Origin of the sequence: Huijunlia imazamoxiresistens (genome assembly GCF_037132455.1) — a bacterium.
Taxonomy (GTDB): Bacteria; Bacteroidota; Bacteroidia; order Chitinophagales; family Chitinophagaceae; genus Flavisolibacter; species Flavisolibacter imazamoxiresistens.
The window spans coordinates 1-56783 of sequence record NZ_JBBBEI010000023.1; the positions used below are offsets into that span (position 1 = coordinate 1).

Annotated in this window: 58 protein-coding genes and 1 pseudogene (1 of these 59 running past the window's edge); 32 read left to right on the forward strand and 27 right to left on the reverse strand. The window is 50.6% G+C overall.

Annotation, left to right across the window (positions count from 1 at the left end; all coding sequences use genetic code 11):
- Positions 1–233: 233 nt before the first annotated feature.
- Both V9K67_RS21275 and V9K67_RS21280 read right to left on the reverse strand, forming a co-directional pair.
- Complete coding sequence (locus tag V9K67_RS21275) at positions 234–4001, reverse strand: hypothetical protein (RefSeq protein WP_336726013.1); 3768 nt, start codon at positions 3999–4001, stop codon at positions 234–236.
- A gap of 287 nt (positions 4002–4288) precedes the next feature.
- Positions 4289–4831: a DUF6584 family protein gene (locus tag V9K67_RS21280; protein WP_336726015.1), complete on the reverse strand. Its 543-nt coding sequence runs from the start codon at positions 4829–4831 to the stop codon at positions 4289–4291.
- Between the two features lie 278 nt (positions 4832–5109).
- Here V9K67_RS21280 and V9K67_RS21285 point away from each other — a divergent pair, with 278 nt between their 5' ends.
- The 3 genes from V9K67_RS21285 (at position 5110) to V9K67_RS21295 (ending at position 7561) form a co-directional block, all read left to right on the forward strand.
- The gene (locus tag V9K67_RS21285) at positions 5110–5334 is read left to right on the forward strand and encodes a hypothetical protein (RefSeq protein ID WP_336726017.1); all 225 of its coding nucleotides are present in this window, start codon (positions 5110–5112) and stop codon (positions 5332–5334) included.
- Positions 5335–6168: 834 nt separating this feature from the next.
- Positions 6169–6948 (forward strand): hypothetical protein, encoded by a 780-nt coding sequence (locus V9K67_RS21290; RefSeq protein WP_336726019.1) that lies wholly within the window; start codon positions 6169–6171, stop codon positions 6946–6948.
- A gap of 178 nt (positions 6949–7126) precedes the next feature.
- Positions 7127–7561 (forward strand): hypothetical protein, encoded by a 435-nt coding sequence (locus V9K67_RS21295; RefSeq protein ID WP_336726021.1) that lies wholly within the window; start codon positions 7127–7129, stop codon positions 7559–7561.
- Between the two features lie 1185 nt (positions 7562–8746).
- Here the strand turns inward: V9K67_RS21295 and V9K67_RS21300 are convergent.
- From V9K67_RS21300 to V9K67_RS21310, 3 genes are all read right to left on the reverse strand, one after another.
- A complete protein-coding gene (locus V9K67_RS21300) occupies positions 8747–9658 on the reverse strand; it encodes a MopE-related protein (protein ID WP_336726023.1) in 912 nt (303 codons plus the stop codon).
- 21 nt (positions 9659–9679) lie between these two features.
- Positions 9680–10534 (reverse strand): Kelch repeat-containing protein, encoded by an 855-nt coding sequence (locus V9K67_RS21305; protein WP_336726024.1) that lies wholly within the window; start codon positions 10532–10534, stop codon positions 9680–9682.
- A 425-nt stretch (positions 10535–10959) separates the two neighbouring features.
- Positions 10960–11172: a hypothetical protein gene (locus V9K67_RS21310; RefSeq protein WP_336726025.1), complete on the reverse strand. Its 213-nt coding sequence runs from the start codon at positions 11170–11172 to the stop codon at positions 10960–10962.
- A gap of 279 nt (positions 11173–11451) precedes the next feature.
- On the opposite strand from V9K67_RS21310, the gene V9K67_RS21315 reads away from it, so the two are divergent.
- Positions 11452–11844 carry a hypothetical protein gene (locus tag V9K67_RS21315; RefSeq protein ID WP_336726027.1) on the forward strand — a complete coding sequence of 131 codons (393 nt, stop codon included), beginning with the start codon at positions 11452–11454 and terminating at the stop codon, positions 11842–11844.
- Positions 11845–12947: 1103 nt separating this feature from the next.
- Positions 12948–13271, forward strand: a complete 324-nt coding sequence (locus tag V9K67_RS21320) for a JAB domain-containing protein (RefSeq protein ID WP_336726028.1) — start codon at positions 12948–12950, stop codon at positions 13269–13271.
- 129 nt (positions 13272–13400) lie between these two features.
- Here the strand turns inward: V9K67_RS21320 and V9K67_RS21325 are convergent, their stop codons facing one another.
- Entirely contained in the window at positions 13401–14132 is a 732-nt protein-coding gene (locus V9K67_RS21325; protein WP_336726029.1) for a hypothetical protein, read from the reverse strand.
- A gap of 220 nt (positions 14133–14352) precedes the next feature.
- Here V9K67_RS21325 and V9K67_RS21330 point away from each other — a divergent pair, with 220 nt between their 5' ends.
- From V9K67_RS21330 to V9K67_RS21350, 5 genes and pseudogenes are all read left to right on the forward strand, one after another.
- The gene (locus V9K67_RS21330; protein WP_336726031.1) at positions 14353–15615 is read left to right on the forward strand and encodes a site-specific integrase; all 1263 of its coding nucleotides are present in this window, start codon (positions 14353–14355) and stop codon (positions 15613–15615) included.
- A 46-nt stretch (positions 15616–15661) separates the two neighbouring features.
- Positions 15662–16591 (forward strand): tyrosine-type recombinase/integrase, encoded by a 930-nt coding sequence (locus V9K67_RS21335; protein ID WP_336726033.1) that lies wholly within the window; start codon positions 15662–15664, stop codon positions 16589–16591.
- A complete protein-coding gene (locus V9K67_RS21340) occupies positions 16578–17591 on the forward strand; it encodes a site-specific integrase (RefSeq protein WP_336726035.1) in 1014 nt (337 codons plus the stop codon). Before V9K67_RS21335 ends, V9K67_RS21340 begins: the two co-directional genes overlap by 14 nt.
- A gap of 137 nt (positions 17592–17728) precedes the next feature.
- Positions 17729–17878, forward strand: a pseudogene (locus V9K67_RS21345) (JAB domain-containing protein); the annotation flags it as partial.
- A 327-nt stretch (positions 17879–18205) separates the two neighbouring features.
- Positions 18206–19102 carry a hypothetical protein gene (locus V9K67_RS21350; RefSeq protein WP_336726037.1) on the forward strand — a complete coding sequence of 299 codons (897 nt, stop codon included), beginning with the start codon at positions 18206–18208 and terminating at the stop codon, positions 19100–19102.
- Between the two features lie 357 nt (positions 19103–19459).
- Here V9K67_RS21350 and V9K67_RS21355 read toward each other — a convergent pair whose 3' ends face one another.
- The 7 genes from V9K67_RS21355 to V9K67_RS21385 form a co-directional block, all read right to left on the reverse strand.
- Positions 19460–20545, reverse strand: a complete 1086-nt coding sequence (locus tag V9K67_RS21355) for an NHL repeat-containing protein (protein ID WP_336726039.1) — start codon at positions 20543–20545, stop codon at positions 19460–19462.
- 84 nt (positions 20546–20629) lie between these two features.
- Positions 20630–20893: a hypothetical protein gene (locus tag V9K67_RS21360; protein ID WP_336726041.1), complete on the reverse strand. Its 264-nt coding sequence runs from the start codon at positions 20891–20893 to the stop codon at positions 20630–20632.
- Positions 20894–21183: 290 nt separating this feature from the next.
- The gene (locus V9K67_RS21365; protein WP_336726043.1) at positions 21184–21741 is read right to left on the reverse strand and encodes a hypothetical protein; all 558 of its coding nucleotides are present in this window, start codon (positions 21739–21741) and stop codon (positions 21184–21186) included.
- Positions 21742–21900: 159 nt separating this feature from the next.
- Positions 21901–22506 carry a hypothetical protein gene (locus V9K67_RS21370; protein WP_336726045.1) on the reverse strand — a complete coding sequence of 202 codons (606 nt, stop codon included), beginning with the start codon at positions 22504–22506 and terminating at the stop codon, positions 21901–21903.
- Complete coding sequence (locus tag V9K67_RS21375; protein WP_336726046.1) at positions 22503–22973, reverse strand: hypothetical protein; 471 nt, start codon at positions 22971–22973, stop codon at positions 22503–22505. Before V9K67_RS21375 ends, V9K67_RS21370 begins: the two co-directional genes overlap by 4 nt.
- 2 nt (positions 22974–22975) lie before the next feature.
- Positions 22976–23671 carry a porin family protein gene (locus V9K67_RS21380; RefSeq protein ID WP_336726047.1) on the reverse strand — a complete coding sequence of 232 codons (696 nt, stop codon included), beginning with the start codon at positions 23669–23671 and terminating at the stop codon, positions 22976–22978.
- A 4-nt stretch (positions 23672–23675) separates the two neighbouring features.
- Entirely contained in the window at positions 23676–23951 is a 276-nt protein-coding gene (locus V9K67_RS21385; RefSeq protein ID WP_336726049.1) for a hypothetical protein, read from the reverse strand.
- A 169-nt stretch (positions 23952–24120) separates the two neighbouring features.
- Here V9K67_RS21385 and V9K67_RS21390 point away from each other — a divergent pair, with 169 nt between their 5' ends.
- Positions 24121–24471 (forward strand): hypothetical protein, encoded by a 351-nt coding sequence (locus V9K67_RS21390; protein ID WP_336726050.1) that lies wholly within the window; start codon positions 24121–24123, stop codon positions 24469–24471.
- An 89-nt stretch (positions 24472–24560) separates the two neighbouring features.
- Here V9K67_RS21390 and V9K67_RS21395 read toward each other — a convergent pair whose 3' ends face one another.
- The 14 genes from V9K67_RS21395 to V9K67_RS21460 all read right to left on the reverse strand — a co-directional run bounded on the left by V9K67_RS21395 (position 24561) and on the right by V9K67_RS21460 (position 36653).
- Entirely contained in the window at positions 24561–25340 is a 780-nt protein-coding gene (locus tag V9K67_RS21395; RefSeq protein ID WP_336726051.1) for a lytic transglycosylase domain-containing protein, read from the reverse strand.
- A 6-nt stretch (positions 25341–25346) separates the two neighbouring features.
- Positions 25347–26519, reverse strand: coding sequence for a conjugative transposon protein TraM (gene traM / locus V9K67_RS21400; RefSeq protein WP_336726052.1), 1173 nt, complete (start codon positions 26517–26519; stop codon positions 25347–25349).
- Between the two features lies 1 nt (position 26520).
- Positions 26521–27462, reverse strand: a complete 942-nt coding sequence (locus V9K67_RS21405; RefSeq protein WP_336726053.1) for a DUF4138 domain-containing protein — start codon at positions 27460–27462, stop codon at positions 26521–26523.
- Positions 27428–28060: a hypothetical protein gene (locus tag V9K67_RS21410; RefSeq protein WP_336726054.1), complete on the reverse strand. Its 633-nt coding sequence runs from the start codon at positions 28058–28060 to the stop codon at positions 27428–27430. The genes V9K67_RS21405 and V9K67_RS21410 overlap by 35 nt, the downstream gene beginning before the upstream one ends.
- A gap of 8 nt (positions 28061–28068) precedes the next feature.
- Positions 28069–28773: a hypothetical protein gene (locus tag V9K67_RS21415; protein WP_336726056.1), complete on the reverse strand. Its 705-nt coding sequence runs from the start codon at positions 28771–28773 to the stop codon at positions 28069–28071.
- Between the two features lie 31 nt (positions 28774–28804).
- Positions 28805–29830 (reverse strand): hypothetical protein, encoded by a 1026-nt coding sequence (locus V9K67_RS21420; protein WP_336726057.1) that lies wholly within the window; start codon positions 29828–29830, stop codon positions 28805–28807.
- A 12-nt stretch (positions 29831–29842) separates the two neighbouring features.
- A complete protein-coding gene (locus V9K67_RS21425) occupies positions 29843–30436 on the reverse strand; it encodes a hypothetical protein (RefSeq protein WP_336726059.1) in 594 nt (197 codons plus the stop codon).
- Positions 30437–30479: 43 nt separating this feature from the next.
- Positions 30480–33173 (reverse strand): TraG/VirB4 family ATPase, encoded by a 2694-nt coding sequence (locus tag V9K67_RS21430; protein WP_336726061.1) that lies wholly within the window; start codon positions 33171–33173, stop codon positions 30480–30482.
- An 84-nt stretch (positions 33174–33257) separates the two neighbouring features.
- Positions 33258–33590 (reverse strand): hypothetical protein, encoded by a 333-nt coding sequence (locus V9K67_RS21435; protein ID WP_336726062.1) that lies wholly within the window; start codon positions 33588–33590, stop codon positions 33258–33260.
- The gene (locus V9K67_RS21440; RefSeq protein ID WP_336726063.1) at positions 33587–33808 is read right to left on the reverse strand and encodes a hypothetical protein; all 222 of its coding nucleotides are present in this window, start codon (positions 33806–33808) and stop codon (positions 33587–33589) included. Before V9K67_RS21440 ends, V9K67_RS21435 begins: the two co-directional genes overlap by 4 nt.
- A gap of 49 nt (positions 33809–33857) precedes the next feature.
- Complete coding sequence (locus tag V9K67_RS21445) at positions 33858–34142, reverse strand: TrbC/VirB2 family protein (protein ID WP_336726065.1); 285 nt, start codon at positions 34140–34142, stop codon at positions 33858–33860.
- 83 nt (positions 34143–34225) lie between these two features.
- The gene (locus V9K67_RS21450) at positions 34226–35068 is read right to left on the reverse strand and encodes a hypothetical protein (RefSeq protein WP_336726067.1); all 843 of its coding nucleotides are present in this window, start codon (positions 35066–35068) and stop codon (positions 34226–34228) included.
- 125 nt (positions 35069–35193) lie between these two features.
- Complete coding sequence (locus V9K67_RS21455) at positions 35194–35841, reverse strand: hypothetical protein (protein WP_336726069.1); 648 nt, start codon at positions 35839–35841, stop codon at positions 35194–35196.
- Positions 35842–35843: 2 nt separating this feature from the next.
- On the reverse strand, positions 35844–36653 hold the full coding sequence (locus V9K67_RS21460; RefSeq protein WP_336726071.1) for a P-loop NTPase family protein: 810 nt from the start codon (positions 36651–36653) through the stop codon (positions 35844–35846).
- Between the two features lie 706 nt (positions 36654–37359).
- Between V9K67_RS21460 and V9K67_RS21465 the strand changes: the two genes are divergently transcribed.
- The 21 genes from V9K67_RS21465 to V9K67_RS21565 all read left to right on the forward strand — a co-directional run.
- The gene (locus tag V9K67_RS21465) at positions 37360–37746 is read left to right on the forward strand and encodes a hypothetical protein (protein ID WP_336726073.1); all 387 of its coding nucleotides are present in this window, start codon (positions 37360–37362) and stop codon (positions 37744–37746) included.
- Positions 37743–39083 carry a relaxase/mobilization nuclease domain-containing protein gene (locus V9K67_RS21470; RefSeq protein WP_336726075.1) on the forward strand — a complete coding sequence of 447 codons (1341 nt, stop codon included), beginning with the start codon at positions 37743–37745 and terminating at the stop codon, positions 39081–39083. Before V9K67_RS21465 ends, V9K67_RS21470 begins: the two co-directional genes overlap by 4 nt.
- A gap of 73 nt (positions 39084–39156) precedes the next feature.
- Positions 39157–40755 (forward strand): hypothetical protein, encoded by a 1599-nt coding sequence (locus V9K67_RS21475; protein WP_336726077.1) that lies wholly within the window; start codon positions 39157–39159, stop codon positions 40753–40755.
- A 93-nt stretch (positions 40756–40848) separates the two neighbouring features.
- The gene (locus V9K67_RS21480; RefSeq protein WP_336726079.1) at positions 40849–43071 is read left to right on the forward strand and encodes a TraM recognition domain-containing protein; all 2223 of its coding nucleotides are present in this window, start codon (positions 40849–40851) and stop codon (positions 43069–43071) included.
- 10 nt (positions 43072–43081) lie between these two features.
- Positions 43082–44602, forward strand: coding sequence for a hypothetical protein (locus V9K67_RS21485; RefSeq protein WP_336726081.1), 1521 nt, complete (start codon positions 43082–43084; stop codon positions 44600–44602).
- A 57-nt stretch (positions 44603–44659) separates the two neighbouring features.
- Complete coding sequence (locus tag V9K67_RS21490; RefSeq protein ID WP_336726083.1) at positions 44660–46012, forward strand: hypothetical protein; 1353 nt, start codon at positions 44660–44662, stop codon at positions 46010–46012.
- A 538-nt stretch (positions 46013–46550) separates the two neighbouring features.
- The gene (locus V9K67_RS21495) at positions 46551–47090 is read left to right on the forward strand and encodes a DUF932 domain-containing protein (protein WP_336726086.1); all 540 of its coding nucleotides are present in this window, start codon (positions 46551–46553) and stop codon (positions 47088–47090) included.
- Between the two features lie 511 nt (positions 47091–47601).
- On the forward strand, positions 47602–49332 hold the full coding sequence (gene ltrA / locus V9K67_RS21500) for a group II intron reverse transcriptase/maturase (protein ID WP_336726089.1): 1731 nt from the start codon (positions 47602–47604) through the stop codon (positions 49330–49332).
- Between the two features lie 96 nt (positions 49333–49428).
- Positions 49429–49929 carry a DUF932 domain-containing protein gene (locus V9K67_RS21505; protein ID WP_336726166.1) on the forward strand — a complete coding sequence of 167 codons (501 nt, stop codon included), beginning with the start codon at positions 49429–49431 and terminating at the stop codon, positions 49927–49929.
- A 68-nt stretch (positions 49930–49997) separates the two neighbouring features.
- The gene (locus V9K67_RS21510) at positions 49998–50204 is read left to right on the forward strand and encodes a hypothetical protein (RefSeq protein WP_336726092.1); all 207 of its coding nucleotides are present in this window, start codon (positions 49998–50000) and stop codon (positions 50202–50204) included.
- Between the two features lie 18 nt (positions 50205–50222).
- A complete protein-coding gene (locus tag V9K67_RS21515; RefSeq protein ID WP_336726094.1) occupies positions 50223–50783 on the forward strand; it encodes a hypothetical protein in 561 nt (186 codons plus the stop codon).
- Positions 50784–50882: 99 nt separating this feature from the next.
- The gene (locus V9K67_RS21520) at positions 50883–51242 is read left to right on the forward strand and encodes a hypothetical protein (protein ID WP_336726096.1); all 360 of its coding nucleotides are present in this window, start codon (positions 50883–50885) and stop codon (positions 51240–51242) included.
- A gap of 11 nt (positions 51243–51253) precedes the next feature.
- The gene (locus V9K67_RS21525) at positions 51254–51754 is read left to right on the forward strand and encodes a hypothetical protein (protein WP_336726098.1); all 501 of its coding nucleotides are present in this window, start codon (positions 51254–51256) and stop codon (positions 51752–51754) included.
- Positions 51755–52320: 566 nt separating this feature from the next.
- Positions 52321–52638, forward strand: a complete 318-nt coding sequence (locus V9K67_RS21530) for a hypothetical protein (protein WP_336726100.1) — start codon at positions 52321–52323, stop codon at positions 52636–52638.
- A gap of 43 nt (positions 52639–52681) precedes the next feature.
- Positions 52682–53107 (forward strand): hypothetical protein, encoded by a 426-nt coding sequence (locus V9K67_RS21535; protein WP_336726102.1) that lies wholly within the window; start codon positions 52682–52684, stop codon positions 53105–53107.
- A 29-nt stretch (positions 53108–53136) separates the two neighbouring features.
- A complete protein-coding gene (locus V9K67_RS21540) occupies positions 53137–53508 on the forward strand; it encodes a hypothetical protein (protein ID WP_336726104.1) in 372 nt (123 codons plus the stop codon).
- Positions 53509–53669: 161 nt separating this feature from the next.
- Complete coding sequence (locus V9K67_RS21545) at positions 53670–54116, forward strand: helix-turn-helix domain-containing protein (RefSeq protein WP_336726106.1); 447 nt, start codon at positions 53670–53672, stop codon at positions 54114–54116.
- Positions 54117–54309: 193 nt separating this feature from the next.
- Positions 54310–54909: a hypothetical protein gene (locus V9K67_RS21550; RefSeq protein WP_336726108.1), complete on the forward strand. Its 600-nt coding sequence runs from the start codon at positions 54310–54312 to the stop codon at positions 54907–54909.
- A 155-nt stretch (positions 54910–55064) separates the two neighbouring features.
- Positions 55065–55631, forward strand: a complete 567-nt coding sequence (locus tag V9K67_RS21555; protein ID WP_336726110.1) for a hypothetical protein — start codon at positions 55065–55067, stop codon at positions 55629–55631.
- Positions 55632–55894: 263 nt separating this feature from the next.
- Entirely contained in the window at positions 55895–56455 is a 561-nt protein-coding gene (locus V9K67_RS21560) for a DUF1643 domain-containing protein (RefSeq protein ID WP_336726111.1), read from the forward strand.
- Positions 56456–56610: 155 nt separating this feature from the next.
- Positions 56611–56783, forward strand: the 5' portion of a protein-coding gene (locus V9K67_RS21565; RefSeq protein ID WP_336726113.1) for a hypothetical protein. The gene runs 7 nt beyond the window's last position; 173 of the gene's 180 nt are visible here — the first part of the coding sequence; its start codon is at positions 56611–56613; the stop codon falls past the right edge of the window.

A 56783-nucleotide genomic window follows, 5' to 3' on the forward strand; every position in this document is an offset into this window, starting at 1 on the left:
TCTAATGCCTTTTTTGTTGTCTGCCAACTATTTTTTAACCTCTACTGTATTTCAAAAAATTACCGGACTATTGTAATAATAGTATAATTTAATGCGGTTGTTTTACTTCTCCCCTTAAGCTTTCTTTTAGGAAATCCGCCACTATTATTGATATAGCAACTGTCCGCATGCAGAGGGAGCCAAGTCAACCTGAAATAAATTGTTTTCGCTTGTTACTCCTAAATTGACTCTGTTCAGATAAGTTCATCCAAGTGAGCGCTGTCATCCTCCCTTTTGGCATCTTCAGTATAACCCTTGGCAAGGTCAAATAAAATGGAAGCCGTGACCGGCCATTTTGAAAGTATCTGTTTTCCCATGCGCTCAAAATAGGATGCCAACTCTCTTTCTTGTGCCCCTCCTTCGTGTGGGTCTTTTATATAAAGTCCCCTGTTATTGAAAATCTGGGTGCCAAATTCCCTTTGTACAACTTTACTATCCAATGAATCAATAAGTTCACAGATTTCATCAGGAGGCCAGCGGCTATTATTTCTTGGAAAGAAGGCCAGTAATTTTCCTAGTCGGCTGTCCACACCGTATACGCGCTTCAGTTCCGCCGCGGCCTTTCTTGCTTGAGCCACCCACTCAAACAACTCTCCCTTTTTGATGGTAATATCAGGTTGAGCACCGGGCACATCCCGCCAGCTGTCCAGTAGCCTTTTGGCCTGAATCGCTAATATTGCCTTTTGCCGTCTTTCTTCTTCCGTTAATGCCGAATCTGTTTCCCGGTCGTCGGGCTTATAAAGAAGAGATACCACTTCAACAAAAAAGGTCGGGTTGGTTTTTAGCTCTTCAAATAAAGTAACCGGTCTATATTCGGAGCTGTAGCAAGATAAAAAGTCTAAATAGAACCATTCCAGTTGGGCCAGTGTTTGCTTATCTAGGTCCCGCCTTTCCTGCAGAATTTGGATTATTTCTCCTATCCTATCCAACTGGACATCCTCCTCCGTAGGTACCGTCGCAGCCTCCCGTAAGAGTTCTGCCAGAGCAGATGAAGGGACATTCTCTACAAAATCTGCCACTTGTTCGATTGCAGCCCGTTGCCTTTTATATACCCTGAGCTTTTCAATCAAGTAGCCTGCATCTGCTTGGTCCAGGGAAAAAAAGTTCGGGGGCATTCTCGACCAATATATTTTACCCACCTCTGGCCCAGCCTCTTCCACCAGTTGCCAGCAGGGCCGGTCCGATACGAGGGCCAAAAAGAAACGGGCCTGCTGCGCTGAATCCAACTGCAGTTGGTTCATACGTGTTGCCATGCCGATGCTCCATTCCTTTCCCGCCTGTAAGGACTTATAGAAACAATAGCTGCCAAAAAACTGAGTAAAAGCTTCTCCTTCGACTGATTCGGAAAAAAGCCGGAGCAACTCTGTATCCTCTGCCGCTGAATCGAACAGGCCTGCAGCGGTATATCCCAGTAAGTTAGGCTTTACCGGCTTGTGGATTAAAAACATTAGTCCTTCCCATCCTTCTTCTTCGTAAATCATCCTTAAGGCGTTCAGCCGTTTACTCTTCAGGGCTTTTTCCCGCTCCTTAAAGTCCATATAATCAGCAAGGTCGCTATCATATATCTGGTCCCCTTCAAAGAGATACGCAAAGCTTCTTTTGCTATCCACCGGCGCGTACAACTTCAGCACTTCCTCCAGCTTTTCCAGTTCCGTTGATGGTAAGGCCCAGTGTTGCTCTACGAACCTGCGGTGCTTTCCAATTAGCTGCCTGAGGGCGTTCCAAATACCAATGCCTTCGGTTTCTATGTTATTCCTGTTGCCCACCAGCAACTGTACCAACTTTTGTCTGGCTGCCGCGGGGACCTTTGGAAGCAGGTCCACCAGAACACCCAGTCTTTCTTCGCTTCCCTGCGCAAGTGCCAATAGTTGGTCAAAAATGAAGGAGCGGTAATCCTCGATTTCTTTTGCAGAAACCTGCCTTTCAATATCTTGGGAATTGAACCGCCATCTGCATTTATTAATCGAACTGGGAAAGCCATGGTACTTTGGTGATAGGGATAACAAGAGGGTCCAGGCCACTTCTGGTTCCCTTTGGATCAGTCGGCTCAGAATGGTTTGTCTCAGGCTATAGTCTGCATCAACTTGGCTAATCCAGGCAATTAAGATTTCTTTCAGGCTGCGAGCTGGGCGGTTACTCAGGCGGCCTCCGGGATCAAGGCGAGAGAGCTTGCCCAAAATAAGGATTACCCGATGAAGGTATTCGGAGGAATAGGCTAACCCTTCTAAAGCCCAAAGCAATCCAGTATGATATGCATGCGGACTGAGCAAACCTGGTGCCTCCTCAAACATTTTCATTATGGGCGGATGATCCCTCTCCAGGGATTGCTCCACTGCAGACAGGAAAGATGTAGGCGCTGCCTCGGCAATAAGAGGAATATGGGTTTGTAAAGAGCACCACTTATCTCCCGTTGCTTCTTTCAGCAGTTCCTGAACTAGTGAGTCTGCAAAACCTTGAGGGAACGGGTGTGCCTGCAAATCAAATGATTCCCCGAAAACAGCCATCAGCACTAAAGACTGGCAAAGTCCCTCTTTAATGGCTGGGGAGAATCGGGGACTTTTCTGATTGATACCGGCCATGTGACGTAGGCTCGGCTCCAGTTCCAAGCGTGGATCTATTTCACCTAGACCAAGAAGAAAAGCTTCCCGGAAACGGTTCAGATCATCTTTTGTAATAAAAGGAGCCAGCATAGACAAGGCATCCAGCGCAGAAGTCATCCGCCACACATGGCCGACCTGCATCACAGGTGGGTCCTTATCGATCTTCCAGCCGGCAAGCTTTGATATGTAGCGGTCATAAGGCTCCGCGGACAGTAATTCCAGCAAGCTTCGGTCGCCCTCGCTTTGGTCTATCCATACCCCTGCAAAAAGTGCAGGCAGAAGGTGCTGGTGAGGTCCGTTCTTCGCCCACTGGGGTTGCTGGCCTTCAGAGAAGTTTAGCCGTCTACGCAGAACCGAAAGGCTTTGGCCGGAATCCCGGGTTAAGCGCAGGGCTTCTTCATTACCGAACCCCATATCCTTTAATCCACTTTCAAACCCAGACCTCCTGATTCTTGGCAGGTGAATTCCCTTTCGATTGGATGTGACCTCGTTCCCCAAAGGTAGCAGAACATGATGGCCGCTTTTTGTCACCTTCATACCCAGTCCGGCATCTTCCCCTTTATAAATAATTACCATATGGGTAATGGATGGAATCAGTTTCCGCAGGCTTTGCTCCGATTCCACGATCACACTTCGGGCGTGGATGGATTCTTTGTGCTCCCCTTCCATTTGTTCCACAGCTGCCGCAATAAAAGCAAGGGCTTCTTCTGTAGTTGTGGCTTTAACGGTGAGTTGAGCCGGGGCGGCAGAAAGGAACCTTTTTAGTTCATCCATCTCCTTTTCCCTGCCGGACGTGACCAGCTTAGGCGCAATCTTGTGCTGCGGGTTTTGGCTCCAGTTTTCCCAAAAGTCACTAAGGGCTTCCATGTCTTCACCGTACTTGTGCAAATACTTTGCAAGCCAGGCACTTACCGAAGGACAAGTGTCCAGCCACTCTTCCAGCATCAGCCCATCAATCACCTTTACATTTTTCCACTTTCCTTCTGCCAGCCGTTCTGCCACCCAACTTTCCTTTTCCCGCCATACATGACGGGTAACGAAAACAAAAGTTGTATCCATGGGATCCATATATAGGGGCTTTTCGGCGCGTTTTTGGTAATCACCATTGGCTTTGTCACGGTAATCCTTGCCGGTTCCAATCTCCCAGACGGACTTGCCTTCAGGGATGTACGGGGTGGCAGAAAGTGCTTCCAGATATCCGTCAAATCCAGGAAGTGCTACATTGTCCCCGGCGGGAAACTGCATCCAAGTAAGTTGAACCGGGCTGGCAACAATCAGTCGTCGGATCAGGAGCGGAAAATGCTCTTCGCAGTCTCTTTGCGGTGCCCAGCCTGCTAGGTCGGTGGAAGTGATCCATATCATTAGGGGCTAATATTATTTCACAATACTACAGAACTTAGAGGGATTTACTTGCTTCGCTTCTTTAAGAAGATAGTCAATGGAAAGCTGGTTAAAACTATACCGATAACGGTGTTTACAAGGAATTGATGGTGCCCATGGTGACGGTCTGCGGCTGCCTTACCCCGGAGGGAACAACCTTTGTCATCGCCTGGTGGGATTGGGTGGAAGAGGCCTAACAGGGAGGGCTTTTCCTTGTGCACCAACCAGCTATGCCCCCCGAAAAAATTAGTAGTCCGGGTGATTTCGGCCTATCCTGGCCGCGTAAAGCGTTTCGGGCTATTCAGGTGCCTTTCCAGACCCTTTAAAAACCTGGGAGTTGTGCCTTCTCGTTGCCTGGACTGGATGAGCAGGTCCTCCAGGATCCGCAGCTGCGGTTCGCTCAGCCGGGAAAAGGCAAACCTGCGCTTCGTAATGAGTTTTTTAAGGATGGCGATCGGGTCCGAGCCCAGGGACTTTTCAAAGGCGCGCACAGCCTCCCGCTCGCCTTCCCCTTTATCCATCTTCAGGTACCAATACCGCCCTGCCCGCTCATCCAGGCCGTATGCAAAAAGAATGGTTGCCAGCTTGTCCAAGACCAAGGGGTCCAGGGGATCGTGCTGCAACGAACCCATTAAACGCCGGACAGCCATTTTATGGTCTCCCCTGCTGAGGTCTTCCGCCACCCTTTCCTGTAAGCCCTTTTTCCGGCGGCGGGAAGGATAAAGGGGCTTCTTTTGCCCTTGAGGTTTAAACAAGGCCGTTATGATTCCAATGAGGCTTTTCATGGCAGAATTGTAGCAATGGCAGCCCATGATTTTAATAAAAATGCAGACGGTCTCGGGCTGCCGTTTGTCCTGTGGTTTCTAAAGTTATTTAAAATTACCCCGCTTTCCCGTAAGCCCCGTACTGGATGCAGCAGCTTCAGGGTTAGACCATCGGGCAACAACAGCTGGCGGCCTCATTACCCTAAATAAATATCCCGGACCGTTCCCTATTTGGGCCCGTTCCCTTTTTATTGGAGGGGCCCAGTGATTCCGTAAACGTGCATCCGCATTTGGTGCCTGGGGGGTGAAGGGCCTACCTTCGCAGCATGCTAAACGAAGGCGACCGCGTACACTTAGATGACCTGATCCTGCAGGACCCATCCACCAAGGCTAACCATTTCCTGTTCCAGCATGCCCTGGACAACGACGAACTGGGAATCGTGCAGTACCTGGACACTCAAAAGTCAACGCCTGGGCAGGACCTTTACTGGGTGAAGTATAGCTTCTTTACCATCCGGATCGATTCAAAATATCTTGTAAAGGAAGGTTAGCGAACCCCGCAGGAGGGAAATACCGTACCGGCATTTAGGCTTACAGGGGGAAGCCGGTTATTTGTCTACAGCAGGCCGGAAAACGGGTTCTGGCATTATATGTACGTTACATATTTTACTCAAGTGATCGTACCCTCTAGTCTTAGAGGTGCACCGTTTAATTCACGTTAATTAAGGAAGAGGCTTCTCAGGCAGAGGCCTTTTCTTTTTGCTACAACCTCCTTTGGAAGCCCGCCACCCTAGCGTGCTGCAACTTAAGGATGCGTTCCGTGAGCCTTGCCCCGGTTTTGAACAGCCAATAATCCTTTGTTTATTGACCGGAACAGGGACTTCTTTTTCCCTTTATTTTATTTCAAATTGAAGCACTGCCCTGATCAGCGTTTGGTCCATTGCCGTGCGCGCGTCCTTCCCGTTCAAATAATACGGGGCAACAGCCTGCACAGGACCCCTGCAACATCACCAATCTTTCCCTTGCCCACAGGCCCAGGGCCCTCACCGCTCGAAAAGCCCCTACTCCCGGAACGAAACAACGCCCCCATCTTCAACGCCCCTCCCAGCCTTCCGGGCCTTTACTTTGTGGTGCTCAGCTACTTAAAGGTGCAGGAGGCAGCTCCTAAAACTACCCGCATTTCTTTATCTACATTCCCTATTGCAGAGGCTTAGTTCCCAGATTTATATTTAAATTTATTAATGGGTATATAAGGTGAAGAGTAACTTGTTACAGCGCATTGCACATTTGCCTGCCCCTACTTTATCCCTTCTTTTGGCCCCTCCTGCAACAAACTCCTTAAGGGCAGGCAAACACAAAAGATTTACCCTTTAAAGCTTATCTGTATGAAATTAAGCTACCATACAAACCCGGCATTGGCCCTCCTTCATGCACCTGTCGGTAAGCGACAAATGCCCATTCCCCCCGAAGCGCTCGTTGACTTTCTCCCCGTACAAAGGCATATTAAGGAAAGCCTGGACCGGTACACGGATCTTTTCCGCTCGAACGTCCAGGTCATCACCAACCCGTTTGCCGAGGCAATCCACTTATGCTATGACAAACTGCAGACGGAGGAAGTCATGTGCTCCCTGGAAAACCTGTCCGGCTGCCTCATCTACCCGGGCTCTTATTCTTTCCTGTATCATTTGGAAAACCAGCAAAAGGGTGTGATCTTCTTCTTTAGTTGCAACCGGCTCGCTTATTATACCTCATATGATCATGGCAAGGCCGTGATCTGTGATATGATGCACCAGAGCCCCTCCTTTAAGGACCAGAGCCAATTCCAAATCTGGGATGAGGTGGTCAACTTCCTGTCGACAACGCTTGCCTTTATCAAGTTTGCCGAGGTCCAAACCAGGTACCTGCCGGCCGGCAAAAAGGTGAAGGACATCAGCTGCATGTACCTGAACGAAACGGACCTGAAGGTGCAGCTGCTGGACTGCCGGTGGATCACGACCCTTGTGAGAACCGAGGGCTTCAAGGTACGGGGGCATTTCCGGCTGCAACCTAAAAAACGAAATGGGGAATGGACGAAGGAGCTTATAAAGATTGACGAATACATGAAAACCGGGTATACCATGAAGGCCGGCAAGCTCAGGAAGGCGAAAGAAAGGGACATTTCCTGAATTGGTTCAGTTTACCTGTTCAAAGGCATTTGCTCCCTGCTTTCAAGGGCTGTTGATTTCCAGGAAAGGGGAAGAAGCAGCAACACAGGAATTAAGGGAATTTAACACCGGATTTGCGGCACTATGCCCCTCCCGAAAGGTCCAGGCGCCTCAGGGGATCACTCTAAACCAAAGCATTATGAAGGCATTGCGTATAGCCGGGTATCCCCTGGCCCAACTCTTCACTTTTGTCCTGATCCTGATCAGCGGGGAAGCTTTCGGGGGACCTTACCTGGTATACCTCATCCTGGCCCTTCCCCATGGCGGGGACTATTCTGTGCTGGGGACCGGGGGCATCCTTTGCCTGTATATCTGCCATAAGCTCTACCGGATAAAGCGAAGGGCCTGGGTAAAACCCGTCCTGCACCTTGCCGGCATCCTGCTGACCCTGCTTTCCCTCTATATCTTTTTCATTAATGACCGCATTCGCTACAACTACGGTACCTTCTTGCAGAGCGTACCGCTGGTTACCTTATGGCTGTTTGGCATTTCCGTTCTGTGCGGAATGGTGCTCGCGGTCATCCAGCTGGCCCGGCTGAGAATAAACCGGCACGGCTTCCCGACACCACATTGAGTCTTTTCCTGCAGTGCTTAAAGACGTTCTTCCCGGGATTCCCTCCCTTACCCGGGACGACAACCTGGTCCGTCCAGCCGGGAAGCAGGAGAGCTCCTCACCAGCCTTGCAGCTCTGCATTTGGGGAGGGTTTGTCCCATGGCCGGTCACGGGATCGTATTTGTACCGGCGCAGGCTGACGGCCCCTGGCAGCTTTCGCTACCTTTTCGGCCTTTTTGTCCCTTCGGCTGTTTTAATGGTGAAACAATGAAATTTTCCGCGGAAAAAAAGGGTTGGAAATAATGAATATAAACGGCTGAAACCCACTGCGGTAAAGGGTTTTAACAAGCCTTTGGCCCGTTTTGACATAATGAGATGGCACAGGAATTGAAAATAAGAGGAGCAGGACTCCTCTTATTTTTGTGTCATCGAAAGAAGGTAAGGCAATCGTTAGTGGTAAAGTGAATCGTTAGTAGCAAAGAAAGGCAGCAATCGTTAGTGACAAGGTCAATCGTTAGTAGCAAAGAACATCAGCAAGCCAATCGTTAGTGGCAATAAGAATCGTTAGTAGCAAAGAACTTCATAGACAGGGCAATCGTTAGTGGCAATAAGAATCGTTAGTAGCAAAGAATTTCATATGCAAGGCAATCGTTAGCGGCAATATGAATCGTTAGTAGCAAAAAACTTCATAGACAGGGCAATCGTTAGTGGCAATAAGAATCGTTAGTAGCAAAGAATTTCATATGCAAGGCAATCGTTAGCGGCAATATGAATCGTTAGTAGCAAAAAACGTTTATCAAGGGCTGGTCCTGTTTTCAGCTGGATCAGCCGCTGATCCGGTTAGTCCGGATGTTTTTCGTGGTGCAAAGAAGCAAAGAAAAACGATACGAAAAACAAAACGTTAATTTTTTTCTTCGCACTATTTTCCCATTCCCTCTGCTTTTACTTTCCCAAAATCACATAAGTATGCCTTTCCACGGCTGCCTGTTTCCTGGCTAGTGCCTCAAACTTCTTTTTCCCTTTATTTTTTTTCTCTTGATGGATTCTCTTGATGGATGGGTTTCTTTAAAAGAATGACACCAAGCCGATGCCTTACCAAAGCAGGGCTGCGTCCTATAGGATCGGCAAGAAAACCAAGCGCAAAATAGCCCGCCCTTCGTTTCAACAACAAAGGGCGGGCTGGTATATAGACCGGAACGCAACGTATTAGTTGGGCTGCTTGACCAGCTTTACTGTCAGCCTTTCCCTGCGCTGCCTCAGTTCGGCCAGGTACAGGCCGGGCCGGTAGCCTTCGCCCAGCGTCAGCGTACTGCCGGCTGCAGCGGTTCTGCGCACTTCCACCAGCCGGCCCAGGCCATCCCATACTTTGAGCGATACCGCCCCTGTGCTGCCGCTTTGCACCAGCAGGGTAAAAGAGGTTGCCGTGGGGTTGGCTCCTATCCTTACCTTCAGGGATGTGGTCCCCGGGGTTTCTCTGCCATCATTAAGCGGGGAAGCAGCCGCCGTTACGCCTGAAACATTATCCTTAATGCCGTCGCAGTTGTCGTCTATCCCGTTGAGGAGCTCCACCGCCCCTGGATAAACAGTGGGGTCCTGGCCCTTGCAGTCGCCACCCCTGGCGGCATAGCCTACGGGCGCGGAACAGGCCAGTACCGGCTTATCGTCATTGCCGTAGCCGTCGCCGTCCACATCCTTGTACCAGGTGGGCATGCCGCCGGTAAGGGTAAGGGGAGCGGAAGTGGCGGAGTAGCCTGCAGCTGTAGAAACCGTTACGGTATAAGTACCCCCTTTGTCCACGGTAATGGAGCGGCTGGTGGCCCCAGTGCTCCACAGGTAGGTGTAACCCTCCGGTGCGGTGAGGGTGGCGGTTTGCCCGCTGCAGAAGTTGGCTGGCCCGCTGGAGGAAATCACGGGCGTGGCAGGCGGGGCAACTATGGTAAGGTTAGCGGAGTCGCTGGTGATAACGGCTGGACCCGCGGAAATCACCCGTAGCCGGAAACCGGTGCCGGCAGCCGCAGTTTCGGGAACGGTAGCATTAATGGTGTAAAAGCCGCTGGCGGTGCCGCTGACCGAGCCAAGGGCCACCGGGGAAGAGAACGATCCCGCCGCATTGCTCAACTGGGCAGTAAAGGAATTGCCCTACCCGTAACTCCCGGTGGCGTTGAAGGAAATATTTATAGAAGCGCCGGGGCAAATGCTGCCGGAGCCCGGCGGGTTCAGCGAGATGGTGTTGCCAGCGGCAGGGTTACCTGTGCCGAATTTCCATAAATCGTTCCGCTCCCCACCGGCGCCGGCGATATAGGGTTGCCCGCCAAACAGCCAGAGGTTGCCGCTGCCGTCCTTCCAGGAAGCGCCTTTCGCTCTTCCTCCCGGATGGTGCAGGGCAGACCCCTCCCCTTTGGCGCCAAAGGCAACGGGCACATTCAGCGTAGAGTCGCCGCCCTCCCAAGTCCACCTGCCTGTGGCAGGACTGAACCTCCACAAATCGTTCAGGAAGCCCCAGTTGGGGGCACCGGCGACATAACCGCCACCGCCAAACAGCCACAGGTTGCCACTGCCGTCTCTCCAGGAAACCGCATCCACCCTGGCGCCCGGCATATTGGTGGCGGAAGCCACACCTTTGGCCCCATATTTCCCCGCCACGTTCATCGAACGACCGCCGCCCAGGAAAGTCCAGGCGTGGGTAGCGGGATTGAGCTTCCACAGGTCACTCAGGAACCCGAAACGACCGTCATAACCTTGCCCGCCAAAGAGCCACAGGTTGCCGCTGCCGTCCGTCCAAAAGGCGGCCTGTGCCCGTACACCGGGGGTATTGGCGGCATCCTCCACCCCTTTGGTTCCATAGGCAGCCTTGACCCCTACGGCACCATCGCCGCTCTGCAGGGTCCACCTGCCCGTAGCAGGATTGAAGTTCCATAAATCGTTCAGGTATCCAATCGACCTGCTGCCATAGCCGTATCCGCCATACAGCCACAGGCCGGCGGTCTGCCGCATGCCTGGCCACCAATGCCGAAAAGCAAAGGACACCCGCAACGCATTGTTTCGAAAAGGGGTAGGATGTGCTTACAGAAATGCAAGCCTTCGGGTTCGTCTCCCCGGGCATCCGGAATGCCCGTTCAAGATACGGAGGAAAAGGGAGCGTTACCAATGGGGCAGGGACCCGTTCCCGGAGGAAACAGGAAGCTGCAGCAGGAGTTCATCAATCAGAGGGAGGGGACAGGGGAGCAGGGGAACGAATAGGAAAAACAAGTTACACATGAGCTAGTGAAAAAAGAAGGAAAGGAATATTGAATTTTCCTGTAATCAGTTATTACCCTTACCGCCCGGGCGTTGGGACTGCTTCATTGCCCAGGGAGCGCTCCTGCCCTTGGAGGCTGCCGTTCCGACAAACCTTCTGTGCAGTCCCTCCAGCAAAAGCATTAATCCCCCTCCAGTAAAAAAAGCGGGGAGACCCAGATCCCACCCGCCAACAGCAACAGCAGGGAAAGAACCAGGGCAATGCCCAGCGCAACCCTCAGGGATATCGGTTTTAATGGCCGGGCAAGTTTTGCCACCAGCCAAATCAGGCCGCCTCCAATAATCGTATAAAAAGCAACGGTCGTCACAGCCACAAAAACAAAGAGGACTTCCATCCCAGCCTGACCCTCGGTCAGACAGGGTAGGGGAAGCAGTAGCAAAAAAAAGCGGCTAATGCCTGTTGGTTGCGGATCACCTGTTTCCTATGTAGGTTTGAGGCCATTCTTTTTAATTTGGGGAACTGATGGCTACAAGATGCGGCGCCGGAAAAATTATATAAGCGCTCCGGCGGCGTTTGGGGTGATTTCCGCTCCCATTAAGCAGCTCATTTTGGTATTAGCCATTTCCGGTAGGCCTCTTTTTTGCAGGCATTGCTAAAATAATTAGTATTGCCTATGCGCTTTAAAATTGACCTCCCGTACGGTTCCCTGCGGTATGTTTTCCAGGTGGAGCAGGGAAAGCCCCTGAAGGGGTTTGAGTTGTTTACCCTTACTGCAGGCGATAAAAAGGTGGTGCTGCAAAGCAACCGGCCCATGCTGCTGGCAAAAGGGTTAAAACGTAAACCCATTTTCTGGAAGGTGGTGGAGGGAGAGGTGAAGGATCAAAGGGCACTGGAGGAGGTAATCCAGGCAATCGAGAAACACCTGAAAGAACAGGTTCAGGGTAGCCGTGGAGACCATGCGGTGAAAAAGGAAAATTCGAGGCAACCCACCCTTTCGAGGAGCCGGAAGCAGCTGGTCAAAACTGCGCCATCAATACCATGGAGTGAACGGGCAGGGAAATCCTGACTGTTCGTTGCCTAGCCACGGCTAATTTCCCTATCGTTGGCTTAGACATTTTAATATTAATTTATAGACTTAGCTCCTAATGTAGCATGGATGAAAAAGGCGGGGATGAAGCAATAAACAATTGGATTGTAGAGATTTTCTTTTTTACTTTATCAAATCAAACTATGCATTATGGGATTCGCTATCTTTCTTTTAATCGTATTGGTAATCTGCATATTTCTGCTCATTAATGGTTCACGAAAAGACCGAAAAAGAAAAGCCTATACAATTAAAGCCAAACAGGATTATGATCAGGCTTTACGGTCCGGAGACAAAAGAGCCGCCTTGGAAGCCGGCCGCAGATATTATTCTCTTCTTCGTGATGGAAATCTAACGGTCTATGATGAACAAGCTCTCGCTAACGACTTGAACACCATGAGTTAGAGTATTTTTAATTTTTTTAAATAAACAAGACTGAATTGCGGTAAGATCTTGGGTCGTTCAATGGTTCTATCAATGGTATCAGGAAACTCATCCAAGATCATTTCACCTCCCCCGTTTTTTTATACAGGCAGCTTTTCCCGAAAAGTCGCTGGGGATATCCTTAGCCGGGTTTTCCCTAAACTGTCGACTTCATTGCCTTAACGGCTGAATCGGGCGTTGAGCCCTGTTTATTTTCTTTTTTACCAAGCCCTCCGCCCTACCTTGCAACTCTTGGGGAATACCCTTGCCAGCGCATAGGTGCTTGGATCGGTCCATAACGCTACAATTGGCGCGCTGTCCGCCAGGATGCGGTATTTGGAGATTTATATGGAAACCAGCAGTGTTGCAACCATAAATCACTGGTTGCGTCGCACCCTTCGGCGTCGTGTAATCCTACTGGGCACGCCTAGCCAAATAAAAATTCCATGACTATACAAACTTAGCCATCCCCTGCCCATTTGTTTGCAAGGAACTTCGGCATAAAGCGGCAATGCAGCTCCTCTTCTTTTTATCCTGTACCATCCGCATCAAGAGTGCATCAGCATCAATTCACGCATTTATTCCGATCCTCCTTGCACAAATGGGAGCGGGATGGCTGACGAGGTGCCGTCATTTATTTTTTCATTCCTAAAACATCAAGTATGAAAAAGATGCTCAGCCCCTCCGACGCCTTCGCTGTTTCCGAAATCGAACTGGTGTACCGCTCCAAGGTCAAAGCTTCCGAAAGGCCGCTCATCAGCTGTTCCGAGGATGCCTACCACATATTCCTCAACTGCTGGGAAGAGGGAAAGATCGGGCTGCTGGAACAGTTCAAGGTCCTGTACCTGAACCGGGCCAACCGGGTGCTGGCAGTGTACCAGGCTTTCAGCGGAGGGCTCACCAGCACCATCGCTGATCCCCGGTTGATTATGGTAGCGGGGTTAAAGGTATCCAGCGTCAGCCTCCTGCTCTGCCATTATGTATAGGAAACGCTTATGTAAAGAAAGTTACACTATACGCTGATAGTCAAATTATTATAAAGAATAAACTTTGCATAATATTTCAAACAGCATTCTTAACTATTAGTAGGCCCATGCATTTATCTTTTGGCTTACTCACCTATTGTTTACCTTATCTATTTTTAATTGCTGCTCAATCATTTGCAAAACGATAGAAACCTTTTCTGCATACTCCTTGTCCTTTTCCTCATATTTAAAAAACGCTTCTTGTAACTTTTCGGTAAGGTTATTAGCATAAATGAGTTTCCTTAGTTCTTGATTAGACTCTTTCTCATTAAGCTTAAGTCGATTGTCAAGTATCAAGTTACCGTAATAATAAAAGAACATCACAAAATTTCTTAAAGCTTTTTCAGATTGAGTAATATTCCAATTCTGCATCAACTGCTCTATATCATGAAATCTTAAATAATTTATTAAGTCGGTATCGCTAACTCTTGCAGTAGTGTCATTTGCAAAGTCTATCCAGTCTGCAAGTACAAAACTTTTTACAGCCTGTATTTCGTTTTCTGGCCAGTCTGTCCACTTGGCATATTCCAACTTGCAGCCAATATCAAAAAGGTTTATCAATCCGGAATTTCTCTTAATTGAATATAATTCGAAAACTCTTGGTAAAAAATGCTTGTAATGTTCAATGTCTCCCCACGTGAATAATGCGCTACCATGGTAAGAAACCAAATCGTCTTCATTTAATTCTCTAAGTGGCTTTGAATGCAACTTCATTACGTCTTCTTCATCAATACAACCACAGTCGCAATGCTGAATGCCTAAAGTCGTGTATTGACTAAAGGTAGAATATAGATCTTCTATTGCTAATTTAAGATTACTCATTAGACAACTGATAACTTGTTAATATAGTAATGTATACAGCTTTTTTTCCTTTGATAGTCGCATCACAAAAAGCGTCTCATAGTGTAAAATTAATGATCTAACTACTCATATCGCCTATTAGAAAGCTCATGCTTACATCCTTGTAAACCAGCCTGTTCTATTGAATTTTTGAAATAAAAGTTCTAATTACCAGCGTTTTTCACATTTAAATATTTTGTTTATGGACAAACAAATTAATTCATTGATTGTGAATGCTGCGGATCACCTTAAGTCAAAGCTCTTTTTTTCAATAAAAACTGTAGGGACTTACAAGGCAAACTGGCGACGGATTAGGAACTTTATGGACTCCAAGGACATTGAGTATTATTCCTTAGAAGTAGAGGGAAAGGTCCTGCGTCACTTCTTTGGGAATCGTGGTATCAAAGAACTTACCTCCTATGAAAAGCATTTATATAATGCTATTAAAATGCTGACGGAGTTCCAGCAGACTGAGCAAATTGACTTAGCGCCGCGTATTGAAAAAAGGCTAAGGATATTTAACGGACCTATTGGCAAGGCTATTCAACATTTCCTTGACTACAAAAGAATAGAGGAAAGAATGTCTGCAGAGGGTATTCGAAGCTATCGGTATAACCTTTTTCATTTTTTTAGGTACTGCAATAGGAAGGGGCTTCACGCCATTGAAGAAGTGAATTTGCCTTTAATCCTTCAATACCTAAACGATCTGGATATCAGTAAAAAATCCAATATGGGCATTTTACTGCCAGCACTTCGCGGCTTAATAAAGTACGCCTTCAACCATAAACTATTAGCAGTAGACTTTTCCGGAAACCTTCCAAAATACAGATCGGTCACTCAGCCGAAGTTACCGTCTACCTATTCAACAGAAGAAATAGAAAAGTTGATCTCGTCAGTAAATCGCTCCAGCGCAAAGGGAAAACGAGACTTTGCCATTATTCTTATTGCAGCCAGGCTCGGTCTTAGAGCCTCAGATATCGCCAGGCTGAAGTTTGAAAGCTTGCACTGGGATACCTCCACCCTGGAAATAAATCAAGCTAAAACAGGCAAAGAATTGATCCTCCCTTTGTTGCCGGACGTGGGTAATGCAATCATTGATTACTTAAAATACGGCCGGCCTCAATCTGAAGAACCGTATGTATTTTTAACAGAAAGGCCTCCTCGTGGCCCTTTTTCTTCAAGCAATGTTATCACCCATGTGGTTCAAAGAGCATTTAAAAGAGCAGGCATTGATACCCGAGAAAGAAGATTTGGGCCGCACAGCCTGAGGCACAGCCTGGGTGCCAGACTACTGGAAAAAAACACTATTCTTCCAGTAATTTCTGAAGTATTAGGACATGAAAATACGGAATCAACCAGGTTTTACCTTCGAATAGATCTCAACTCGATGAAGCAATGCATGCTTGATGTGCCCCCTGTAGCCAACGGTTTTTATGAGCAGAAAGGAGGGGCTTTTTATGAATAGGACTTATAACAGTATCTATGGGCTGCATATAAATCAGTTCATCGAGATGAAAAGGAAACTAGGGTTTAAGTATACCACAGGAGCCATAATATTAGGTAAGATTGACCGGTTGGCAGAGAAGGAAGGAGAAGTATCTCCTGGCATTACCAAGCAGTTTGCGCAAAAGTGGTGCAAAAAGCAGCCGGAAGAAACGGAACTTTACCACCATGGAAGAGTAAGGCATATGGCAATGTTTTCTGCTTATTTATGCGACTTGGGCATCTCCTCTTATATACCTAAACTTCCACCTTATCCCCGGACAACATTCTATCCTTATATCTATTCTCAAAAAGAGATTGATGCCCTGTTTAAGGCCTGTGATGAATTAGTATTAAATAAACGGGCAATGAAAAGCTGCCTGTTTTCTATGCCAACACTGCTTAGGTTGCTGTACAGTACCGGACTACGCATCAGCGAAGCTTTAGCTCTAACGAATCAGGACGTTAATCTGGAGGAAAATTATTTGCGTGTCAAGGACTGCAAAAATGGCAAGCAGCGAATCATACCGATATCAAACTCCCTGGTATCGGTTTGTAAAGAGTATGTCAGATACCGGGATCGACTCCCTATAAGAAAAACAAAATGGGGAAATTTCTTTGTCCGTCTTGACGGAAAGAAATGTGGTTTAGGAGTGCGGGATTGGTTTAAAATATGCTTGGAGAAAGCTGCCATTCAATGCACTGAAAAAAAGCGATGGCCGCGCATTCACGACTTGCGGCATACGTTTGCTGTCACCTCTTTGGCTAATATGGCCGAAGCCGGGATTGATCTTTATGCTTCACTACCCATTCTCTCAACATATCTGGGACATCAATCCTTAGGGGCCACCAATCATTATGTCCGGCTTACTGCGAACATGTTTCCGGATTTGGTTAAAGATGTTGATATGATCTGCCTCGATGTATTCCCTAAACCTAGAAGTTATGAAACCGACTGATTTTGCAAAGTATATCTCTGACTTTCTGTCAAGATACCTTCCCGACGAAAAGGGCGCAAGCGTTCATACTATTGCTTCCTATAGAGATACATTCGTCCTGCTACTGACCTTTGTCCAAGAGGAGAAGCACATAAAAATTGAAAAGCTTACCTTACAGAAAGTCCAAAAAGAGACGATCCTTGAATTTTTGGATTGGGTTGAAAAGAAAAGAAAATGCAGCCATTCAACACGAAACTCTCGACTGGCAGCCATTCACTCATTTTACAGGTATCTGCAAAGTGAATGTTTGGATTACATTCATGAATGCCAGAAGATTTTATCCATTAAATTTAAGAAAACACCTCAACAGAGCATTAGTTACCTTACTATTGAGGGAATGAAGCTGCTACTTGCGCAACCCGACACAACCACTTCAAAAGGAAGGCGCGACTTAACCCTGCTTGCACTTATGTACGATAGTGGCGCAAGGGTACAGGAAATTATTGATTTGACGCCTTCAATGCTCCGGCTCGATAACCCTCCAACCATTAAGATTATAGGGAAAGGAAATAAAACACGGTTGGTTCCCATGCTTGATGCACAAACCGATCATCTGAAAAACTACTTGAAGGAGCATCGGTTAAACGAGCCGTATGCTAATATGTATCCTCTGTTCTTTAACAGTAGGAAGGGAAAGCTTACTCGGGCAGGTATCAATCATATAGTCCAGAAATATTGTAAAGCGGCTCGGGATGTAAATAAGATTTTGATTCCTGAAAAGATTACCTGCCATTCCCTTAGGCATTCCAAGGCTATGCACCTACTTCAAGCAGGTGTGAACTTGGTATATATCCGCGATATATTAGGGCACGTATCCATTCAAACTACAGAGATCTATGCCAGGGCCGATTCCAAACAAAAACGAAAAGCCCTAGAGACAGCCTATGTTAAAGTGCTTCCTAATGAAGAGGCTATGTGGACCAAGGACAACAATTTAATTACCTGGCTAAAGCAGTTCTAAGATTATTATGTAAAGAAACGAAGGAGTGATAATAGGTAAGTTATTGATTTACTTATTGTTGCTCCTCTTTTCTTTACATAAACGGTTACTTTACATAATGCGAATTATGCAAAGTTTTACATAACTGCCATAACCACCCCTCGGGCGCGCTCCAGCCCAGCCACGCGGACCGGGAACTCACCGACAAAATCCGGGCGGCAGGAATGTGCCTGGATATCAAGGTGTTGGATCACCTGATCATCAGCAGCGAAGGCTACTACAGTTTCGCTGATGAAGGCCTGCTTTAAAAAGTAATAGCATCACCCGGCCTGGGTTGACTGGGTGATGTTTCTATATAGTATCTTTTTTACTTACAATGTGACTTTGCTAATGTTTACACGGTTTTTTTACAGTCTCGTTTTAATAAAGGTTGGTTATGATCCATTTTTAATGCTTTTTATTCTTTCACGGTTTTGCAAAACTGTAGGATGCGTGCTGTTCTTTTTTTGTATTAAAAGTAATTATATTTATAAATGTTTAGGATAACGGAAACGGTCAATGCCTGTTTTAATCGAGAAAAAATAGACTTCTTGTCTCTTTTTTGCTACGTTATATGCATATTTCCTATAGTTGGTATGATATACGTGGCCTTTCCTAAGCTTTTATACCGCTCTGATTTTCTCAGCCAGATATTTTTAGTCGTTTCTATTGTTTTGGTCATTTTATTCCTGCCCCATATGTTTATCAGCTGGGTTAAGAAGAAACATCTCTTATACGAGCCGGAAAACTATTTCGTTTTAATCCTGTTCGCAGTTTTCACAGCCGTGATTTTTGGCGTAATGAGTTTCAGTCTACAAAGTATAGACACTTCTACATACACTATTGATCCGGTATTGATCGAAAAGGAGCAAATAGCCTACCGAGAGAAAAATGAAAAAAGCCTACAAGAGGCGAGGATTACCCTGCAGAAAGTAAAAAATGTTTACGACTATATTAATTATCATAAAGCGCAACCACTTCAATTAGTAGAGAAGAGAGCACCTTGGTATTCTTTTACCCAATCTTATTTTTATCGGCTTGCTCAAGTAGATATTAAATTTTCAAAAACCGAAGGTAGTTCTCGAGGAGTTATTAGCATAGCCTACTATATGGAGTTTACCTTAGGGAAGGACCAAGTTGAAATTATTGCTTTGGAAAAGATAATTTCATATAAGCATTTTCCTTTAAAATTAGATGAAAATGCTGTTCCCATCCTGCTTTCCTATTTGGAAAAGCATATGAAGTGGATAGCTGATAATCAAGTTCACCAACATTTAGGAGATATTGCTAACATGGAGAGCAAAAAGTTCTCTCCGTCCATAGATAAATACCTGTATGATTCCATAATGCATATGCTGGGAAATAGCACAGGTTATTTCAAACCTTATTCCTTTTATGGAAGGATTATCGAAGTGCTGAAGACTTTATTTAAATTTTTCTATGTCAGCTATTTTGTTTCCTTTTTGGTTAAACGGTTTTCGATTAAACAATAGATGTTTGCTTTTTTGTCTGACCTGTCGACAGGCAAAAATATTATCAGAACTTTTGGACGATTTAGACGTGTAACAAATTTTAGGATAGAAGACCTTGGCCCGCATATCCTTTCTAATTGTAAAAATTATTGATAATCAGCAAAAACATGCAGTAAAGCGACATCGTAAGAAACGTGGCCATGGCCAGTTTGGTCCTTCCCCTGCGTTTGAACCACTCCCCCAGCCCGTAAAGTATAAAAACAAATAAAAGCTCGACTATGTATCCTATTACTTCCATTTATCCCGGTGTTCTTTCGTAACGCCCAAAAACACCGCCAGAAAATCAGGATATTCGCCTGCCTGGCCGGAAGGGGGCTCCTACTTTCTTTTGAGCTTCCATACGTAATGATCATTGCGTTCCACCCCAAAAAGATTACCCTTCGCGTCCATCGTTACCCCCGTCGCATACCGAAACAGGGCCGGTTCCCCGGCAAAATCTTCTACCTCCAGCGTGCTTACTTCTCCTGCAGCCGTGACCTTCCGTAAATAACCGTCATCGCCTACATACAGGTTTCCCCGGCTATCGATGGCTAGGCCTTCGGGCTGAATGAAGCGGGCAGCCTGTCCCTTTCCGTCCGCCAAACCCGAACCGCTCCCCCCGGCTAGGGTGGTCACTTCGCCGGCCGGCGTGATCTTCCGGATGCAGCGGTTGTCCCCATCCGCCAGAAATAGATTGCCGTCTCCATCTACTGCCACCTGCCGCGGCTGGTAAAACCGGGCCTCTTTCCCGGCTCCGTCCTTAAGCCCTGCCTCCCCGGTTCCTGCTAGGGTGGTGACCATACCGCCGGCGATTTTGCGGACCCGGTGGCGGAACCGCTCCACTACATAGATGGTGCCTTGCCAGTCCACCGCAAGGGCCGTAGGCATGAAAAAGCGGGCGGTGTCCGCTCTTCCGTCCGTATACCCGGCCTCCCCGTTTCCGGCAATCGTGTTGACTGTGCCGTCCGGGGTGATTTTCCGAATGCTGTGGTTCTCTCCATCCGCTACGTAGAGATTCCCCGCGGCATCCAAGGCGACATCCTGAGGCGCATTAAACCGTGCCGCCGTGCCCTTCCCGTCCCTGAAGCCCCAACTGATGACACCCCAGCCGTGTTCCAGGCTCCCGGCAAGGGTGCTGACCTCTCCTGCCGGCGTGATCCTGCGGATGCAGTCATTGCCCTCGTCTGCCACGATCACATTGCCGCCCGGGTCCACCACCGCTTCGCAGGGAAAAAAGAACCGGGCGCTCTTGCCTGCCGCGTCCCGGAATCCTGCGCTGTCGTAACCGGCCAGGGTATCGCGGACAAGGCCTTTTATAAGGTTTCCGCCATCGTCCGGGTCACCGCCTTCCTTATTGCAGGAAGAGATGCAGAGGGCGGCTGCAATCAGGGCCGCCAGAAAGGAGGGAAACAAGCTGTATTTCATAAACTCATTTTTTCCGTAAGCAAGCGTTCTGCTCCTCACCGGACCAGGGGGCAAAGTGCCATTTGCGACCGGCGGCAACGGGACTCATCCCCCGGTGCCCCGCAAAAAGTCGGGAAGCGCAATATTGTCCAGGTACGGTTCCAGTCTCCTGGTGTCGGCAAAGGGGTGCATGCTTTCAATGGCGTTCTCCCGGCGGTTGTATACCACCTCCACCCAGAATCCATATAAACCATAAAGCATCTGCCTGCGTTCCCCGGAAGTTGCCCGATCCTGGAGGAATTCTCCTTCCAGGAACAACAGTCTCCCCTGTTCGGCTTCGGATAGTGATGTAAATTCCTGGATTGTCATAAAGCGCCTTTTATACTTTTCTATAAAACTACTTTTATGGAAAAGTAGTTTTATAGTTTTATGATAACCATTTAGAAAACGAGCAATAGCATCTTTTTCGCGGCAGGATCATCTAATGCGTTGCTCCAAACACGCTTGGTAACATGCTCTTTATGGCATGTTACGTCGGCTTTCCGTTTTCGTTCCCTTTAGAAATTAACCTACCTTTCTATTAAAGATTATTTCCATTCTTGTAGACAGGTTCTGTTTTATTGAAAGAGATTGCTAAAGTGCGGGGAGGTTTCCTGAACTTATTTTTTGAATTCAAAGGCTTCCAACTCAGTTTTCTCGCCTATCCCCCAGTCATACGGTACAAAGCCTTTCGATTGAAAGCCTAATCTTTTTACCGCGCTCACCCGCTCCGGCACAGCTAAACAAAATGCAAACTTTATTTCAGAATTATCGGTAATAAACCGTCGTATGGCATGGTCAAGCAGGAGCATTACCTTCCCTGATCGAAAGCCCGGGTGGACGGCCGTCCTGCCGCAATAGGCAAAGGGAACATTTTGGGGTAATTCGAGTGGTGGCAAATCATCCTTCAACGCCTCAAGGTTTTGAATGATGGCTGCCCGTACTGACCCGATAATTTTTTTGTCCTCCTCCACAATCCAATGATACGTCGTTTCAAGCGGGTCTAAATGATCGAAGTACCCATTGGGAAATTTCTCCTTATTAATATATACCGAATAAGGCGAATCCTCATATGATAGTACTCTTAGATCGTAAATTTCCTGAAGCCTGCGCTTATCTGTCAGCAGTTTCGCTTCCAAAAAATCACTGTTGAAAGCCTGCGGCATTGAACTGTCCATAGTGCAAGTTTTTTCAAACTAAAAATATTAATAATATTTAAGAGTCTTGGCAAGTTTCTGACTTAAAACCGGAGCGCTGCCGCATAAAGAAGCCCGGAAGGGGTAAGCCTGCATTTGCCCATTATTTTACAATCGCCTGTTCGCTCCAAAGGTTTCCGGTTAATCAATGATGCAGGAAAACAATTGCTTCCAGGCCTCCGCGAAAAGCATGTCGTTCACAGGCCGCTCCTTGCGGTTCCAGATCTTTCGAAAGCCCAGGCGGGAAAGTACCCCGGCACTGTCGGCGAAGGAAACGACCGGCGCCACGGGATAAACCCTTCCCTTCCAGCCTTCCTCCAGCCCGGTAATGATCCCGCTTCCCTCGTGGTAAGGGACCACTACAATGTTGCCTACCCCGGTAAAGCTGTACAGGATTACCGTTTCCAGCCTGGCCCGGGTTTCCGAAAAGTTGCCCGGCGACGCGTAACATTCCACCGCCACATCAAAGGCAGCCTGGTAGATGCCGTCTTCGTTAAAGGCCGAAAGCACCTGGTTCTGCCGGACCAGGTAGCGGTATTTCATTCCCTGCGAGGGCCGGCCCTTCAGGTCATAGCAGTAGCCATAGACCGTTTCGGTCAGCAGCTGGATTTCCTCCTCCCCGAAGGTGGAAACCGGTACCTTCAAAAGGCCGCGTTCGTAATTGCGCCAGACCGCCTCCTCCAGGAACTGCCGGCCGTCGGTTGCCGTCCAGATCCGGGGGCCGCCTGTTTCCTTTTTCTTTTTCATCGCTGTCCCCCTTTTGATTTTTTATACCGGTTGCCGCTGTTGTCCTTCAGTGTGCTGTCACTCAGCCGGTAGTAGGTCCACCCCCGGTAACTGGGGGAAACGGCAACGCCCTCCGGCTGTCCCTCAAAGGAAAAAAAGTCGCTGCGGTAGTCGCCGAAAAGCTGTGCCTCTCTATAAACACCTCTGCCATCTGGAGCCATTTTAAAGCGAATCGCAGCCCCGCTGTCCTCCAAGATCCTACCATCAGGCATTTCGAATAAAGGGTAATAAACCCCTTCCCAGTTGCCGGAGACGCTGTTTTCCATGCCCCGGTCCTCCTTAAGAGAGGCAGGCAGGGAATCCGATATAAAATCCATTCCCAAATTGCCTTCCCCATTTGAAGGAGGGGCCGCCAGCGCCGGGTCCCCCTTTGCCTTACAGCCCCCTAAAAGCACGGCCATAAACACCAGCCAGTCAATTGCTTTCATGATTAGTAGTAATTGGTGATGATGTAGGTAAGGCCCACGGAAAACCCGGTAAACCGGAGCCGGTTTTCCGCCGTTCCAGCCGGCAGGTTGTTGCGCAGCGACAGCCGGTAGCTGCCTTCCAGCCGGAGGCCGCTGGCCAGTTCAACGCCCAGGCTCATCCCGGCGCCGGCATCCAGGCGGACCAGGTCGTTGCCCTGCCGCAGGAACTTCCCTGCCGTGTCTCTTTTCCAGCTGCGGCGCTCTTCCCCAAATGAAAGGGAGAACGTGCTGTCGGCCGCGCCGCCCAGGTACTTTTCTTTTCCCCCCAGCCCATAGCCCGCATAAGGGACCAGGGCCGCATACAGCCTGGTGCCGCCCCTGCCCAAGGCTACTTTCTTGGCCAGTCCCAATGAAAAAATGGTATGTGTCACCTGCAGCTTGTGTCGGCCGGTCACCTGGCTGCCGGTGTAAACCTGGTCCGTATAACCCCGCTGGGCCAGCTCCAGGGAAGGAACCACAAACGTCTCCCCGCTAACCCCGCAGGGGATCTCCCGCAACAACCCCAGGTAATAACCGGCCTGCGGGTAATGGAACTGCCGCACCGTCTGCAGGTGATGGAGCGCACTGCCTAGGGTCATTCCCCCTTTGATCCCCCAGGAGTTTTGGGCGCAAGCTGCGACCACCCCTAACAGCGCCGGCACCAAAACAAGCTTTTTCATCGTTTCACATTTTATATTTTAAATAATAGGAAGTCAGGAAAAAGACCAGAAAGCCCAGGAACCATTTGCCCCCTTTGCCGCGGGCACCCGCCACGCCTTTGCGCAGGAGGAACGATTTTTTCGCCGCCGCACTGCGGCAGGTGTAATAGCCCACCAGCAGGTACGAAAAATACAGCAGGCTGACGGCCAGCATAACCATGGAAAGCCGGAAGCACCAAAAGGCAAGCCCGTCCAATACCTCGGGGTTTTTAATCGATAACTTTGGATACAGCGTTTCCATGTGAAGACAACTTTTATGTAGTAAATGACTGGTCCTTACAGGGATTATATATTTTATATTTAATAAAAAGTTTTCTATGGAGCACGACAATGAAAGAAGTTCTTCTATGCTTCGCCATCTTGCTGTTCCGGTGGTTTGCTTTACCGGCATCATTTGCATCCTACTCGTGATGGGAAACCGTTTCGTACGGGAGAACCTCTGGATGCGGTTGATCCTGCTGGGCTACGTTTTCAGCATCCTGATTTATTTTGTTCTGTCCTACCGCCGGGAATTAAAGCCTGCCTTTACCGAGTGGATGCGTGGGCTGATCCGGCGCTACCACCCGGATACCCTTTTTCCCGGTGAGGAAGGCTACGAGGAAGCCTTGGACCAGTACCGCCAGCGGAAAGCCGAAAAGAAGAGAACTGCCACTGCGTCATCTACCCCCTCCGGGGAGCATAAGGAAAAAGAAGAAAGCAAGGAAGGCAAGGTCATTTCCATTTCCGATGATGACGACACCGCTAAAAAGGATTCCGAATAGCCTGGTCCTATGGGGCCAGGCAGACAACGACTCAAAGAACTTTACCCTGGAATAGGAAACCGGGCCTGGCCCAGGGTTCCTTTACGCTTCTACCGGTCCGGCTGATGCCAGCCACCGGCATCCAGCGTCAGCGTGTCCTGATCAAAGTAAACCGTCCGAAACCCTTGGTCCCCCTCTCCTGCAACTTCTGTTTTTGAAAAGCTACTATCGGCAGCCTGCAGTACCAGTGTCTCCCCACTACGGAAAAGGGCGCCATAGCGCGGATCAGTTTCGAAAAGGTGCTTGACCGCCACGATGCGGTACAGGTATTCGGCTGTTTCCCGGTTCAGCACCAGGCTGTAATAGTCCCGCGTGCCGCTCCGCCGGATAGCGGCGCCCAGGCTTCCTTCCCCGCAGTTAAATGCCGCTGCCGCCAGGTGCCAGCTGCCGAACATCCGGTAGAGCCTTTTTAAATAGGCACAGGCGCTATAAGTGCTCTTGATAAAATCGCTGCGCTCATCCCTACCGCCCTGCACCCGGAGGCCAAAAGCGGTGGCCGTCTGCGGCATGAACTGCCACATCCCCCGCGCGCCGGCCGGGGAAAGGGCAAAGACGTCCAGGGTGCTTTCCACCACCGGCACGTATTTAAAGTCTTCGGGTATTGCCTCGCGGGCCAGGATACGGGTCAAAATGGGAAAGACCTCCACCGCCAGCTGCTTGACACTGTCGATCCACGCCTGCTTTTTGTACCGCTTAATGAATTTATCCAGGGTGAAGACAACCGGGCCCCTTTCTACCGGCAGGCTTTCCCCGGCAAAACTGACCTGCGCCCCCAGGGGTGTCCCCTGGAGCACCAGCAGCACCGCCAAAAGGAAGGAGAGCTTTCTCATGCCTGGTTAGCGTTTACAACTTTCACAATAAGGCCGGAGGAGCACCTTATAGCCTTCCGGCACGTTGATTTTGAGGGGCTTTTGTCCCCCCGTTACCATCCTGGCCAGGGTGCGGCCAGTCCGGCTGATGGCGCCGGCCTTGCCCCCATCCGTGCTTTCCCGGGTGCCGTTCTCCACTTCCTGGTTGATCCCCTGCTTCACCGATGCCTTGAAGTTTTCCGCCCGTACCTGGCGTATGCTGACCGCATCGGGAATGTAAAGGCCGGACACCCCGTCCTGGTCATACAGCTGGAAGCCGATGTCATAGAGGATCCCGCCCACATAAACCGAAGGCACGACCACTTCAATACGGCTGTTGCTAATCCGGGCCCGGCCGGTGATCACCGAGTTTTTGGGGATGTTCACCCCGTTGACCACGATGGCCTCCTCCAGGCGGATCTGCACCAGCGAACCGCTGTAAACGTCCTGGCGCCGCATGATGGATCCCACAATGTTTTGCTTGTCCGCGTACACATCCCCGCCGGTGCTCTCCAGTACGTTGCCCTTTACGTCCTCTGCCCCCTTTTCCGCATCGCTGTACACAAAGGTTTGCCCGTTCACCGTTTTGGTAGCGGGGTTGCCCCGGCCATCGAAGGTGACGGACGTGAAACCTTCCGGTTTTTTCGTTTCTTCCACCTGCTGCTGAGGAGGGGCCGGCGGGGGTGCATATACGGGAACTTCCCTCCGGGGCGGTTCCTCCTCCTGCTGCTGCCCGGTGCCGTTATTTTGATTCTGGCGGTAAAACTCCTCCTGCGACATCTTCAATTGCTCCTTTAAGGTAGGTTCCAGGTATTGGGAGTCGCGGGCGCCTTCCCGTGGAGGGTTTCTCCTCTCCGGGCTTTCTTCTTCAGCCGGGGTAGTGAGCGGCCCCAGGTCCAGGTTCAGGGGTACGGCCCCGTTGTCCGCCTTCTTTTTTTCTTCTTCATAGGCCAGCGCCTTATTGGAGGAAACCGAATCGTACAGGTGCATTTTGTCCTTGGACGGGGGCGGCACATTCGTGTTCAGCGCTAGGTTCTCGTCCCTGCCCTTCGCCCGGCTGAGGAAGATGGAAAGGGCCAGAATCAGCACCAGAACGGATGCCCCCAGCACCACTATGGTCTTTCTGTCCACCGGCCGCCGGCCTGCTGGTTTCTTTTCCATATTAATAAGTTTGAAGGACCTGAAGGCTGCGGTTGAACACCTTTTGCCGCAATACCATCTCGTACTGGCGGCCCTTACTGTTCACCGAGCGCTCAAATAGCTTAATGTGCAGCTCCTCGTCCCGGCGCAGCGCGAACTTGCGCGTTGCATAGATGAGCCTTTTGCGGTCCCCGGAGAAGATCACCTTTGCATTAGTCGGGTCGGGGACGTACTTGGCATAGAAACGCTGGTCCGTTTCGTTTTTCTGGGCAGGCTTCACCGACTTCACCTCAAAGGACAGGTAATCGATGGGGAACTCGATTTTAGAGCGGTTTTCAAAACCCAGTACAAAGTAGAAGAAATCCTTATCCTGCAGGAAGTTTACCAGGGAAAGCATCCCGTACCCGTCCCCGAAGTTCACCCGCTTGACCTCCCTGCGTGCCTGGCGGACGGCACCAAAGGAAGCTGGCTGGAAGTCGCCTTGGTATTCGGAGGGGTTGGCTGCGTCCCGGACGAGTATTTCCGCTTCGCTGTAGGGTTTGGTTTTCAGCAGCTTGTTGAGGCTGTCGTGGCGACGGTCGGCTGCGGTCTTTTCCACGCCGGAGTACCGGCCGTTAAAAGAAAGGTCGATCTTATTGATCCGGTCTCCCTTACCGCCTACCCCATACTCAATGCGGAACTGCAGCACCGTGTCCTTCGTCGTGACCAGCATATTGGTAGCAGGGAAATTCTTCCGGACGGCTTTAAACATAACGATGCCCCCGGGATCCACGCTCCAAAGGAAGTCTCCGGTACTACCGCCCACGTTGATGCTTTTGGGCTTTACCCCGGTGAACTGGACATAGGTATTCATGCTTTTGATCACGTAGATGGTTTTGAAGTAGGAGGAATCCCTGGGAGTGGCCGCCGCCGCCAGGATCCAGCAGCAACTAATTAAAAATGCCGCGCTTTTTGGGTTCCACATAGTCGTCATTTTGGGTGATTACGAAATCAGAGATCATCATTCCATAGGGATTCAGCTCGGAATTGGACGTCTCGCTTACCCGGCAATGCCCGTTGAGGTACCGGCGCTGGATGTTTGTTTCCCGCTGCACCACCATCTTGGATTCGAAGACCACCGTGTATGGATAGGTGCTCATATCGGCCCGGATGCTTTCAATGTCCAGGTTGATGTTAAGGTTGCTGGTAACGATCTGGTTGAACCACTGCCTTTCCTTGTAGGCATTGTAGAGCTTTTTCCCGTCGTTGCCGATCAGGTTCAGCGCTTCCTCCGTACTTTTCTTGTAATTGCTCGGGTCCAAGGCAAAAAATTTGGTGAGGAACATGGCTACGTGCCCCTCCACCATTACCTTTTTGTCCCTGACTTTCTCCAGTCCGTATTCCTTGACGACAAACACCTGCCTGGCTTCCTTTACATAAAAGCTTTTCATCATGACCAGGCAAATGATAAAGCCGGCGGCAAGGGTGACGATCGACCAGAGCACCATTTTGCGGTAACCGCTCACCATCGTGTTGATGCCTGAAATCGTTCCTACTTCATGAAATCTTTGATTGGTGTCCATGGTGAAACTCAGTTTTTTGCCGAGAACTCAGGATTTTGCTTCAGTAGATCCTGAAACGCGGGATCATTATATAAAAAGTCATTTTCCTTATCGTAGCCATTGAACTCCTTGTCCGGAGGATAGGGCGCTCCAGTAGCTTTGCTCAATTCCCAATTTATCGTCGTGAGCCAAGGCTCTTTCTGGGTGACTGAGGGGGTGAATGGGGTGTACAGTTTTAGTACTTCGCCATCCAAGGAAACCGATCCAGACCGGTTGAATGTAGAGCTCTGCACCATTTGAAGGCGCCCGCCGGCAGAAATCAGATTTCCCCGACTGTGGCGATGCCGAGAAACACCCATTTCGTCCCAAGAGTAATACCGAAGCATATCCATGTTATAATCGCTGCTATCAAAAGGTAGGTGCTCATATATATGCTGAGCTGGTAGTTTACTTAAACTCACGATTATGGCCAGTTTCTTTCCATGGGAAATGGTGTACACGCTCGTATATTTTCCCTCAAAGCGCCTGTCCGACTTTTGGTAAATGTCCAAAGCCTTCTGCGCTACCTCCTTTGTTGAAAAGCTGCTTATTTTGGAAGCGGGATCACCTTTAATTTCCAAAACCTTTGATTCGTTTTCGGTGGGTGCGGAGGCCTCTGGCTTTTCGCTGCTGGCATCCTTACAGGAGCAGAGCTGGAAAACACTAATAATTAAAATAAAGATCAGGTTTCTCATGATATGCCTATTAGAGATGAATGATTTTGATTCAGGCTGCTTTGGGTACCCCGCCCATTATTCTGGTCGCGGCAGCAGTCACGGCGCCGGCAGCAGCGGTAAAGAAATTACCCCCATGGGAACCGCTGATAACTACATCCGCTATCTTGGGAACAAACAACTTTATGATCACCAGTCCCAGCTTCAGGGCCATCACCACCAGGCTCATTTGCTCTACGGCCGCATCCTTAGCGGCACCCGACTTCATGGCGCTGATCTGGTCATTCATGGACTTTATTGCAGCTGTGGCCCCATACGACGTATTCATCAGGTCAATGGCGGAAAGGATAAATACCCAAAGAGAAACCACCACTACGTATTTAAACCAGCCAATAGCCGACCCCTCCAGCGGTTGAAAGAAGGAAAAGGCAATGGCTATAGGACCCAGGGCGAACAAAATCTCGAGCAGGTACCGGGAAAGGATCACAAAGATCACATCCACCAGCAGGGACAACAGGTCGATCAGGAACGTAATAAAATAAAAGAACAGATTGGATAGCGACTTATAAAATGCACCCCCAGGATCCAGAAATACTTCCGCCAGGCCAATTTCGTGGGTGGCATTCTTTACCCCAGCATTGTCTTCAGATGGAGTATTAGCGGCCTTTTTCGCCCGCTCCTCTCTATTCGCCTCCGCCTGTTTGTTCGCCTTATCCATTTCCATGGACGTGCTTGTTCCATTGTTTTGTATGCGGTTTCCTACATCTTCCATTACTGCCATGGAAGGTGCCTGCAGGGCACTGAAAACAATCTTGGCAATCGGGGAATAGGAAAGTATCAGGCAGGACATGGCAATCAGCTTGACAATGAAGCCCCAGGCCATTCCCTGCCCGGTCATCATCCGGGCCGAGCCTACCGCATAGCTGATTAAAAAGCCGATGCCGGCCACCGCCAGCGCATAGCCCGTTACATGATGCATGATCCCGGAGGCCATCCCCCCTACCTCCCCTTGCGCGATCTTTTCCAAAAAGGGCATAAACGCCTGCGTGACAGGGCTGCCCGAATCGAGCACATACATGGCTTTCGGATTTTATTTGTTCGAAAAAGCTTTGTACAGGGAGTTGCGCAGGTCCTGCTTCATTTCAATGGTGGAGGTGGCAATATAGTCGTCTTCCACTTTTACCTTCAGCCGGTTGATCTTCCAAAGTGCTTCCTCCAGCTTCCCCAATGCCTTGTTTACCAGCTCGATGCGCTGAGAATAATCCAGGTTGTCCTTGCTCACAGCCATGGTAATATAGTTTACCCCATCCGCCATGATGCCACCCGCCACCCGGACCGTTTCATCGGCCTCCTTCCTGAAGTTCTGGTTCATGATGGCGCCGTCGCGCTGCACCCATCCTTTGATGTTGCCCATATTGTCTACGATTTCCTGGGACTTCTGCCAAAACTCTTTGGACCGTTTATAAGTTTTAATTGCTTCGTTTGACTTTTCCCAAGTGTTAGAAATCCATTTGGTCATCGCCCGCAGGTGGGTAATCTGGGCCGTAGCCTGGGTGGCCGCCTGGGTGGCATTGGTTACCAATTGAGCATAGCTCATTGGGTCGGAAACAATCACCTGTCCCCTCAGGGGCAGGGCAAAGAGGCTAAGCCCAAGAGCCAGAAAGGAAATCAGCACCTTTTTCATGGCAAAAGCGTTTTTGGTTCACTAATAATGTTTTGGAGCGCCCTTACCTTAAATCCTCATCGACAAAACCTTTTTGCCCGCGGTCCTCCAGTACCTGGTAGACCGACCGCTCCATATTTCCATTTTTATCGTAATGGCCATAGACGTCCCCCTTATCCCTGGCCGACGAGCTCAATACCAGGGCCTGCTCCGGGGAGACCTCGAAGCGGAAAGCCGTGGCCTTGGTGCCAAACTTGAAGAACACATCGCGGAAGCCGCTTTTGTCCTTCTGCAGGGAGTACAACAGATTGGTCTGGGCGTCGGAAAGCGAAAAGTAATCCTGGAGCACCGCCCTTTTATCCTGTTTCTGGACAGTGAGGATCTTGATGTCCGAGTTCCCGTTAATGGCATCGCCGATGCCGCTTTTGATGATGTCCTCGGCCTCCTGGGTGGCCACGCAGATGGCCCCGTCGTGCTTGCGGGCCGTTTTGTACATGTATTGCACAAAGGGCTTCATGCTGGAGGACAGCACCTTCCATACCTCGTCCATCAGCAGGTATACCTTACGGCCCTTCCGGGCAGCCGCCTTTTTCGAGTAAATCATCTTTTCGAGCACCACCTGCATGATGATCACGGAGGTGATCCCGAAGAGAAACTTATCGTTCTTGATGTACTCCAGTTCGAAAACCACAAAACGGGCATCAAAAATATCCGGGTTCTTTTCGCAATTCAGGATGTGGCGGAGGTGGCCATGGGCATAGATACCCAGCACGAGTTCAAAGCTCTCCAGGTCAAAATGCTTCGAGGTGACCCGGGGAAAGTGTTCTTTGAATTCACTGATCAAAAAGTTATAATACCCTGTAAATGAGGGGTAACCATACTTTTCGTTGCTACCCCTGCCCTCCCGTTCCTCGCGGGCCTGGCGGTTAAACCAGTCATAGTAAAAATCCACACTCTGCGTCAGCACCGAGTAGACCTCGCTGGAAAGGTCCTCATCGCCTCCCTTCCAGGCCATAAAAATCAGGGTCACAATAAAGTTGGCCGGGTCAATTTCGTGGTCCTCCCGGGGAATGCGCCAGTCGCCGTCTTCGCCCCTGATCGCTACCAAAAACGGATTGTACACCAGTGGCTTGGAGGCGGAGCTTTCCACCAGGTAGGCGTTCTTTCGTTCCATAAACTCCTGCAGCCCATAGCGGGCAAGGCGGTTCTCCTCGTCTTCCTCCAGCAACAGCAGCTTCTTGTAGGAAAAGCCGATATCCACGATGATCACGTCGATGAACTGGTACAAAAAGTAGGAAACCAGGTGCCCCAGCAAAAAACTCTTTCCCGCGCCGCTCGAGCCGATCACTACCTGGTTGCGGTTCTCAATGCCGGGGTAGTTCCAGATGTCCACCCATACCGGGGTGTTGAACCGGCGTTCCATGAAGGGCACACCCGTTATGGCAGAGCGTTGCAGATCCTCAAAGCACATCATGGAGGCTGCCCATTGGGACAGCCCCAGGGCCCGGCTGCCCTTCGGAATAGCGGAGGCAACACCCGGAGTCAGGGTAAAAAAATAGTTCATGGTCGCATAGGCGCACATGTTCATGCCGATATCCAGGGTAGCAAAGAGGTTCCGCAGGCGGCCGATGCGGCGGCTCCGCTCCCCTTCGGCCCCGCTGTCTGCGAGCAGCTGAACGGCGAATACCTGCTCCACCAGCCGGTACTCCGGGTGTTCGCTGATCAGGCGCAGCCCTTCCTCTATTCCTTTGAGCTTCGCTACGTTCCAGGAATTGCCGGCCGCCAGTGAGCGCATCTGCCGCTCACGCGCCTCCAGCCCCTCCCGTACTTTTTTCTGGTCCAGCGTATAAAAGATGTTGTGTACCAGGTGCGGGAAGTCCAGGCCATACACCAGCTGGTGGGCAAAGGATACCTCCACTTCCCCTATCCGGGCCAGAGAGTTCTTTTCATCAATGCGGGAGGTATGCAATTCGGTGGGATAGCCGTTATGGTTCATGACCGCGCAAAACAGCTGCTGGTCGCCAACGGTCATGCCGTCCTCATGATGGAACAGGTCCGACCGTTCACGGCTTTCTCCCTGCCAGCGGCCATTCAGGTACCGGTCGGCAATCACCCGGAATGCCTCTTCCGCGGTAAGGGGGGCAAACCCCAGGCGTTTAAAATCCTCGGTGAGCGCCCCACTCAGGGCCGCCATAAATTTTTCGCTTTCCCCGTACATCTCCCGGACCGCCCGGGCACTGTAATGATCCGGGTCGAAGGCCGGCTGGAAGTTCAGCAGGGAAAGCACCCCATGGAAATCACTGGCCGTCCTTGCGGGGTCCGCTACCCGGGTGAACACCACATAGCAGTCCACCTGCATGGCACTTCGGATCCCCACGTGGGCCGTGAACCAGCGGTCCATCAGGTTTTCCCGGTTCGACTGGACGCTGACGGCCCGGGGCGTGCAGAAATAAAGAAAGTGGATGACGTAATCCGCGGGGAAGATATTCAGGGACCGGGAAAGGGTGCTGACCAGGATCTCATAATCGGAGAAATCCAGGGAAAACACTTCCGGTAACTGTACCTTGTACATCAGCGACCAATCCCCGAACTTGTTGACAAACACATTTCCGTCATAGGAGGCGTTGGGAAGCAGAATGGGGCAGGCGTCCTCTATAGATACACTGCGGTATTTTTCCCGCTTCCCTTTCCCGGGAGCGGGCCCCGCAGGAGGAGCCGGCTCGTCGGCCGCTACGCCGTCCGTCGCCGGCAGGGGCACCGGGCTGCCGTTTATTTCCTCTTTTGTACCCCCGGCAGGAACTGGCTTTCCTCCCCAAGAAAAAATATCCTTCCACCCCATAACCTACTTCTTTTTGAATTTCAAAAACTGCTCGTTATTCGAGTAACCGGCGCTGATCTTTTTGAACCCCTGCATATGATAGGAAAGGAACCGGTCCAGGAACACATCCGCGTCCTGGGGCCTTTTCTGGACCCAGCGCAGGAACAGGTAGACCCCGGTAACCAGCAGGCCGGTGCCTGCCAGCCCAATGCCCAGGGAAAGACCAAAGATCCCTGAAGCCAGGAACGCCAGGATAAAACCAAGGGTGAAGGCGATCCCGATGTATCCCACATAAATATCCTTGAGCCCGAAAAAGACCGGCCTTTCCTTGAGGCTGTTGTTGGTCGTAAACTTCATGCGCGCAGCTGCTTTTTGCCCCTGTTGCTTAATGAGAATAACTCCAAAAACTCCCCGATACCCAGTAGGACCAGCAGCAAAAGGCCCCCGTTGCCGGGCGCCTGCCGGAGCAGGTGAGCGAGGGAACTGTCGCCTCCCCATCCGCTTTTAAAAAGGATATGCACGAGGAGCAGCAGGATGGAAAACAGAAGGACAAAGAGCCGGAAATTCTTCTTCATAATTCAGGATTTTTAATGAGCTATTTCCGAATGGGTATGGTCCCCTGGTTCAGGCCATGTTCAGGAGGGTCATAATGGCGTCCGCCGCGGCGTAAATCACGCCCCCGATGATTACCTGGATGAGGCGGTTCTTAGCATCCGGGTTCCCGTTCTTGTACATGAAGAACACCTGGGCAAGCCCTATAAGCATCAGCACGGGGATGACGATGCGCAGCACACTTTTTACCTCTGTGGCCACCGTACGGAACTTATCGGAGACAACCCCGATCTGGGCCTGGCAAAGGGAGGGTAGCAGCAGCGCCAATACAAAAAGTACCAGGAAGCTCTTTAGCATTGTCCTTTGCGGACTTTCGTAGGCAGATAAAATGTCTTTTTTCATGGTTATATATTGATTGATTAGGAAGTACACCATGAACGTTACCCTTTTTCGTCTCCATTTTGCTGCTGCCCGCTGCTGTCCTTTTTCAACTCGCCGGTTATAAAATCATCCACTTTTCGACTCCCGTTTTTTTCCTTCCCTTGCCCGGGAAAGTCCAGAGTGGCCTGCTGGCCACCCTTACCTTTTGCAGGGACTGCGTTGTTTTCCCCCTGGATCCTGCTGTTTTCCGGTCTGTTGCGCTGCTGCGTCTCATCGCTGAGCTGCTCCGGCTTTTCCCTTTCGGGGGCCGGTAATTTCACCGGCTTGTCGGTTGGGGCAGCGTTTTTTACGTGCTCCAGCCGGCGCCTTGCTTCTCCGCTTCTTCTCCTTTCCTCCTCGCCTTCCAACTGGCAGGCAAGCTCCAGAGAGCGAAAGCCGGGCGAGTCATCCAGTTCCCTGATCAGCAAAACATTTCCTCTCCACTCCACCAGGTGCGCAGGGATAACCTCCGGTTCGCGGGGTTCCGAACGGTAAACAAACTGAAGACGGCCTTCCTGGAGCATTTCCTGAAGGAAGTGCTCCACAGAAGTGCCGGCAACTTCATTATCAAACTGCTTTGATCGTAAGACGGCTTTTCGAATGATACTCAACGGTGACGGATAGGAGCTATTCAAGGGGGTATCAGCCTGAGATTCACTTTTTAGTGCTACCGTGGTTTCGTGGCTAGGAGATTGAACAGAAGGCGCCTCCGCCTGTTTTGAAGTTGGAACGGGATCTTCCGGAACCCGTTTCCTGGTAGGTACAAATTTTAAAAATTCAGTACCTGCAGCCTTGTTTTCTGCTTGTTGCGGGCCTCTTTTGCCTGCGGCAAAATTTCGGCCAAACCAGTCCTGCCAATTCATTATGCATTAAGTTTAAATGGTATCTCATCTTGGCGATAAAAATCAGGCAGCAGGAAAAAGTGCAGGTATCTCAATAACGTTCACTAAATTATAAAATTATATATGACTGAAAAAAATGTAGTTATCTACATAAAGAGTTTCCGGATATCTCCCTCATAATCTTCCAGCCATTTATAAATAATAGCGGACATCAGTAACTGCAGGCTGATTTTCATGTTCTTATTCTTAGCCCGGATCTTATAGGCATAAATTAACTGGTTCAGCTCCAATGCGAGGTTCTTGTCCACCAGCTTTACGCTAATTCCCTGGCCGGAGACGTCTACCTTTTCCAGGTACTCCTGGAAGAAGGTGTCGAGGTCTTCGCCGGGACTTTCTTTTTCCCTTTTATTTTTATCGGCTGTTTTTCTTCCTTTATTTTTTGAGCCTTCCCCTTCCAACTGCTGTCCAAAATTTTCGCTGTCCTCCGCTGGCCCTGCATTGTTGGCTACCTGGCTGTCAGCAGGCGGCGCCGGTGATCGGGACATTACCGGCAACGATGGGTTTTGCCGTGCGCCCAAAGTTTCCCGTTCTGGGTCGCCGGGTTGATTTCTATCCACCTCCTGGCCAGCTGCGCCTCCTGCAGCTCCATTCGCCCTAAAGGGGGCGGTCAGGTTTTTCTGTTGCCGTTGCAGTTCTTCGTCCAGCTTTTGCAAGCGATGCAACCGCTCCTGGGTGGTTTCCCTTTTATTTCCCTTTTCTTCCCCGTTGATCACCTTAGCCGTAGTGTCTTCCATAATTATTGCAGTTGGTACTGTTTGAAATAGGATTTTTCCATTACCTCCAAGGCAAACCTGTCGATTCCCAAATCATAATAGCTGGTGTGGGGCACCAGGGTGTTACAGGCATTGATGACCAGGGAACTGACGAGGGAAGAGTTATTGAGTATGGAGGTTTCCACGATATGGTTTTCCAGGAACTCAATACCGAGCTGCCTGGCTGCCTCCTCCGCCAGCACCTGCTCTCGCAGTTTTTCAAAATGAACCGCCCTATTTTTCTGGTAACGGTTAAAGAAGGCATATACTCCTTTGAGACGCCTATACGTCTCGCGCGTCTCGTAGATGAGTTCCAGGTTGGAGTGAAAAACGTTCCGGGCATCCTCTCCCAGGGAAACCGGGATAAAAAGGTAGTCCAGGTGGGGTTTTACTGCCTGGAAGTTGTCGCTCAGGGCATTACCGGCCACGTCCACCACGATCAGGGCATCTTGTTTATGGGTATCATAGAAATCCAGGGCCGTTACCAGGTCGGCAAACGCCCTGTTATTCCCCTGGCCCGACTTCGGTTCCGGGATACGGATGATGTCGTACAGCCTGCCGTCCTTATCCAGCAATTGCTGGAGCTTCCGGGTGAGCCAGTGCCGCTCCCCGTAGAACTTGTTCTGGATTCGCAGCAGGTCGCTCTGCCGCTTGGTACCCTGGGAATCCTGTACGTCCGCATCGATGAGGATAATAGGAATTTCCACGGCGTCATAATTGATGAAGGTGCAGAACATACGCGAGATCATGGATTTCCCCTCCCCTCCTTTCGAAGTGATGAAACCTATTGTCATTGCGTGGTTTTTATTGATTGCAGAAGAATGTGTCGCTCTTACCTGCTCAACGGTTCCTCAATGGATGGTATCCTCCGGGATTTCCTAAGGTAGGTTTCTATGAAAGTGTATTCCTCTTAAGAATGGTAATGGTTCTGATAACCAGTCTGTCAATCAATCTATATACCAACATATAGGTATATCCGTTAATTTATTTATCTACCTATTCAGTTATCTCTTTATCTATTTATCTATACATACATTTCCTTTTTCAGAAACGTATCTTTTTATCCTTGTAGAAATTGATCTTTATAGAAATGTAGCATTTTCTACTTTTCTACTTTTGTGGTTTTCTGCTTTTCTACTTTTATATATTTCTATTCTTCCATTTTTGTATAGTTATTGCTATTTTATAACCTGCTGACAATCTTGCTTTTATATTATTTCTGCCTGTTGCCGGTTCCTGAAACGGAAGCTAAAGCCAGGTTGCCAATGCTTCATCCTTTCCGCTCTTACAATCTTGGCCGTTTATGATTCCCGCTACACTCCTCCCCTTACCAGTTGGGACAACCGCTTTCCAACGGCTTTTTTCATCTACCTGCAGCCATTTTGGTCTGCTCCTTGCGGTTCAGAAAGCAAGGTATGTTTGTGGGCGTCCACAAACCGGCTCCCTGCGGTCGCCGAATGACCCGGTTGCTCCCTACATTCGCAGAAAAGATTAAAAGGCATGGCTGACAATCCCAAAAAGAAGCGGGAAAACCGCGTGAAAAACCACAGGATACCCTTCCGTGTGGTGACCTCTGATTATAACGATATCGTGCAGGCAGCCGAAAACAGGGACGTCACCATCACCGATTACTTACTCCATCTTCATAAAAATGACGCCTTCTGGCAGACCGATAATTACCGTCATTACGCGGATCAGTACCGCAAGATCCTGGAGGAAATGCTCCGGCTCCATGGCGTCAGTTCAAACAACCTGAACCAGATTGCCCAGTACACAAACACGTTTCATGAGCCTCCGCTGAACCTCAAAGAATTTCATGAGGTGGCTCTCGACCTCCAGAGCCGGATGGTGGAAGCCATCAGCCTTATTAAAAAGTTACTGCCATGATCGCTGCGATCCGTAAGGGGAAATACATCAAAGGCGCCGTGGACTATAACGAGCGCAAGGTGGCCGGGGGCGTTGCCCAGTACCTGGGCTGCCAGGGTATGATCTATACGCAGGAGGAAAAGCGGGGCGGGCAACTCACCGCCCAGCTCACCCAGTTTGCCGAACTCAATAAGAACGTGGAGCGGCCGGTCTTCCATACGAGCCTCAACAGCCCGCCCGGCCAGGTGCTTACCCCTGAGCAGTGGATGGGTATCGCCGCGGACTACATGAAGGCCATGGGGTTCGGCGCCACTCCCTATGCCGTTTACCGGCACGGCGACCGGGGGCACGATCATATCCATATCGTATCGGTGCTGGTGGATGGGCAGGGCAAGCGGATTTCGGACAGCCATGACCGCCGCCGTTCCCAGGATGCCCTGGACAGCATTGTCAACGCCTACGGACTTCTGGAGGTGCCGCGGGAAAAAGAAATCAAAGGGAAAAAGATGGAAGCGGAAGCGCCGGACCTCGGGCTCAAAAGCCGGGTGGCGCTGAAAATAGAGGAGGCGCTGCGGGATAGCCGTTCCCAAAGTCTGGAGGGACTGCGGCAGGTGCTCCAGGGGCAGGGCGTTTCCTTCCTCCTTCAGGATGAAAATAGGGGGAAACCCGCACGGGCTGGGCAAAAAAACGGCATCATTTTTTTTATAATAGATGATCACGGCCGGCAGGCAAGCCCCGGCCTGAAAGGATCTTCATTTTTACAGAATTTCTCGTTCACTGCCATTTCCAAAGCGCTGGAGCGTAACCAAAGGCGGCACCAGCCCGACGGCAACCATTATCCCCCGATCAGCCACTCCCCTATGAGACAGCCTCCCAGGGAATCCCTTAAAGCCAATGTCTATGAGCTGGTAAAAAAATCCCTCCTGCCCGGAAGGACGTTGCAGGAGTTTGCCGACAAGCTGGAGCAGTCGGGCGTCGGGGTGAAAGTGGCCATCAATGCCAAGGGCATTTATGGGATTTCCTTCATCCATGAAGAAAGCGGGGAGGTTTTTAAAGCCAGTGAGTTAAGCAGGGATCTTTCCTGGAACAAGATAAAAGACCTGTTTTCCGACCAGGCGCCGGTGGCCGCGCAAGTCGATGCGGCGCCCGTGCTGCAGGGCGAAACCTCCGTTCAGGGCAGGCACCTGTTTACAGACCTTGCCCGGGAAGTCCTGGGTGCAGAAGCGGAAGGAATCGCGGCTGAACGGGCGGACGTATATCCACTTCCGTACACCGGCGAGCTGCTGAATACCGGGGCGGATACCAGCGAAGAGGATGAGGAGCAGCGGAGGCGGAAAAGAAGGAAGAAGGGTATGTAGTTAAGTCATTCCATCAAGGTTTTACAATCTGTATAATTTTAATATACATTTTATCACCCTTAACCTTACCGAGATGGCAAACGAGCAAATCATCGGCATGCCTGAGACGCTGGCGGCCTATCTGCAGGAATTTCCCAGGGAAAAGGAACGGCTCGAAGCCGGGTTACGGACCTCACTCATTTCCACTTTCCCGGGAGACCCGTTTAAAAAGTACCGCTTGTACGAGGACGATCAAAAGAACCCCTGCCTGTATAGCACTGAACGGCAGCCGGAATTGAACATTGAATCGTTTCACCGCAGCCAGTTGGCGCCAGAAGAAATTGCCCGGATCACCAGCCGGCAGGACACATTGGACGCCTGGGTGTACAAGGAGGATTGGCGCCAGCACGAGAAAGCTGATCCCAAGGGGGCGATCATCTATATTGACTGGGACACCAACACCCTTGAAGCCGTCCCCGCTCAAAGTGTGCTGAACCGCAGCTCGATTATGGGACAGTCTATTGATGCGGGGCAGAAGGAGCAGCTGCTCCGCGGCCAAGTCCTGGAACTGCGGTTCCCTGGCCAGGAAGCAGCTGCTCCTAAAAGTGATGTTGCCGCTTCGGGCCAGGCGCTGGCGGAGGCCGTAGCAGCGGAAGAAAACACTTCCTCTTCCCTCCAGGAGGGGCAGCGGCGCCAACGACCTTCCGGAAAGGGTGGCCGCAGGGCTGCCGCCCGCAGCGAAGCCCTCCCCCAGGAAAACCACCAGCAGCCGGCTGCAGGGGAAAATGGCCATCCCCCGAACAGCCTGCAGGAGCATTACCGGGAACAGCTGAGAAAGGGGGGGCCGATCGACCTTCGAAAAAAGGGCACGCCCCAGGAGGAACCCCGCATCGGCCAGACCGGTAATGAAGTCGTGAACCTTCTTTCCGTAGCCTTCCAGCCCATGCGCCTGATCCTTCATAACCATGACCCCTTTAAACTGGAGTACCGCGAGCCGCAACACAGCCAGGTGGCGATGCTGCGCAACGCCTTGGGCGCGGGTGAGGACCTGGTGAAGAAATTTACTGTCCTGGAAAGCGATAAATGCGGAAACGTTACGCGGCTGCATCCAACATTCGACCATCCGCAGCAGGCACTGGACTATATAGCGGCGCAGCAGAGGGGGAATCATTTCAGCCTTCTTCAGCCTCTAGTGGACCTGTACCGGGGCCTGCGGCAGTATGTGGAGCAGGCAAAGGAATTCTTGAAACAGCTGCTCCATCCATCGGTCAGCGAAGGCTACCAATTACATCTCTACCATACCGGGGAATTACAGAAAAAGCTGGACGAGCTGCAACAGGGCGGCGAAATAAAGGTGAGCACCCGGCAGATCGCAGGGGCCCAGGTGCACCAGGAGCCGGCTGCCGCAAAAGCCGAGGCCACTGAAGTGGTCCTGCCCAAGAACGCACATACTGCTGACCGTCCGCAGGTGCCCAACGGCAAGGAACAGGGCGCTACGAGCAGCCAGGCTACCCACGCGGTTGCTGCCAGTGCTTCCGTTGCTTCGAAGTCCACTACCGTGGTCGGTGATGAGGGCGGCGTACGCCTCGCCGCTTCCGAGGACACCAAGGACAAAGGGGAGAAAAAGACGCCCATTACCCAGGAAGACCTCACTCCAGAGCCGCCCGCCAAAACCCGGGGCATGCGCCGCTAATCCTGCTCCCCTGCCTTTTTCGACCCGGGGAACAAAAGGGTACCCTTTCCTTTTCCCCGGGTCGCTTTCTTTTCCTCCTTAAAAAGTTCAGCTATGCAATCCAGTAACGGAAAGAGCGATCCTTTCCTGACGTACCTCGGCATTTTCGTTCTTTTGGGATTTTGCCTTGCCGAAATCGCTCATTATAATGCCTACTTTCTGCGCCCCCAACAGTTTTCCAACCACCTGCTGAATAAAATCCGGGACAGCGTCCTGGGCTCCCGTTTCCTAAGAGAAAGCGGGACCTGGCTGCGGCTCGGCTACATCGTCATGATCTTCCTGTATGTATGGGCTGAGCGGGTACTGGTGGTCAAAGAACAAAAAACATCCCTTCCCTATATTTCCGTTGCAGTTTCCCTACTGATCCTGCTATTGGTCAAGCACCCCTACCTAACCGTTACCCGTCCCTGGCAGTTGGCGGCTGTGGACGTCCTTTATTTTTTCGCCCTGTTCGCGCTGCCTTTTTCGCTCCTGGATATTAAAGCCCAGCGGATGCAGCTGGGCGGTTTTACCTTCCGGCAAAACAAATCCCTAATTGAAAATTTCCTTTCCATCAACTGGAAGACGAGGGACGGCTATGTCAACGTGCTGGAACCCCAGCGGGGCATTTCCATTGTCGGGGGACCGGGCTCGGGGAAAACCTATACCCTGGTGGAGGAGGTCATCCGGCAGCTGCTCTCCAAGGGGGTCACTGCCATGATCTATGATTTTAAATACCCTGCCCTGGCCCGTTATGCTTACTCGGTGATGTGCCGCTGGGGCTGGAGGGCAGACCTGGAGCAGTCCTATCCCTGGGCTACCGGTAAGGGGCGGATGTTTTACTACATCAATTTTACCGATGTGCGCTATTCCCACCGCTGCAATCCCCTCGATCCCAGGATCCTGAACAATATCGCCCTGGCGGGCGAATGTGCCACGACGATCCTGTGCAACCTGAACCGGGAATGGATCAAGAAGCGCGGGTTTTTCGAGGACAGCGCCATCGTGCTGCTGACTGCGATCCTGTGGTTTAATAAGAAATATGCCGACCGCACCGGGCGGAACATCTCCACCCTGCCCCATGCGATTGCCTTTGCGACCATGAGCGAGGAGTATACCATTCCCATCCTGATGGACGACCCGGAACTGCGGGCTTCCGCCGCGGCGGTAGCCAGCGCCGTGACCAAGGGGGCGCACGAGCAATATGCCGGGGTGATCGCCACCCTGCAAAACAGCATCGGCAAGCTCAATGTCCCGGAAATGTTCTATGTCATGACCGAAGACCCCGCAGAAAAGCAGCTGGCCCGGGAGGAGCGGATCTCCTTCACCCTGGATCTCAATAACCCCCAGGAGCCTAAGGTCGTGGTGCTGGGCAACGATAACAACCTGAGCGAGACCCTGGCGCCGGCTCTTTCCCTTTATGCCGCCATGATCGCCAAAACCATCAACCAGCAGGGCAAGCTGCCCTGTTTGTACTGTGTCGATGAAGCCCCAACCATCTATATTCCAAGGCTGGACAACCTGCCCAATACCGGCCGTAGCAACGGGGTGATCACCGTGCTGGCGGCACAAGACTTCGGGCAGTATGACCGGGATTATGGAAAGGATGAGGCAAGGGTGATCAAGGCAGGCCTGGGCAATATCTTCATTGGGGAAGTGGGCGACGGGGAAACCGCCCGGTATGCGGCCTCCCTTTTCGGCAAACGAAATATGCGGAAGGTGTCCACCACCATTTCCGCCAACGACATATCGCGGAACTATTCCCAAAGCCTGGAGGAGCTGTTCCCGCCCGATGCCATCATGGCCCTGAACAAGGGCGAGTTCGTGGGAAAGGTGACCGCGGCGCCGGACAAGGCCAACAAATCCAGGGGCGAGGACGTCAAGCTGTTTAATTCCAAATTCGAAATCCAGAAAGAAAGCGACCCGGCCTGTAAAAGTTTTGATGGGGCCTTCCTGCAGGAACTGCCCCCGGTGCTGGACATTTCCCCGGAGGAGATGAAGGCCCAGCTGCGGGAGAACCAGGCCCGTATTTACGCGGAAATGGAGGAAGTGGTCCGCAGCGAGCTCATTGTCGTAACGGCCAAAAACGTCTGGCGGAGCATCAATGAAGGGCACTACCGGGAACAGGAACGGGCCGGCGCCGTTGTTCCCTTTATTGAACAGCACCTCCCGCAGCTCCTTGCGCAGCTACAGTCCGAAAGGGCCCTGTTCAAGACCGAAGTGGAAGCCATCAAGGCCGTTACCAAAAAGTTCCTGGAGCCTGTGCTCCGCCTGAACCAACCCCGCCTCCTAAATTAAACTCCTTTTTATGAACGTTTCCCAACCCCGGGACGGCCTGGTTACCTTCCAGGAGTTCCGCGAGCGCATCCCGATCCTGGAACTGGCCCTTTCCCTGGGCTACAGCGTCAACCGGGAAAAGACCTGCACCAGGTACCCGGTACTGGACCATCCTTCCCGAAACGAGCGCATTTACATCATTAACCCCCATTTCCCCGGGAACCAGGGGTATGTCAACGTGGACGATGACTGCGACAAGGGCACGCTGGTGGATTTCGTAAAGAAGCGCCTTCACAGTGATTTTGCTCCCTTCTTTGATCCTTCCCAATCGGTATTCCACTGTATCAATAAGGTGCTGTACCATCACTTGCACCTGGAATTGCCCCGGTATGAAGAAGCGCTTCAAAAAGCCGGGGCCTCGCCCAAAGGCAACCCTTCGGGCGAAGAACAGTTCCGGCTGGAGCTGTTCGATCTCCTGCCCTTCGACCACCGAAGTTTCCTGCACAAACGCGGTCTTTCCGATGCCACCCTGGACGATCCGCGTTTCCGGGGCAGGATCTTTAACCTCAAAGGGCAGAGCGACCAGCGGGAATTTTACAACACCGCCTTTCCCTACTACAAGGCCCTGGACGGCCCAATCTGCGGGCTGGAACTGAAGAATTACAACTTTGGGGGGCATGCCGAAAGTTCCGAAAAGAGCACTTCCGTCTGGGTTTCCAACGTAATTGGGCCTATCAATCAGGCCTTTATTATGGAGAGCGGCGTAGATGCGCTGAGCCATTATGAGCTCCACCGGCCGGATAGCGCCCTCTATTTTTCCACCGGGGGCAACCTCACTTCCGGCCAGGTGACGACCATCGAGCGCATCTTTCAGGACCTGGCCGGCACCCGCCTGCCGACGAACCTGTGCTTCGACAATGACCCGGACGGGGCCTTTTTCGCCATCAAATACCTGGTAGAAGCCCCCCTGCCGGAAATGCCCCGTGGCACCACCGTCAGCAAGTCAAAAGACTTTATTACGCTTCTGGTTCCCTGGGGGGCGGAAGTTCCGTGGCCAGGGGGGCCTACCCTCCAGGAGCGACTGCGTGCTTTTATGGCCGGGGCCAATGAGCAGCATCAGCACCATATTACCCAGGCGGAAGCGGACGTTTTTTTGAAAAACGAGCTTTCGCGGCTTTATTACAGAATCGAGCAAGGCGGTGGAGCAGGAACGATGGAAATAAAAATTCCGCGCACCTTTTCCCACCTCCATGCCTTCACCGGCGCGTTCATCCATACTTTAGGGCTGGGCAATGAAATTATTTTGAACGGCGCCCGGCTCAAAGACTTTAACGAGGACCTGCAAAAAGCCAAAGGCCTGGAGGTGAAATCCTATTCTTCCCATCATAAAACTACCCACGATTCCAGGAGCCATCCACCCACGCTCCCTGCAGCCGAAGAACAGGAATCCCACTCCTGCCCCGCTCCCCGCCAAGCCCTACCCCGGGAAAATGCAGCCGCCCCGGAGGGTTCGGCTACCGCTCCGGCCCAAAAGCCCGCATGTAAACGGTGACCCTCTTTTCGTCAACCAAAAATGTATACTATGCAGTACATCAATTTGATTTACCCCGTGGACCCGATCACCAAAATGGCCATCCTTCCTGAGGTCCTGCAGGAGGATACCTGCAATGTGGCCCTGTACCAGAAACTCCATGACATCGGCCTTGCGTGCGTTAATGGAGAGGTTTGGCTCAAGCGAAACCTTGGTTATTCCGAGTTCAGCATTGCCCGGGACATGTGCTCCCGGTCCTATCCCTCCGAAAAAGTTGAAGCTATTCGGGTGGAAGCCCATTTTACGTATGATCGAAAGACCGGGAAATGCCAGCTGGAAGGATACAACTGCTCCAAAACCGATGCGGAAGGAAGGTACCGCAGCCACCGGTTCCTGGAAGATTTTAACTTACTGGAAGCCCTGAACCTGTTTTCCGGCCGGGCTGTTTTCAAACCCGGGGCACCGGGCGAGGGCACCGGGGGCGGTTGGCTCCAGCTGAATTTCGATTTATTAGCGGACAGCTGGCGGTACAAGGTAATGACCTTCCCTGATTTTCGCTTGGATCAGGAGTTGGCCAGACTGCCCCTGGAAAGGCATCTTTTTCAATTTACTACCTCCAATGAACCCACGGAGGAAAGCCTGCGCCGGGGCGATGTCGTGGAACTTTGTTTTGTTCAGGAGCAGGGCGGTTTCCGCAACGGGGAACAGGTGTCCTTCTACAAGCCAAAAGATATGGAAGCCGGCGAAGTCGTTTACGGCAAGCTGATGCGAAGCGCCCCTTCCCGGAATTTCCCGGAAGGAGAGGCAGTGGTGGAGGAACCCTGCGGCCGCGTCCACCATATGTCCCTTTCCAAAATTGAGCGGCCGCCGGAAAAGATCTTTCTGCAGGCCAATCCCCGGCTGGGCGCCGTGGATATTTTTGACGCGAACTGGAAGCCGGTGGAAGCCTTGCATCTCCAGCAAAAGTACCCGCCGAGAGCACCGGATATGGAACTACCTCTAATTGATGGAAACCGTATCTACTGTGCCATCATTGGGACCCCATTAGAACCCTGGATCCCCTTTGAAGAAATTGAGGAAAGGATTACTGTTTGCCTTCCGGGTGAGCTTTCCGGTTTCCTGGACGGTACGCTGGACACCGTATATAAATTCAAATGGATCGACTTTTCCAACGGAAAGTATCTTTTGGAATTAACGGATTTACCCAGTAACCCGATAGTTATCAGTGACCAGCTGCAAGAACAAGTCAGTCGCCTTCCCATTATGCAGGATCAGGCTAGAAAGCTGGAAGCCCCGGTGATCCCGCTGGAGGACACGGCACATCTGGCGCCTCACTCCAGCATGAACCCGGATGTGGCCCCTGGCCCCAAAATGGAAGAGCACAGAGCTGGCGACCTTCCAGAATTTAAAAGAGCCGCCGTGCACAGGTAGGCGTTTTATTTTCTCCCTATCAAAATTTGCCTGGCGGTCCGCCACGCTCTTCCTGTATAGCATTTCAAGCCATCAGCTCCCCAATCCCGGCCCAGGCAAAGAAATCGATAAATAAAAGGGAAAAAGATGTTCGATACTCATTTTGTGTATTTAAATACTCTAAATGAGTATTTTTTTACTCTAAAATTGAATGATAATAAAATGGTATTCAATAGAGTGGGAAAGGTTTTCAATCTATGTTTTTTTGCCTGTTCTTTCTCTACTCAAGCATCCGGGTGGCAGCAGCCTTGCCCTCAAAGGCATGCATAGGCTACCTGTAGCACTTTCTCCGATCCGAAATCAAATAATATAGATAAACGTCGGTTTTCTGGGGTTTATTCCTGTATGCGGAATAAAATCCTACCGCTTTATATGGGGCGGAGGTTTGGGAAATTGCTTTAGTTATATACTCAAAAATTGAGTTTTTTTGCACAAAAATTGTATATATAGTATTGAGTTTGAGCCAAGTATGTATTCTAAATCTTTAAATTTTAATCGTATGGCACACAATCTCAATTACAACGAGCAAACCGGAAAGTACAGCTTTTTCTCTGTGCAGGAAAAGGCGTGGCATGGCCTCGGCCAGATCGTCGCGGACTATCCCTGCAGTGCTGAAGCCATCCGGTTTGCCGGTCTGGACTACACGGTCGAAAAGCGCCCGCTGCGGACGCTGGATAATGCCGGTGGCGCCGCCATCGATGTGCCCGGGTTCTTTTCCACCCTCCGAACCGATACGGAGCAGGTATTAGGAATTGTGGGCGGAAATTACCAGGTGATCCAGAACGTGGATGCCTTTACTTTTTTCGATAGTATCGTTGAGGATGAAGGGATGCTCTACGAAACCGCCGGTGCGTTGGGACGGGGGGAACGGGTTTTTATTACCGCCAAGCTGCCCGATTATATCCGCGTGGGACGGGATGACCTGATTGAAAAATACCTGTTCCTGACCACCAGCCACGATGGTTCAGGAAGTATAATGGCTGCTTTTACGCCGGTGCGGATCGTGTGCAACAATAGTGCGACTCGTTGGATGAACTAATAATTCATCCGAATCTCACCTGAAAGGGTGGGTTTAACTTCTGGTCAATCCAGTGAAATGCTGGTACCGGCAGCTAATCCGGCAAAGTCCATCCGATCCTTAACCTGACAAGAGAACAGGGAATGGAAAGCTCGGAGAAAAGTCAAACCACCGGGAGTGATACCGGTGAGGGAGATGGGACGAATCGAATATGATGGCCTCGCCTTAGGTATCGAGAGCAGACGCTGTACGAAATATCATTGATACGTGCAGTTATCCAGTTATGATTGAAGTCCAATCTGTTGTTGGGGCTTCATTAGCTAATCGCAGAACTGGCGGTATAGAGAGGAGTCTAAGTTCGAGCAAACATTGACCAGAGGAACGAGGAAACCGGTTCATCATTTTGCGAAAGCAATAAATACTCTTGGATGAAAATGATGCGCCGGGTAGGAACAACGACCAAGCAAAAGCCGGACAGCCACGGTTGACCGGATAGGCTAAATTCGTTGTAGATTTTATTAAAAGATACTATATGAGAGTAACTACAATGCTGAAAGAAATCAGATGGGAGGACCTCGATTGGAAACAAATTGAACAAGGGGTCTTCCGAAAGCAAAATCATATGTATCGGGCAGCGCTGGAAAGCAATATCCCTGAAGTAAGAAGAATACAAAGGGATTTACTCAAAGACCCGTTTGCAAAGCTGTTAAGCGTAAGAAGGGTTACATCAGAAAACACAGGACGAAACACACCGGGAGTAGACAGGGAAATTATCAGCAGTAACGAGGAACGCTTACAACTGGCCTCAAAACTGAATCTGAGCAAAGAATATCATGCAAAACCCCTGAGACGAATCTACATCCCAAAGTCAAACGGTAAGCAAAGACCGCTGGGTATTCCTACCATCGAGGACAGAGCTTATCAGGCATTGGTTAAGATCGCGCTTGAACCGGAATGGGAAGCCAAGTTCAGTGAGAACTCTTATGGGTTCAGACCGGGACGAAGCGCCCACGATGCGACGATGGCCGTCTGGCATAATCTGAAACTGCGAAAAGGTGAAGTAGCAGTATTGGATGCCGACATTGAAGGATGCTTCGACAACCTGAACCACGAGTTTATATTAAACAGACTGGAAGGCTGTAGTAGCAATATGCTACGCGCAATCAGGCAATGGTTTGAATGTGGCTATATCGAATCCGACATGCTATATGCCACCGAGGCGGGCACGCCCCAAGGCGGTGTTATCAGCCCCCTACTCTGCAATATTGGGTTATGGGGATTGGACTTTGAAATCTACGACCACCTGATCGAAACAAGAAAGCCATCGGATAAGAACCTCAAACCCTTTATAGGGTTTGTATGCAGTGTGAGAAAGAAATGCAGAGAGCACAGCCCCTCGGTTGGATTTATTCAGTACGCAGATGATTTTGTAATCATATGTGAGAACAGGGATTATCTCGACAGAGTAATGGAAGTGCTACCGGGAAGCCTGGAGAGGCGTGGTTTAAAACTAAGCCCCTCTAAAACCAGGGTGGTGAACTTCTATCAAGGTGAAAGCTTCAAGTTCCTCGGTTTTACGTTTGACAAATGGAAAAGCGGGAAGCATGACAAAGAACATAAAGTCACGTTTTTCGCTGATCCGGACAAAGTGTATTCGTTTTGCAGGAAAATCAGGGAGTGGACCAAAACGGTTCGCCTCTTTGAATACAGTAATCTGGAAGAGCTGAGTTTTAAAGCAAACTATTTACGGATGATGGTCAATGGGTGGCTGAACTATTATAAATGGGCGATCGATGCTTCACACAGCTTCAGAAAGCTAAGATGGGAGTTTCATAATATCCTATACAAGGCTTATGAGGACGTACACAAGCACCGGAGTTCATGGTACGACTTCCAAAGAAGATACATAGTAAAGAGTGAACGGAAAGGAAGAGCTGTAGAAAGATTCAGGTTGGGAGAGGTCGTATTTGACATATTTGATATAAGTACGAACGTCACGTGGAAGAAAGTTCAGGGTGCCCGAAGTCCCTTTGACGGTGATACGGAATACTGGAGTACCAGAAACTCCACCCTATCTGGCGTCATTACCGAGAAGATTTACAAACAGCAGAAAGGCTTATGCCCTCTATGCAAAAGTAAACTCAATTGGTTTGAATCCTGGGAAAGGCATCGGAAGAACGGGGATAAGTTCGACAATCGGCTAACAAATATGCAATTAGTTCACTTGCGCTGTCACCGGAACGAATTATACCGGATAAAATAAAGTCTGGGAGCTGGATGCCGTGAAAGTGGCACGTCCAGTTCTGTGGGGAAGGCCGGAAAGTGATTTTTGGCCTCACCCTAACCGCTCAACGCCGCCCTGCGGAACTGTTCCAACGTGGTGAAGATCCGCCATACGGTCAATGCCAAGGAGCGCCTTGCCCAGGCGCATAAACTGATGGGGATCACCAACAAGCTCTCGGAGCAGTTGGAGGAAATTTTTAACGACTGGGCAAGGGTGAAAGTTACCGACCTGCAGGTCCGGGCCCTGATCCAGGGGGCCCTGAAGCCGCCAAAAGAACAGGTCCCTGATCCGGAAGCCGCAGAGCTGTCCACTTATTTGAGAAATGTTACCGACCTGGTTTACGAATACGCCCTAAACGCACCGTCCCAGCAGTTGGAAACCACCAAGGGAACGCTGTTCGGCGCCTACAACGCCGTCACCGGTTACTACCAGAATATAAAGGACTATAAGGACGGTGAAGCCAAGTTGCGCGGATTGCTTTTCTGCGGTACGCCGCAGATGAAATGCCAGGCCGCGTTTAACCTGTGCACACGCTTTCATCAAGCAGGCGATCAGGCACTGCCCCTGCTGAACTGACCTCGAATACCTGCGCCGGGGAGGTTTTGCCTCCTCCCTCTCCCTTTCCTGTCCTTAAATTTTAAAAAATGCAACGCGAAATGTTTAACCGGTTCCTGTCCTGCCTGATGGGCTACTCGTGGCAGGTGCACCGCACAGGTAAGCGCACCAGCGGCAGCGGCATTAAGAAAAAGGATCGAAGTTTTGCCGACGCCCTGCGGCACAGCTGGAAGGTTTCCCGGGAGGAGCTCAGCGGCAGGGCATTGCCGCTGGTGACCAGCGGATGGAATTTTTAAAGCAGCATTTATTAGGGTGTGGCGCTTTTCCGAAAGCCGGAGGGCGCCACCTACCCGCAAAGAAAAAAGGCAGCCCCGGCGCTTCTTGATCTTCCCTCACAGCAAAATCTTTTCGATATGCACGGTAGTCTTCTCCTTCCGGATTTATTACCGCCAAAAGCCCCTGCCTGCAAGGCCCCAGCTGCCAAAGTGGTGAATGGCTTTGGCATCAATGAACAGGGCGTTTGCCTCAATCCGGCGTCCGCCTATAAATTCTGTGGCAAACGCATCTATTTGGAATTGGAAATAGCCTACTATGGCCCCGGCCGTTTTTCCATCGGCGGCAGCTACGGGATAAGAGGGAGTGCCACGGGGTGCGGTGGCAGCACCTGGCCGGTGAGCCTCACCGGGGGCCAGCCAAAGCCGGAAATTTCAGATAGCCTTCGCTTTTACTTTGAAAGGGCCATCGGCAGCATCCGAAGCAGTAAAGAAGGCGTTGAAAACCGGGCCATTCGGGAAGAGGTCGAAAGGGACCTCATCCAATTAGGGCAGGATTTACAGGAAATTTTCATTCGGCCGAAACAACTGTTCTTATTCTAAAAGACAAATGATGAACGAGTATACTTACGCGCCCCAGCGCCGGAAAGGTGTGCTGGCCGCAAATTGCAGAAAGCCGGACGGGGGAAGGAGGCGTGCATTATGAGCAGGATCTACCAGGTGCGCATTCATAATAAGGTGCACACCATTAAATGGCCAGGCACTTTGGTCGTAGCCATGCTGGTGGACAGCGATGATATCGCATCTATGATCCGCAGCTTCCGCTGTAAAGGCATTGATGCCGATCATTTCCTTTGCCGCCCCATGGACGAACAGGAAAAGCGGATAGAGGAGTCGTCCTACCGGATCCATTGGTATACCTACGATGACTGGGAGAAGCTTATAGCGGATGAATGGGCGATTACCGGTGACCGCGGGTGGTGCGAACAGCTGCGGGCTGCCGGGAGGGTAAAGAAGCCGCTGGACAAGATTATTGCATCCAGGGAATATTTCAATTCATAAAAATTACTGCTATGGAACCTATTATTGATTTTACACCCGTGTATCAGTACAGTCCGCACTGTACCATTTTGGGCGTACAGAGCTTTCGCACGGAAAATCATAACTGGGTTGAAATGGACAGCGGTGAAGCGCCGGAAAAGCAGGTGCTGACCGCTATCAGCCAGGGCGCCACGGAAATATGCCTACGCCTAAAGCTCCCTTTATCGGAGGAGCCGGAGCTGATGCAGTTTGACCGGAACGAGCTCGTAAAGGACCAGTGGAGCCACCTGAAAAACAGAAGCATGGCAGCTAAGCTCCGACGTGGCGAGGCGATTGACGTTGCCGGCTGTCCCCGGACGCTGGAAGGATTTTACATTCTTGATGACTTTATGGAAGGAAAGGACTATTGCGATGCCGCTACCGAGGCCTGGATCTGGTCTGTCGGGATCAGCTACCGCAGCGGCCGGATTCACGCTTCCACCGGTACCAGCCTTTATCAAAACCGGGATTATGAATGCCTGTTTTTAAGATGAGGGTTTTTAATATGTAAAATGACGGGTCGACAGTTGCAGGGGCCGGTACCTGGAACCGTTCTTTCCGTAGAGGTTTCCATGCACACGAAGAGGCCGGGTGGTTGCCTGTAGGGGGCATTTTCTTTGGGCCCTGGGCTGGGACCGGGTCGCTGGTCGTACAGAAAAAGTAGGTTATTTTCTAATGGGTATTTGGGCAAAGAGGGCCTTTGGGTTCAAGGCCAGTTCTCGTCCTGCTTTAAGGCCGATAGGCCGGCTGCATCTTAAAAGAATCCCGTCCCAAATGCCAGTCTGGACGGTGAAATTCCGGATTTTTGAAGGTACTTTGTTAGCAAAAAATGAGCGGCGGGCAGTGCCGCCCGGAATCCACTGCGGGTTGGCAGGCAAATGGTAGCAACATGCCGGCCATCCCGGTGTAGTGGGCGCCGGGTGACTGCCAACATGATAGCAAACCTTTTTACTATTACCTGGCCTGCACACTCAGCCGACAAAACGCCTATTAAGGATGGATCCAGGCAACAGAGGTGGTGAACCAGGAAGGATTCGGAACATGACCAAAAACATTCAAGATGCGCCAACCGAAGACAGAAGAAGAGTTTCAGTCCATTAATGGCTTACGGAGAAAGGAAGTACTTGAATCCCTGGCTGCTAACCCGGGCATGGCGTTCCAGGACATTTTCAAAATATTTCCCAAGACAGCGTTTTGCCTGGAATGCGGCCTTCATTCGGGTAATTTTCCCCGGAAAATTGAAGACCCAGAGAGCATCCGAGTAGAGGAAATTTATAAAATAGCTGGATACCTGGAACTGGAGCCGGAGGAGGTTTTTGCGATGATCGCCCGGTCTATCCAGTCAGAAAAAAAAGCATCCGGCGGCAAAAAGAAATGAGTTTAAATTAAAAAGATACTATTTCCTCTAATTTTATATTGTAATGAAGTATTCAATTATTAACGAAGGTGAAGATCTGGCATTTACCCGCCAGGAGCTGGATAAACGATATGTATCGTCAGAAGAGTATGAGAAGCTCGGTGACGTAAATGCTGATGATTGCCAGATTTACAAGCGTGGCGAGGTCTGGGTCGTGGAATATGATAACAAGGTGCTATATGACGAATGGCATAACAAGAACTATCCCTTTTTTGAAAACGCTTTTCACCTGATGAATGTTGAAGAAAGGGCCAGTTGGAAGACCGTTAATAACCTAACTGCTTTTCGTCAGGCTTTGAGGGAAGACGCGGTTAACGGGCGTGGCCTGGCGGATATGCTGGAGGAGCCCTTAACCGAGGAGGTCTTTAATAAATTCATGAAAATGTCCCGGGCGGCGGATCTTCTCCATCACGGTGATCACACATTTTAAGGTGGTTGTATAAAATTCACTTATTGTTTATGGTTTTGCATCCCCTTGAAAAATACCGGGCTATTCAGGCCGAACAGTTGGCGGCATTGCCCGAGCACCAGCGCCGGCAGATGGAACTTGCCTACTCTTTTGGAAACGCAGCTTACATTTATCATAGTCAGGCCCAGGATTATGAACCATCCGAGGTAGACTTCGAAGAATGGCTGGAGGGCTTATCGGAAACCATGCGGGCCAGCATGAAGAAAAAGGGGTTTCAGGCCTGCAAGACACATATTCCATTTACCCGGTACGTTCTGGAAAAGAACGACATCGGAATGGACCTTTTCGTTAAGAACCTGATGGGCGCGAAAGATTATGCAGAGTTTCATGAATTCTGCAACGAGAACAACCGTAATCCATGAATGGCACATCAGCTATTCCCTGCTCCACCTGCACATGGTTATGCAAGTAAATGGTACACTATTGATCATAGAGTGCCCTCTATTTGAGGTATTCTGGTGAACGGGCGCATCTAGCCGGGCGGTTTTTTTATTACATTTAATTTAAAAACCTGCCTGTCTGCATGGAGCAAGAAAAGGATAAGCGTTTTAAATTGGTCGGTGAAAAGATTAATTCGGGAAGAATCAAGCGATTCTCCGAAATCTTCAAACTTATTCCTAAGTCGCTCCTAGCTGCGACCTTAAGAAAGAATGCCTCAGCACTCGACATAAAACAAGGAGATCCCTATTTTTTTCGCGCCGGTGAAGTCATTGAAATTGCCGATCTCATGGGGGTTGAACCCTGCAAGCTATTTGCATTGATGGAAATTGAGATCAGGGACTTGAAGTCCAGGAGGCTACACACCAGCAGGCACAAAACCGGCCATACGCCCGCTTTCATGAAGAAGGCCAGTCAGGCGCAAAAGCTGTTGGCAACGAAAAAGTACAGCAAAACAGAGCTGGCTGCTAAAATGAATGTAAGCCGTAATCAACTCTATAAATACTTGAATTACAAAGGGGAAAAAGGATAATTATCGCCTATTTTTTTGTAATCTCTTTTTTTGTAGGTTAACATTTTGTTAACAGCATTTTACGCTGAATGCATTATAATTATTTGATTTGTAACCTCTTTTTTTGTAAGTTTACATTGTCATTCTTCCTGCCACCGCCACTTCTGAAGTAAATCCAGTTCCCCGTTTTTTCTTCACTTCAAATAGTACAGATATGGCAAGTCTGAAACTCAGGGCGATTAAGCCCCAACCTGCTTTCCGAAAGAACTCCGATTTTTCTCCTCAGGAAAACAATGCATTGCATGTGCTTGTTGAGTTCTTTAGCGCCAGGCAAATTTCCTCCATCCTGAAGCGTCCGATAAACCAGGTAAAGGAAAAAATTAAGAAGCTTACCGGCTTTGCTCAAACGCCCTTTGCCCGGGGCTGTAAAGTAGCGGATAAGGTACTGGCGATTAAGGAGCCCGGCAGGCGTGGAAGGAAAAGGAAGAAATGTATGGAACCCTCAGGATCTGTCCCGGCCACCCCCATCATGATGCCGATTACAGCGCCAACGCCCGCATCTACATCGCGAAGTGCGGACGGGAGGAAACGTAATCAGCAGCTTGCCACCCGTACCATTGACTATTCGAAGCTGGTGCCTTTGCAATTAAGGGATAAGCATAACACGATCCTTTACATCAACCCGGCGGCGGATGCCGACCAGGTCAAGAAGCAGTACCAGGGCCGGCATGAAGCTTTCCTGTTATCCCTGAAGCCTAAAAAGAAAACCATCCGAGTCAGCAACTTCAAGCCCACCAGTCCTACCCGGGCTTAAAGACAGGGCGCAGGCGGCTGCCAGGACGCCAAATGACCGGCAGCCGCCGCAATCGTTTTTTCTACGGTTGATTTGCGTGATCGAACCCGGGGATCTACTCCCTGATTGTTTTATCCTGTCACTGTTCTTCTCCGAATAACCCAAAATTTTTCATTATGGAAACAATGAGTGATGCAGCTATGGACTGCAACCAAAAAGGTGGACACGGAAGGAAGAAAGTGTTTTTCCCGAGGGCGCTGCTCCTGGCCCTGCGCTGCGAAAAAGCCAGTGTTCCGTTCCTACCGGTGCCGGGACTGCAGATTGCCCGCTTCTCGGTAGTTCCCGGCAGCGTCCTGGAAACCAGGGCGTTTACCGTCGGTCGCATTGTGCGCCTGGTGGAGCTCTGTGAGCGCCATTACCAGCTGCCGCCGGATATCCTGCTGGAATGCTATCAGTACCGCAAAGGCAAGCGATCCCGGTACGTAAATAAGGCAGTTCGGAAGTACGGGGAGGTTTGTCTCTCCGAGATTCGCCGGGCCATCGTGGTGCTTGTAGGCCGGGACACTCCCCTATCCGACCTCTGCCTGGGCAGGCTGATTGGCCTGAAGGACCACGTATCGGTTATCTGTACCCGCAAAACCGGGGAGTTCTACCTCGAAAAAGGCGATGAGAAGTTCCTGGCCTACTACACTCCGATTAAAAAGCTGGCCGAGAGCCTGGGGCTGGTTGCCAGCAATAAATAACCCAAAATCTTTTTTTATGCAAACGATTGCCGCAACTGCAGTAAGCAGGGAAAGAAGTAACTTCAGCCAAGGGCCGACTAGCCTATCTCCGCACGTTCTGCCCCTTCCCTACCGGTGCACTGTGGCCGGCGTTCCCTTCCTGAAGGCGCCGCTCCAGGGGCCCTCCTACCGGTGTAACCTGGAAGCAAGCTTTCTGTGGGAACTGGCCCGGGCTGAAGAGCGGGCAATGGGTGCATTTGCCGACTGAACTAAAAACCTTCAAAATGAACGGCATTGAAAATCAAGAACCACCACCGCTGCCGAAAGGTTTGCAGTGCCTGGGCAGCAAGGAGTCCGGGGCCCTGTTTTCCCCCTGCGGGAGTTACCGGTATGCCCTTTGGCGCACTTGGGACAGCTGCCTGCCCTGGTTGCTTTTTATCGGGCTGAATCCTTCAAAGGCAACGGAAGGCGAAGATGATCCTACCATAAGGAGGGTAATCGGTTTCGCCCAAAAATGGGGGTATGGCGGCGTGTATATGGCGAACATTTTTGCCTATGTCACTACGTACCCCCGGGATTTGCGCGCATGCCCAGACCCGGTAGGGCAAAATGACGGATGCCTGCAGTGGGCGGCTGCACAGTGCAAGGATGTCATTTTTGCCTGGGGTAAATTCCCGGGGGCAAAGGCACGGGCGCGTGAGGCAACCTCCTTGTTTCCCCATGCAAAGGCATTGGTCATCAATAAGGACGGCTCTCCCAGGCATCCTCTGTATGTTCCGGGAAATGTCGAGCCAGTTAGCTATTGCCAGGGCCGGGAACAGGGTAAGCCTGGTGCCGGTTCATAGGGTGACCAGGCGGGTTATCCTCGTCTGCCGAAAAGCAGCTTGAGGTGGCTGAAAATTTTCAGAAAAGCAGAATTTTCCGGACCTAACCGGTCCATGCTGAGAATGGTCATATAAACACAGGAACGGCATTTGATTAAAGAAAAATTAAAGGTGTTATGGATCGGCTTTCAAAAATATTGGTAGTGGCCGGAGCCATCTTGCTTCTCATTTTAAAAGTCATCTGGGGGCTGCTGCGTTTTTCCCTTTATATCGGTACCGCCATTTTAAGCCTATGTGCTTCCATGGCGATTGCCGGCGGGATGGCAGGCATGCTGGAGGAGCGGGAAAG

Bases quoted from the DNA above. Each gene is read 5' to 3' on its own strand.
- V9K67_RS21275 (WP_336726013.1), bottom strand. From the start codon at position 4,001: ATGATATGGATCACTTCCACCGACCTAGCAGGCTGGGCACCGCAAAGA.
- V9K67_RS21280 (WP_336726015.1), bottom strand. From the start codon at position 4,831: ATGGGCTGCCATTGCTACAATTCTGCCATGAAAAGCCTCATTGGAATC.
- V9K67_RS21285 (WP_336726017.1), top strand. From the start codon at position 5,110: ATGCTAAACGAAGGCGACCGCGTACACTTAGATGACCTGATCCTGCAG.
- V9K67_RS21290 (WP_336726019.1), top strand. From the start codon at position 6,169: ATGAAATTAAGCTACCATACAAACCCGGCATTGGCCCTCCTTCATGCA.
- V9K67_RS21295 (WP_336726021.1), top strand. From the start codon at position 7,127: ATGAAGGCATTGCGTATAGCCGGGTATCCCCTGGCCCAACTCTTCACT.
- V9K67_RS21305 (WP_336726024.1), bottom strand. From the start codon at position 10,534: ATGCGGCAGACCGCCGGCCTGTGGCTGTATGGCGGATACGGCTATGGC.
- V9K67_RS21310 (WP_336726025.1), bottom strand. From the start codon at position 11,172: ATGGAAGTCCTCTTTGTTTTTGTGGCTGTGACGACCGTTGCTTTTTAT.
- V9K67_RS21315 (WP_336726027.1), top strand. From the start codon at position 11,452: ATGCGCTTTAAAATTGACCTCCCGTACGGTTCCCTGCGGTATGTTTTC.
- V9K67_RS21320 (WP_336726028.1), top strand. From the start codon at position 12,948: ATGAAAAAGATGCTCAGCCCCTCCGACGCCTTCGCTGTTTCCGAAATC.
- V9K67_RS21325 (WP_336726029.1), bottom strand. From the start codon at position 14,132: ATGAGTAATCTTAAATTAGCAATAGAAGATCTATATTCTACCTTTAGT.
- V9K67_RS21330 (WP_336726031.1), top strand. From the start codon at position 14,353: ATGGACAAACAAATTAATTCATTGATTGTGAATGCTGCGGATCACCTT.
- V9K67_RS21335 (WP_336726033.1), top strand. From the start codon at position 15,662: ATGAAAAGGAAACTAGGGTTTAAGTATACCACAGGAGCCATAATATTA.
- V9K67_RS21340 (WP_336726035.1), top strand. From the start codon at position 16,578: ATGAAACCGACTGATTTTGCAAAGTATATCTCTGACTTTCTGTCAAGA.
- V9K67_RS21350 (WP_336726037.1), top strand. From the start codon at position 18,206: ATGATATACGTGGCCTTTCCTAAGCTTTTATACCGCTCTGATTTTCTC.
- V9K67_RS21355 (WP_336726039.1), bottom strand. From the start codon at position 20,545: ATGAAATACAGCTTGTTTCCCTCCTTTCTGGCGGCCCTGATTGCAGCC.
- V9K67_RS21360 (WP_336726041.1), bottom strand. From the start codon at position 20,893: ATGACAATCCAGGAATTTACATCACTATCCGAAGCCGAACAGGGGAGA.
- V9K67_RS21365 (WP_336726043.1), bottom strand. From the start codon at position 21,741: ATGGACAGTTCAATGCCGCAGGCTTTCAACAGTGATTTTTTGGAAGCG.
- V9K67_RS21370 (WP_336726045.1), bottom strand. From the start codon at position 22,506: ATGAAAAAGAAAAAGGAAACAGGCGGCCCCCGGATCTGGACGGCAACC.
- V9K67_RS21375 (WP_336726046.1), bottom strand. From the start codon at position 22,973: ATGAAAGCAATTGACTGGCTGGTGTTTATGGCCGTGCTTTTAGGGGGC.
- V9K67_RS21380 (WP_336726047.1), bottom strand. From the start codon at position 23,671: ATGAAAAAGCTTGTTTTGGTGCCGGCGCTGTTAGGGGTGGTCGCAGCT.
- V9K67_RS21385 (WP_336726049.1), bottom strand. From the start codon at position 23,951: ATGGAAACGCTGTATCCAAAGTTATCGATTAAAAACCCCGAGGTATTG.
- V9K67_RS21390 (WP_336726050.1), top strand. From the start codon at position 24,121: ATGGGAAACCGTTTCGTACGGGAGAACCTCTGGATGCGGTTGATCCTG.
- V9K67_RS21395 (WP_336726051.1), bottom strand. From the start codon at position 25,340: ATGAGAAAGCTCTCCTTCCTTTTGGCGGTGCTGCTGGTGCTCCAGGGG.
- traM (WP_336726052.1), bottom strand. From the start codon at position 26,519: ATGGAAAAGAAACCAGCAGGCCGGCGGCCGGTGGACAGAAAGACCATA.
- V9K67_RS21405 (WP_336726053.1), bottom strand. From the start codon at position 27,462: ATGTGGAACCCAAAAAGCGCGGCATTTTTAATTAGTTGCTGCTGGATC.
- V9K67_RS21410 (WP_336726054.1), bottom strand. From the start codon at position 28,060: ATGGACACCAATCAAAGATTTCATGAAGTAGGAACGATTTCAGGCATC.
- V9K67_RS21415 (WP_336726056.1), bottom strand. From the start codon at position 28,773: ATGAGAAACCTGATCTTTATTTTAATTATTAGTGTTTTCCAGCTCTGC.
- V9K67_RS21420 (WP_336726057.1), bottom strand. From the start codon at position 29,830: ATGTATGTGCTCGATTCGGGCAGCCCTGTCACGCAGGCGTTTATGCCC.
- V9K67_RS21425 (WP_336726059.1), bottom strand. From the start codon at position 30,436: ATGAAAAAGGTGCTGATTTCCTTTCTGGCTCTTGGGCTTAGCCTCTTT.
- V9K67_RS21435 (WP_336726062.1), bottom strand. From the start codon at position 33,590: ATGAAGTTTACGACCAACAACAGCCTCAAGGAAAGGCCGGTCTTTTTC.
- V9K67_RS21440 (WP_336726063.1), bottom strand. From the start codon at position 33,808: ATGAAGAAGAATTTCCGGCTCTTTGTCCTTCTGTTTTCCATCCTGCTG.
- V9K67_RS21445 (WP_336726065.1), bottom strand. From the start codon at position 34,142: ATGCTAAAGAGCTTCCTGGTACTTTTTGTATTGGCGCTGCTGCTACCC.
- V9K67_RS21450 (WP_336726067.1), bottom strand. From the start codon at position 35,068: ATGAATTGGCAGGACTGGTTTGGCCGAAATTTTGCCGCAGGCAAAAGA.
- V9K67_RS21455 (WP_336726069.1), bottom strand. From the start codon at position 35,841: ATGGAAGACACTACGGCTAAGGTGATCAACGGGGAAGAAAAGGGAAAT.
- V9K67_RS21460 (WP_336726071.1), bottom strand. From the start codon at position 36,653: ATGACAATAGGTTTCATCACTTCGAAAGGAGGGGAGGGGAAATCCATG.
- V9K67_RS21465 (WP_336726073.1), top strand. From the start codon at position 37,360: ATGGCTGACAATCCCAAAAAGAAGCGGGAAAACCGCGTGAAAAACCAC.
- V9K67_RS21470 (WP_336726075.1), top strand. From the start codon at position 37,743: ATGATCGCTGCGATCCGTAAGGGGAAATACATCAAAGGCGCCGTGGAC.
- V9K67_RS21475 (WP_336726077.1), top strand. From the start codon at position 39,157: ATGGCAAACGAGCAAATCATCGGCATGCCTGAGACGCTGGCGGCCTAT.
- V9K67_RS21480 (WP_336726079.1), top strand. From the start codon at position 40,849: ATGCAATCCAGTAACGGAAAGAGCGATCCTTTCCTGACGTACCTCGGC.
- V9K67_RS21485 (WP_336726081.1), top strand. From the start codon at position 43,082: ATGAACGTTTCCCAACCCCGGGACGGCCTGGTTACCTTCCAGGAGTTC.
- V9K67_RS21495 (WP_336726086.1), top strand. From the start codon at position 46,551: ATGGCACACAATCTCAATTACAACGAGCAAACCGGAAAGTACAGCTTT.
- ltrA (WP_336726089.1), top strand. From the start codon at position 47,602: ATGAGAGTAACTACAATGCTGAAAGAAATCAGATGGGAGGACCTCGAT.
- V9K67_RS21510 (WP_336726092.1), top strand. From the start codon at position 49,998: ATGCAACGCGAAATGTTTAACCGGTTCCTGTCCTGCCTGATGGGCTAC.
- V9K67_RS21520 (WP_336726096.1), top strand. From the start codon at position 50,883: ATGAGCAGGATCTACCAGGTGCGCATTCATAATAAGGTGCACACCATT.
- V9K67_RS21525 (WP_336726098.1), top strand. From the start codon at position 51,254: ATGGAACCTATTATTGATTTTACACCCGTGTATCAGTACAGTCCGCAC.
- V9K67_RS21530 (WP_336726100.1), top strand. From the start codon at position 52,321: ATGCGCCAACCGAAGACAGAAGAAGAGTTTCAGTCCATTAATGGCTTA.
- V9K67_RS21535 (WP_336726102.1), top strand. From the start codon at position 52,682: ATGAAGTATTCAATTATTAACGAAGGTGAAGATCTGGCATTTACCCGC.
- V9K67_RS21540 (WP_336726104.1), top strand. From the start codon at position 53,137: ATGGTTTTGCATCCCCTTGAAAAATACCGGGCTATTCAGGCCGAACAG.
- V9K67_RS21545 (WP_336726106.1), top strand. From the start codon at position 53,670: ATGGAGCAAGAAAAGGATAAGCGTTTTAAATTGGTCGGTGAAAAGATT.
- V9K67_RS21550 (WP_336726108.1), top strand. From the start codon at position 54,310: ATGGCAAGTCTGAAACTCAGGGCGATTAAGCCCCAACCTGCTTTCCGA.
- V9K67_RS21555 (WP_336726110.1), top strand. From the start codon at position 55,065: ATGGAAACAATGAGTGATGCAGCTATGGACTGCAACCAAAAAGGTGGA.
- V9K67_RS21560 (WP_336726111.1), top strand. From the start codon at position 55,895: ATGAACGGCATTGAAAATCAAGAACCACCACCGCTGCCGAAAGGTTTG.